This is a genomic window from Roseivirga sp., assembly GCF_965216855.1.
Classification (GTDB): Bacteria; Bacteroidota; Bacteroidia; order Cytophagales; family Cyclobacteriaceae; genus Roseivirga.
In genome coordinates this window covers 4254901-4312571 of record NZ_OZ244204.1, presented here as the reverse complement: position 1 = coordinate 4312571, position 57671 = coordinate 4254901, and the positions used below count along the sequence as shown (strand labels likewise).

At 43.9% G+C, this 57671-nt stretch carries 50 protein-coding genes (2 of these 50 only partly in view); 26 read left to right on the top strand and 24 right to left on the bottom strand.

Annotated elements, in window-relative coordinates:
* Positions 1 to 245, top strand: the 3' portion of a protein-coding gene (locus ACOOEY_RS19025) for a nuclear transport factor 2 family protein (protein WP_420386310.1). The gene continues 211 nt to the left of window position 1, outside the view; 245 of the gene's 456 nt are visible here — the last part of the coding sequence; its start codon lies beyond the left edge, outside the window; its stop codon occupies positions 243 to 245.
* A 783-nt stretch (positions 246 to 1028) separates the two neighbouring features.
* The gene (locus ACOOEY_RS19020) at positions 1029 to 1634 is read left to right on the top strand and encodes a Crp/Fnr family transcriptional regulator (protein ID WP_420386309.1); all 606 of its coding nucleotides are present in this window, start codon (positions 1029 to 1031) and stop codon (positions 1632 to 1634) included.
* On the opposite strand, the gene ACOOEY_RS19015 is transcribed toward ACOOEY_RS19020, so the two are convergent.
* The 3 genes from ACOOEY_RS19015 to ACOOEY_RS19005 all read right to left on the bottom strand — a co-directional run bounded on the left by ACOOEY_RS19015 (position 1631) and on the right by ACOOEY_RS19005 (position 5658).
* Positions 1631 to 4033, bottom strand: coding sequence for a TonB-dependent receptor (locus ACOOEY_RS19015; RefSeq protein ID WP_420386308.1), 2403 nt, complete (start codon positions 4031 to 4033; stop codon positions 1631 to 1633). The genes ACOOEY_RS19020 and ACOOEY_RS19015 overlap by 4 nt on opposite strands.
* A gap of 103 nt (positions 4034 to 4136) precedes the next feature.
* A complete protein-coding gene (locus ACOOEY_RS19010) occupies positions 4137 to 4829 on the bottom strand; it encodes a DUF4386 domain-containing protein (protein ID WP_420386307.1) in 693 nt (230 codons plus the stop codon).
* 37 nt (positions 4830 to 4866) lie between these two features.
* Entirely contained in the window at positions 4867 to 5658 is a 792-nt protein-coding gene (locus ACOOEY_RS19005) for a DUF2306 domain-containing protein (protein ID WP_420386306.1), read from the bottom strand.
* A gap of 167 nt (positions 5659 to 5825) precedes the next feature.
* On the opposite strand from ACOOEY_RS19005, the gene ACOOEY_RS19000 reads away from it, so the two are divergent.
* The 10 genes from ACOOEY_RS19000 (at position 5826) to ACOOEY_RS18955 (ending at position 15386) form a co-directional block, all read left to right on the top strand.
* A complete protein-coding gene (locus ACOOEY_RS19000) occupies positions 5826 to 6287 on the top strand; it encodes a hypothetical protein (protein ID WP_420386305.1) in 462 nt (153 codons plus the stop codon).
* A 489-nt stretch (positions 6288 to 6776) separates the two neighbouring features.
* Positions 6777 to 7544, top strand: coding sequence for a DUF6597 domain-containing transcriptional factor (locus ACOOEY_RS18995; protein WP_420386304.1), 768 nt, complete (start codon positions 6777 to 6779; stop codon positions 7542 to 7544).
* A gap of 75 nt (positions 7545 to 7619) precedes the next feature.
* Entirely contained in the window at positions 7620 to 8729 is a 1110-nt protein-coding gene (locus tag ACOOEY_RS18990) for a serine hydrolase domain-containing protein (protein WP_420386303.1), read from the top strand.
* A 195-nt stretch (positions 8730 to 8924) separates the two neighbouring features.
* Entirely contained in the window at positions 8925 to 10376 is a 1452-nt protein-coding gene (locus tag ACOOEY_RS18985) for an amidohydrolase family protein (protein ID WP_420386302.1), read from the top strand.
* A 2-nt stretch (positions 10377 to 10378) separates the two neighbouring features.
* Positions 10379 to 11002: a class I SAM-dependent methyltransferase gene (locus tag ACOOEY_RS18980; RefSeq protein ID WP_420386301.1), complete on the top strand. Its 624-nt coding sequence runs from the start codon at positions 10379 to 10381 to the stop codon at positions 11000 to 11002.
* A 75-nt stretch (positions 11003 to 11077) separates the two neighbouring features.
* Entirely contained in the window at positions 11078 to 11767 is a 690-nt protein-coding gene (locus ACOOEY_RS18975) for a DsbA family oxidoreductase (protein WP_420386300.1), read from the top strand.
* A 203-nt stretch (positions 11768 to 11970) separates the two neighbouring features.
* Positions 11971 to 12306: a potassium transporter KefB gene (locus ACOOEY_RS18970; protein ID WP_420386299.1), complete on the top strand. Its 336-nt coding sequence runs from the start codon at positions 11971 to 11973 to the stop codon at positions 12304 to 12306.
* An 87-nt stretch (positions 12307 to 12393) separates the two neighbouring features.
* On the top strand, positions 12394 to 14028 hold the full coding sequence (locus ACOOEY_RS18965; protein ID WP_420386298.1) for a serine hydrolase domain-containing protein: 1635 nt from the start codon (positions 12394 to 12396) through the stop codon (positions 14026 to 14028).
* Between the two features lie 40 nt (positions 14029 to 14068).
* A complete protein-coding gene (locus ACOOEY_RS18960; RefSeq protein WP_420386297.1) occupies positions 14069 to 14863 on the top strand; it encodes an oxygenase MpaB family protein in 795 nt (264 codons plus the stop codon).
* Between the two features lie 76 nt (positions 14864 to 14939).
* Positions 14940 to 15386 carry a GNAT family N-acetyltransferase gene (locus ACOOEY_RS18955; protein ID WP_420386296.1) on the top strand — a complete coding sequence of 149 codons (447 nt, stop codon included), beginning with the start codon at positions 14940 to 14942 and terminating at the stop codon, positions 15384 to 15386.
* A gap of 31 nt (positions 15387 to 15417) precedes the next feature.
* On the opposite strand, the gene ACOOEY_RS18950 is transcribed toward ACOOEY_RS18955, so the two are convergent.
* The 4 genes from ACOOEY_RS18950 to ACOOEY_RS18935 form a co-directional block, all read right to left on the bottom strand.
* Complete coding sequence (locus ACOOEY_RS18950; protein ID WP_420386295.1) at positions 15418 to 16071, bottom strand: response regulator; 654 nt, start codon at positions 16069 to 16071, stop codon at positions 15418 to 15420.
* Positions 16072 to 16175: 104 nt separating this feature from the next.
* Positions 16176 to 18035, bottom strand: coding sequence for a tetratricopeptide repeat-containing sensor histidine kinase (locus ACOOEY_RS18945; RefSeq protein ID WP_420386294.1), 1860 nt, complete (start codon positions 18033 to 18035; stop codon positions 16176 to 16178).
* 135 nt (positions 18036 to 18170) lie between these two features.
* Entirely contained in the window at positions 18171 to 18704 is a 534-nt protein-coding gene (locus tag ACOOEY_RS18940; RefSeq protein WP_420386293.1) for a hypothetical protein, read from the bottom strand.
* A gap of 116 nt (positions 18705 to 18820) precedes the next feature.
* The gene (locus tag ACOOEY_RS18935; RefSeq protein WP_420386292.1) at positions 18821 to 19825 is read right to left on the bottom strand and encodes a hypothetical protein; all 1005 of its coding nucleotides are present in this window, start codon (positions 19823 to 19825) and stop codon (positions 18821 to 18823) included.
* Positions 19826 to 21484: 1659 nt separating this feature from the next.
* Here ACOOEY_RS18935 and ACOOEY_RS18930 point away from each other — a divergent pair.
* On the top strand, positions 21485 to 21928 hold the full coding sequence (locus tag ACOOEY_RS18930; RefSeq protein WP_420386291.1) for a hypothetical protein: 444 nt from the start codon (positions 21485 to 21487) through the stop codon (positions 21926 to 21928).
* 255 nt (positions 21929 to 22183) lie between these two features.
* Here the strand turns inward: ACOOEY_RS18930 and ACOOEY_RS18925 are convergent, their stop codons facing one another.
* From ACOOEY_RS18925 to ACOOEY_RS18915, 3 genes are all read right to left on the bottom strand, one after another.
* Entirely contained in the window at positions 22184 to 23218 is a 1035-nt protein-coding gene (locus ACOOEY_RS18925; RefSeq protein WP_420386290.1) for a hypothetical protein, read from the bottom strand.
* Positions 23219 to 23220: 2 nt separating this feature from the next.
* Positions 23221 to 25047: a hypothetical protein gene (locus ACOOEY_RS18920; protein WP_420386289.1), complete on the bottom strand. Its 1827-nt coding sequence runs from the start codon at positions 25045 to 25047 to the stop codon at positions 23221 to 23223.
* A gap of 209 nt (positions 25048 to 25256) precedes the next feature.
* On the bottom strand, positions 25257 to 26222 hold the full coding sequence (locus tag ACOOEY_RS18915; RefSeq protein WP_420386288.1) for a GlxA family transcriptional regulator: 966 nt from the start codon (positions 26220 to 26222) through the stop codon (positions 25257 to 25259).
* Positions 26223 to 26333: 111 nt separating this feature from the next.
* On the opposite strand from ACOOEY_RS18915, the gene ACOOEY_RS18910 reads away from it, so the two are divergent.
* From ACOOEY_RS18910 to ACOOEY_RS18900, 3 genes are read left to right on the top strand one after another with little or no spacing between them, the layout of a single operon-like run.
* Complete coding sequence (locus ACOOEY_RS18910; RefSeq protein ID WP_420386287.1) at positions 26334 to 26768, top strand: VOC family protein; 435 nt, start codon at positions 26334 to 26336, stop codon at positions 26766 to 26768.
* On the top strand, positions 26765 to 27142 hold the full coding sequence (locus tag ACOOEY_RS18905; RefSeq protein ID WP_420386286.1) for a DoxX family membrane protein: 378 nt from the start codon (positions 26765 to 26767) through the stop codon (positions 27140 to 27142). Before ACOOEY_RS18910 ends, ACOOEY_RS18905 begins: the two co-directional genes overlap by 4 nt.
* Before the next feature lie 54 nt (positions 27143 to 27196).
* Positions 27197 to 27613 (top strand): SRPBCC family protein, encoded by a 417-nt coding sequence (locus ACOOEY_RS18900; RefSeq protein ID WP_420386285.1) that lies wholly within the window; start codon positions 27197 to 27199, stop codon positions 27611 to 27613.
* 52 nt (positions 27614 to 27665) lie between these two features.
* Here ACOOEY_RS18900 and ACOOEY_RS18895 read toward each other — a convergent pair whose 3' ends face one another.
* The 3 genes from ACOOEY_RS18895 to ACOOEY_RS18885 are packed head-to-tail and all read right to left on the bottom strand — an operon-like array spanning position 27666 to position 30358.
* Positions 27666 to 28514 (bottom strand): DUF2911 domain-containing protein, encoded by an 849-nt coding sequence (locus ACOOEY_RS18895; protein WP_420386284.1) that lies wholly within the window; start codon positions 28512 to 28514, stop codon positions 27666 to 27668.
* Between the two features lie 11 nt (positions 28515 to 28525).
* On the bottom strand, positions 28526 to 29635 hold the full coding sequence (locus tag ACOOEY_RS18890) for a helix-turn-helix domain-containing protein (RefSeq protein WP_420386283.1): 1110 nt from the start codon (positions 29633 to 29635) through the stop codon (positions 28526 to 28528).
* A gap of 3 nt (positions 29636 to 29638) precedes the next feature.
* Positions 29639 to 30358, bottom strand: coding sequence for a hypothetical protein (locus ACOOEY_RS18885; protein WP_420386282.1), 720 nt, complete (start codon positions 30356 to 30358; stop codon positions 29639 to 29641).
* Between the two features lie 217 nt (positions 30359 to 30575).
* Here ACOOEY_RS18885 and ACOOEY_RS18880 point away from each other — a divergent pair, with 217 nt between their 5' ends.
* The 5 genes from ACOOEY_RS18880 to ACOOEY_RS18860 all read left to right on the top strand — a co-directional run bounded on the left by ACOOEY_RS18880 (position 30576) and on the right by ACOOEY_RS18860 (position 36647).
* Positions 30576 to 32537 (top strand): LodA/GoxA family CTQ-dependent oxidase, encoded by a 1962-nt coding sequence (locus ACOOEY_RS18880; protein WP_420386281.1) that lies wholly within the window; start codon positions 30576 to 30578, stop codon positions 32535 to 32537.
* Positions 32538 to 32549: 12 nt separating this feature from the next.
* Positions 32550 to 33602, top strand: coding sequence for an NAD(P)/FAD-dependent oxidoreductase (locus ACOOEY_RS18875; protein WP_420386280.1), 1053 nt, complete (start codon positions 32550 to 32552; stop codon positions 33600 to 33602).
* A gap of 87 nt (positions 33603 to 33689) precedes the next feature.
* The gene (locus ACOOEY_RS18870) at positions 33690 to 34949 is read left to right on the top strand and encodes an endonuclease/exonuclease/phosphatase family protein (RefSeq protein ID WP_420386279.1); all 1260 of its coding nucleotides are present in this window, start codon (positions 33690 to 33692) and stop codon (positions 34947 to 34949) included.
* Between the two features lie 370 nt (positions 34950 to 35319).
* On the top strand, positions 35320 to 35724 hold the full coding sequence (locus tag ACOOEY_RS18865; RefSeq protein WP_420385706.1) for a hypothetical protein: 405 nt from the start codon (positions 35320 to 35322) through the stop codon (positions 35722 to 35724).
* A complete protein-coding gene (locus ACOOEY_RS18860) occupies positions 35724 to 36647 on the top strand; it encodes an IS3 family transposase (protein WP_420388627.1) in 924 nt (307 codons plus the stop codon). Before ACOOEY_RS18865 ends, ACOOEY_RS18860 begins: the two co-directional genes overlap by 1 nt.
* 181 nt (positions 36648 to 36828) lie before the next feature.
* Here ACOOEY_RS18860 and ACOOEY_RS18855 read toward each other — a convergent pair whose 3' ends face one another.
* Positions 36829 to 38967: a hypothetical protein gene (locus ACOOEY_RS18855; RefSeq protein WP_420386278.1), complete on the bottom strand. Its 2139-nt coding sequence runs from the start codon at positions 38965 to 38967 to the stop codon at positions 36829 to 36831.
* A 337-nt stretch (positions 38968 to 39304) separates the two neighbouring features.
* Here ACOOEY_RS18855 and ACOOEY_RS18850 point away from each other — a divergent pair, with 337 nt between their 5' ends.
* The 3 genes from ACOOEY_RS18850 (at position 39305) to ACOOEY_RS18840 (ending at position 44030) form a co-directional block, all read left to right on the top strand.
* Positions 39305 to 40561 carry a hypothetical protein gene (locus ACOOEY_RS18850; protein ID WP_420386277.1) on the top strand — a complete coding sequence of 419 codons (1257 nt, stop codon included), beginning with the start codon at positions 39305 to 39307 and terminating at the stop codon, positions 40559 to 40561.
* Entirely contained in the window at positions 40554 to 41168 is a 615-nt protein-coding gene (locus ACOOEY_RS18845) for a hypothetical protein (protein ID WP_420386276.1), read from the top strand. Before ACOOEY_RS18850 ends, ACOOEY_RS18845 begins: the two co-directional genes overlap by 8 nt.
* Positions 41169 to 42335: 1167 nt before the next feature.
* On the top strand, positions 42336 to 44030 hold the full coding sequence (locus tag ACOOEY_RS18840) for an ATP-binding protein (protein WP_420386275.1): 1695 nt from the start codon (positions 42336 to 42338) through the stop codon (positions 44028 to 44030).
* A 266-nt stretch (positions 44031 to 44296) separates the two neighbouring features.
* Here the strand turns inward: ACOOEY_RS18840 and paaZ are convergent, their stop codons facing one another.
* The 9 genes from paaZ to ACOOEY_RS18795 all read right to left on the bottom strand — a co-directional run bounded on the left by paaZ (position 44297) and on the right by ACOOEY_RS18795 (position 52687).
* On the bottom strand, positions 44297 to 46342 hold the full coding sequence (paaZ, locus tag ACOOEY_RS18835) for a phenylacetic acid degradation bifunctional protein PaaZ (protein ID WP_420386274.1): 2046 nt from the start codon (positions 46340 to 46342) through the stop codon (positions 44297 to 44299).
* Entirely contained in the window at positions 46339 to 46935 is a 597-nt protein-coding gene (locus ACOOEY_RS18830) for a transferase hexapeptide repeat family protein (protein WP_420386273.1), read from the bottom strand. The genes paaZ and ACOOEY_RS18830 overlap by 4 nt, the downstream gene beginning before the upstream one ends.
* 3 nt (positions 46936 to 46938) lie before the next feature.
* Positions 46939 to 48147, bottom strand: coding sequence for a 3-oxoadipyl-CoA thiolase (pcaF, locus tag ACOOEY_RS18825; RefSeq protein ID WP_420388670.1), 1209 nt, complete (start codon positions 48145 to 48147; stop codon positions 46939 to 46941).
* Between the two features lie 25 nt (positions 48148 to 48172).
* A complete protein-coding gene (gene paaD, locus ACOOEY_RS18820) occupies positions 48173 to 48634 on the bottom strand; it encodes a 1,2-phenylacetyl-CoA epoxidase subunit PaaD (RefSeq protein ID WP_420386272.1) in 462 nt (153 codons plus the stop codon).
* On the bottom strand, positions 48628 to 49383 hold the full coding sequence (paaC, locus tag ACOOEY_RS18815; protein WP_420386271.1) for a 1,2-phenylacetyl-CoA epoxidase subunit PaaC: 756 nt from the start codon (positions 49381 to 49383) through the stop codon (positions 48628 to 48630). Before paaC ends, paaD begins: the two co-directional genes overlap by 7 nt.
* Position 49384: 1 nt before the next feature.
* A complete protein-coding gene (gene paaB / locus ACOOEY_RS18810; RefSeq protein ID WP_420386270.1) occupies positions 49385 to 49669 on the bottom strand; it encodes a 1,2-phenylacetyl-CoA epoxidase subunit PaaB in 285 nt (94 codons plus the stop codon).
* Positions 49670 to 49883: 214 nt separating this feature from the next.
* Positions 49884 to 50822 (bottom strand): 1,2-phenylacetyl-CoA epoxidase subunit PaaA, encoded by a 939-nt coding sequence (gene paaA, locus ACOOEY_RS18805; RefSeq protein WP_420386269.1) that lies wholly within the window; start codon positions 50820 to 50822, stop codon positions 49884 to 49886.
* A gap of 152 nt (positions 50823 to 50974) precedes the next feature.
* Positions 50975 to 52039, bottom strand: coding sequence for a 1,2-phenylacetyl-CoA epoxidase subunit PaaE (gene paaE, locus ACOOEY_RS18800; RefSeq protein ID WP_420386268.1), 1065 nt, complete (start codon positions 52037 to 52039; stop codon positions 50975 to 50977).
* 57 nt (positions 52040 to 52096) lie between these two features.
* Positions 52097 to 52687 carry a TetR/AcrR family transcriptional regulator gene (locus ACOOEY_RS18795; RefSeq protein WP_420386267.1) on the bottom strand — a complete coding sequence of 197 codons (591 nt, stop codon included), beginning with the start codon at positions 52685 to 52687 and terminating at the stop codon, positions 52097 to 52099.
* Between the two features lie 158 nt (positions 52688 to 52845).
* Here ACOOEY_RS18795 and ACOOEY_RS18790 point away from each other — a divergent pair, with 158 nt between their 5' ends.
* The gene (locus tag ACOOEY_RS18790; RefSeq protein WP_420386266.1) at positions 52846 to 55605 is read left to right on the top strand and encodes a prolyl oligopeptidase family serine peptidase; all 2760 of its coding nucleotides are present in this window, start codon (positions 52846 to 52848) and stop codon (positions 55603 to 55605) included.
* A 43-nt stretch (positions 55606 to 55648) separates the two neighbouring features.
* Here the strand turns inward: ACOOEY_RS18790 and ACOOEY_RS18785 are convergent, their stop codons facing one another.
* Positions 55649 to 56809, bottom strand: a complete 1161-nt coding sequence (locus ACOOEY_RS18785; RefSeq protein WP_420386265.1) for a helix-turn-helix domain-containing protein — start codon at positions 56807 to 56809, stop codon at positions 55649 to 55651.
* Positions 56810 to 56833: 24 nt separating this feature from the next.
* On the opposite strand from ACOOEY_RS18785, the gene ACOOEY_RS18780 reads away from it, so the two are divergent.
* Positions 56834 to 57671, top strand: partial view of an amidohydrolase family protein gene (locus ACOOEY_RS18780; RefSeq protein ID WP_420386264.1) — the 5' portion only. 587 nt of this gene lie beyond the right edge of the window; only the first 838 of its 1425 coding nucleotides appear in the window; its start codon is at positions 56834 to 56836; the stop codon falls past the right edge of the window.

The following is a 57671-nucleotide window of genomic DNA, read 5'->3' as shown; positions in this document are numbered from 1 at the left end:
CTGAGTTCATTGCTCTGGCTCAGGAAATGGGAAAAGTACTTACCGGAGTAAGACTGATCTCTACTGCAGAAAATGGTAACTGGGTGGCTACCTATTATGAGTTCAAATCGGCAATCCCTGGTCTGGAGAGCAACTTTGGATCTGAATGGTTCCGTATCGAGGATGGCAAAATTCAGGAGTCATTTCTGATCTATGATGCTTCTGAATGGAGGAAGGTCTACGCTCAAATGGAAGGCAATAAATAGACAAATAAACACTTTGCAATGGGCTATTTCAGTCTCTGGTTTAGCCCATTAACCTTTAAAGCTATACTCAAACATATCCACAAGAATGACTCAACCATTGGACATATGTCCTGTCTATTCACTCCGGTGATTTAGGATTTTGCGTCATCAAACTATTAAATACATCCTTTATGATTTGTATAACCGGAGCCGGTGGAAATGTGGGCAATGAAACTGTGAAACAACTGGAAGAAACCTGTGTAGCTTTTAGAGCTGCCTGCTTCTTACAAGGCTGAGGCCTTAACGGACCTTAACCGCTACTTTAGAGAAGGTAAACCAAGTGCAGTAGGTAGCGATATAAAAAATATACTCGGCCGGGAGGCAGGAAGCTTCACCAGCTTGATTCAAGATATAAAGAGAACGAGAATCTGGGGTTTACCGGTTAATGAATGACATATTCACATTGAATGAGTGATTGACTTTCATTTTAAAGGAAAAACTACCCTATATAAGATTCTCAATCGTATTTTAGATTATTCATAAATGAGATTCCCGAATTCAATAAACACACACTTTTCCTTGCAAACGATACACTAGGAAAAAGGACGATAAGTCTTGGGAAAGTAAATTTCACCGTACTTTTCAACCGCTCATTCAATTGAGCCTAAAACTCAAGGCTTCGTCTCTTAGATTATCGGCTATTGATTCATGGCGACTGGGATAAACCCATTTATGCCGGACCCTATGTTTCATGATCCGATAATTTCACAATGATCGAAGTAGTAACAACTCAAAACAATTCATATGAATGCTTTAGAAAAGGTAAAAGCGATGATTAACCACATCGAGTTTCTAACTCCTGCGGAAAAAGAGGTCATTATCAAAGAGACCATTTTTGAAGAATTTCCAAAGGACACATTTCTGCTCAAAGAAGGTCAAATTCCGAAACGATGCTTTATGGTGGTTGAAGGCTGTGTAAGAGAATATATTATCATCAATGGTGAAGAAAAAACTACCGGGTTTTACACTGAAGGAGATAAAATAACTCCTTACAATACAGTTGAGGTGGACCAACCTTCTAAGCATTACCTGGAGTGTCTGGAAGACTGTATCCTTACCATTAGTAACAAGAGCTTTGAAAATCATTTGCGAAAATTACTGCCACGCCTCGACCAGGTGATTCAAGGGTTTGCCAAAGAAGAAATTGGCAGAGCCAAAACCGCCTGGACCAAATTCATCTCCTCATCACCCGAAGAAAGATATACTCACTTGATGGAAACACGGCCTGCCCTATTCAACCGGGTTAACCACCATCAAATAGCCAGCTATTTGGGCATGAAGCCCCAATCCTTGAGCAGAATCAGAAAAAGGGTCTGGTCAAAAGAGTTGAACGGGCAGGCTACTGATTAAAAGTATATCCTGTATAAGATATTCGGTATTACCCCTACTTGTCGCTCATAACCGATAAAATCGGGTTCGTTTACATCATAATAAGACCTTAAGCGGGCCCGGTTATCGGTGACATTGTCAATATTGAGGAACAGCTCATGAACAACTCCTTTTAGATTCCACTTATAACTGAAACTCAAAGTAATACTCATCAGATCATCCAGCTTTGACTCATAAGCTTTGCTGTAATCATAAATTCTACCTGCCTCAGGGTCTACATTGAGGTTTCCGTCCTCATCTCTGAACAGAGGCAGTATGTATCTTCCGCCTCCAAAAAAGGACTTGAAGTTCACCGAGAATTCCTGATTTCCCTTTTTTCCTAAGTCTGTAAACTCTTTCCCTCCCAGTAAATTGATCAGGTATTTACCGTTAAATCTGGTATTCCTTTCTACACCATCCAGAGCCGTGTATTTAGACTCATAAACTGATGAATTGAACATGAAGTAATAGCCTCTGGACATAGACTTCTCCAGGGTGAATTCAATCCCATAATTCTTACCTGTTCCCCTATTCACCAGGTCCACATAATTCAGTTCCAACCCTTCATTCAAGGTAGCATAAGAACTATTGAGATTATTCTCAACAGGAACATCGCTTAGCCTTTCATAGTATGCTTCAATCAACATTCTGATATCAGAGCCAAAGTTTCTCTGAAAGCCTGTTATCCATTGCGAGGACTTAATCATTTTCAAATCAGTGTTGGGTCGAAAAGAAGCTATACCTCCACTTTCCGTAGAAACAAAGTAATTGTGAAGACTTTCCAGTTTTCCCATTCGACTGTAACCAAAAGTGACTTTGCTATGCCTTCCTGTTTTATAGCTTAGTGCAAAGCGTGGCTCAAATGTGGTCTGATCTATGAAGGGTACGTTTTGGTTATTAAAACCTGTAACAATGGTTAGTCGGTCTGAGGGTTGGAACTTCCAGCTGATATGGCTTTGATTGATGAAAACCTGCTCGTTGAAACTGATCAGGTTTTGTAAACCTGTATCCTTGTTTCTCTCAAACTGATCAATTTTCTGTCTCAAAAGCGTATAGTTCCCACCATAAATGAGGTGGTTCCTGGCATTCAATCTCTTATGAAAAGTCCATCTTAACCTGATGGCCGATCTATTCAGATCAGATAAGAAGTTGTCTTCAGACGCTATTCCTTCATCTTCGTTGCCAATTGTATATACCCTGTCTGAAACATCGTCTGTAGAATAAGAGAGTGTGGTTTCCAGAAAATTCCGTTCTCCATCACCAATGGTATGATTCACCCCAAAATTCCAAAGTCTGGAGCCCTTCAGGTAGTCTTCCGCTTCTATTTGCGCAAAGTCACTGCCTGGAGTCACCCATACATCCGGAGCAACATCTTCTATCAGCAGATCACTATGAGCCTGCAAACCAAATACTGAAAATGAACCAAGCTTTTCGGTGGGCAACCACAGTTTGAAGCTGGCATCCTGAAAAGTGATGTCCGTATCCTCTACTTCAATCAGGTCGAGTTCAGACAATAATCCAACGGTAGAATATCTAAAATTGATCAGATAAGATCCATTATAGTCTTTACTAAAGGGACCTTCCAGTGTCACATCGGTACCCAGAATCCCAAGTCCGAAAATCCCTTCAAACTTTTCATTATTTCCCTTACGCATTCTCAGATCATATACACCTGAAAGGGTATTGCCAAACTCTGCAGGAAAAGCCCCGGTATAGAAGTCGGAAGTAGACAGGAGGTTATTGTTCAAAACACCCACAATACCACTGATGCCATTTTGATCTCCGAAATGATTGGGCGTGGTAATCTCCGCCCCTTCAAGTCTCCACTGCATATACTTGGGAGATTTGCCACGCACAATAATATCATTGCCGCCATCCTGCGTATTGGCTACTCCAGCGAAATTGGCGGTAATTTTGGCAGGATCATTAAAACCACCGGCATACCTCCAGGTTTGCTCTGAAGAAATGGCTCGTGCACTCAGTAAGGCCAGGTCGTTCATTGGCTCGCCCTGACTACCGGAAGCGGTTACCACCACATCTCCCAGGTCATTAATAGCTTCAGCTAACCAAATCTCCAAAACAACTTCCTTTACTGAGTTTAAATCGAAATTGGATACCACTTTTCGCTGGTATCCCGCATATGTAACCAACAGCCTGTTACTCGATAGAGGTACACCTTCAATTCTGAATTTGCCCTCTATATCTGCAATGGCTCCGATGATGGAATCGGTATCTAAAACTCTTATAGTAGCTCCGATAAGAGGTTTTCGTGTATTCTCGTCCAGTACTACTCCCCTGACCGTTTGGGTGATTTCCTGAGCAGTTAAAAATGTTTTGCTTAAGCCTAAAATGGCTAAGACTATGATTGACCTAAATGACATTGTTTTTGAGTTCTATTCTGCCGCAAAGGTCAGCAGCTTAGTCATCAGGAACATTCACTATAGTTAACCGAATAGAAAGGTGCTCAGGAAACCACCCCTCAACTTAAAACCTGATGTTCTGCTTGGTACCGAAGATCAGCAACCACAAACACATTCCTATCTCACCTATGGCAGCGGGAATAATCAGTAGATCGGTACTCACATGATCGTAGTAATCTTTAATCAGAATGGCTCCGCCAATGTCGACCATGTAGGTAATGCATCCCAGCATGAGTGAAATACCCAGAAACCTGGGAAGGAAACCTGACTTAAATGCCAAAAGACCAAAAGGAAACAGCCACAGTCCCCAATAGACCTGATTCAGAAAAAACCCATTCATTAAACTTCTGTAAAGAGATCTGGCAGAAGTTGCCAGATTGTCCCTTGTTATCAAGCCCAGGTCGTAATCTTTGAGCAGATCCAGAAAATTGATTTGGTCAAGGATAAATGAGAACGAAACCGGAACACTGATCAAGGCCAGTGCAACCATGAGAATGGCAATTCGCTTATTCACCTGATTGAGTAGTTTGTAAAGGGTTAGTGGAAGCAGTATAAAACTCAGGTGCCCTGCAATACCCACCAGTATTCCGATACGGAACAGCGTTTCATTACTCAATAGCTTTGTGAGTGTTCCTTCAGCATCTCCACTCACCATAATCTGAGAGGGTATATATTCCATGTAAAGAACACTGAAAATCACATTTAACAGGTAAAAAAAGCCAGCCCAGCGAGCTGTGTTCTTATCGTTTTTCATCATGACAATTTGTTGATCTTGAGACAATTAAATTAAGTAACTATTTGATTCTTGGAAGCCACAAACCTGTAGTAGCAGCAAAGACTCCAATCGCTGTAATGAGGGAAAGAATGATCATTAGAATAGCGAAAGCATTTTTGGATTTTGTGCTCCCCTTAGTTTCTGCATAGAAATACAACTCAGCCACCACCAGTGGAATCAGGTATTGACTAAAACCTAAAACGGTAAGAAATGGGCCTCTGAAGGTTTCCATATCGAAACCAACAGGCTTTCCTCCAAAGATAAACAGCCAGAACATCAGGCCTATCCTGAAGAACCATACTCCCCCCATAAACAGAAAGAGCCTTATAGCCCATTGACGGTGTTGTCTGAACTTGTCCTGCAGGGCAAACCTTAACGTATAGAAAGCAGCCAGCAGAATCAGGAAGGTATTGATTGACATACTAATATTGCCTATGGTTCCTCCTACTGATCCTTTGTAGAAAATAATGAAGAGACCACCCAGGCTAATCAGAAAGGCCATGACAACATACAGTCTGCCATTATATCGGTGGAACCTGGGAGCTCTTCTGCGCACCGTATCTATAAACTGTAAAGGACCTCCAACCAGAACGACTGCAGCCAGAAAAATATGGATGGCCATGGATACATTATTCAAGCCATCACCTTTTATATAACCATGAGGCAGTACATCGTTCCATTGCTCCCAGTTACCCTGCATACCGGACCCAACATAAAATGCAATCACGTAGTAAGCGAATATCCATATACCGATGGTGGCAATAACAAACCAGGCCTCAACTGACCGGTTAAGGAAGATTTTCGAATTCATTATTTGAGTTTTGTATTTGACCTTAAATATCTGCGCACGCCTGGGCACAGAATGCCCGAATTTCACGGTCAAAAATCAAAAAGTCATTCACTTTAGTTCATAATCGACTTTGTCATTGCAGAGAGATTTAATCATTATTACAGGGGGAAAACTGAAGAACATCAGGCATGAATTTGGAAGAGCTAGTAGCAGAATTAGAGTCATCAATCTCAGGAACATCCAACGAAAAGTATCAAAAGAAGCTCAAAAAAAGCATTTCCTTAGTCCGGGAGATCCAGGAAAAAGGGCTAGACAAAGATGAAAGACTCACCAGCATGCTCATGGAGATGTTGAGTGGGGTCAGTTCGGAAAAGCAGCTTGCTGAAAAACTTAAGACTTTGAAAAAGTTACTGATGCGTGATTTTGGTTTTGTTCCTCCCATGTACTACACCACGCTGGGCCTTGGCATTGGTGTGGCGATGGGGGCTTCACTTGGCACCTCGTTCGGAATCCCTTTTGGAGTGCCCAATGGAATTGTCTTCGGTATGATGATAGGTTCCGGAGTAGGTATTACCGGTGGAGTTGTTGTCGGCCAGTTTCTCGATGGTAAAAAGAAAAGCTCGAACCTTACGCTTCAGCATATGAGTTAATGGCACTTAATAAAGTAACTTCTCCCTTCCCCATCATTAACAAAAGTGAATAGTTTTCAATAGATCGGTAGATACTTTTGTCGAAATGCTTTCTTATGAAACGTTGGACAAATCTATCACTGGTTCTGGTTATATCCCTTCTCTCAAACCTTCAAAGTCAGACTGATATTACGGGTCTCATGAAGGAATTAAAAGCATACAGATCTTCAAAGCCATTTTGGATTTAAAGCAAAACTCAAAGCCTCAGGAAACACCTATAAAACAGATATACTTTTCACAGCGATTGACATGGCCTTTTAATAACTCTTAAGCCCAGCCTATTTTAAGGTCTTTATGAATTATCTGTTTTGAGACATCAGCCCGGATGGGGCTGATGTTTTTTTATTGACCACCTCTCTATTAATTGCCAAGAGAAGAATTCTTTCTTATCCCGAAAAAAGCGAAACCTTCAGAACCCAATCCGGTATATCTACCTCGGGGGAAAACTGAATGCATTACCAAACCTTTACACCATGTGATGAACTCAAGGACTATATCAGTCATTTTTGGGTAGGCACCTGGGATTCAGCCAAACTCCCCCCTCACGAAACTTACTACATAGTAGCCAACAGTCTCACCGATATTTGCTTTGCTTTCAATAGTGACACTGCCGATGCAGAGCTTCTTTTCTCTCTGGTTCGGGGGCAAACCAATAAGCCCCTACAAGTTCCGGTAAAAGGATTTTATCACCTGATAGGTGTGGCTGTTTACCCCTATGCCTTGCCTTCTCTTATAAATCTCGCTACTTCTGACCTTAGCCGGGAATTAATCGGTTTAGATGATCTGTTCTCCAAAGATGCGGCTCAGCTCAACCAACAAATGGCTGCCGGGCAAAATGTTATGGCCCGGATTGAAATTCTGTCTGACTTTCTGAAGTCATTAGTAAACCGCAACAGCATCAAAGACCGCCTTATGCTGCATGCCGTTAAACAGGTCATCTACCAAAACGGCCACAAAAGCGTAGTTCAGTTAGCCGATGACTTCTGCCTCTCCCAGAAACAGTTTTACCGAAGGTTCAAAGAATTCTCCGGTTTCAACCCCAAGTTATTTTCAAGAATTGTCCGCTTCGAAGCTGTAACCAAAAGCTATCCCTTCTTGTCCAATCTCACTGAGGTAGCCTATCTCCATGGTTATTACGATCAGGCCCACCTCATTCATGAGTTTCAGGAATTCACCGGATTCAATCCCACCGAATTCTGGAAACTAGCCGAAGACTAAGACTAAATGTCCATTTTTTACAATGAAGGGTTTTCATAGGGAAATACCTTCGCGTCAATTAAAAACTCAAATACAATGTTCAAACAACACTTATTTAGAAACTTTCTTATGCTCATTGGCTTAGGCTTGGTCAGCCTTTGCCAGGCACAAAACCAAAAGATCACCACCCTCGATGGTCAGAAGCTAAAGCCTGAGTATCTCACCAACCAGCTGGAGGCGATTATTGAAAAGGTGGGAATTCCCGGAATTTCACTGGCCATTATCAATAACAATGAAGTGGTTTACCATGAAGCGCTGGGTATCACCAATACTGAAACCAAGGAACAGGTAGACAAGCAAAGCATATTTGAAGCAGCCTCGCTTTCCAAGCCCATTTTCGCCTACTTCGTTATGAAGATGGTGGAGCAGGGCAAACTCGACCTGGACAAACCTTTATACCAATACCTTCCACATCCCGGCATCACCGAAAACTCAAAGGAAGATGCCAAACTGATTACCGCCAGAATGGTACTCGCCCATCAAACCGGTTTCCCCAATCATTCCAATGGAGAGCCTATTGAACTGGCCTTCAAACCCGGAACGGATTTCATGTATTCAGGTGAAGCCTACCAATACCTTGCTGCCATTGTGGGTATGCAAAATGAGGTGGGTTGGAAAAAGGATCTCAATGCCCTTTTTCAGAAGGAAGTGACCCAACCCCTGAAAATGCCACATAGTACCTTCGTTTGGGACGATTATCTTGCTGCGCATAAAGTATCAGGACATAACGAAGACGGAAGTCCTAACCCAAATCACCCCCGCCCGGGCTATTGGGATGGAGAAACTTTTAACTCCTATTCCAGCCTTCATACTGAAGCACAGGAGTATGCCCGCTTCATTATCGCGATGCTCAGGAAAGAGGGATTAAAGGAATCAACCTTTGAGACCATGCTGGCAGAAGAAACTGTCTTCTCTGAAGATAATCCGCTAAGGCAACAGGTCGGGCAAACAGGCTGGGGTCTGGGCTTTGCCCAAAAGAAAGGTCCTGACCATACCATGCATCTACATACCGGGAACAACCATGACTTTCAGGCCTATGCCATGTTTGTACCTGAGAAAGATTACGGGCTTGTCGTCTTTGTGAATACAGGCAAAATGATCCCTTTTCTCGAAGAGCTATATAAAGTCATCGGACCCCAGTTTTAGCCTAAACTGACCCACACGGGAGACTTTCCTGCTGAAGAGCAGCTTTAGTCTCCCGTATGCCTGGTTCTCTTCTCATCTGATTCTTCAAATGAAGTCAGACTAACACGGAAACCCGAACTTTAAGCATTAACCAAAGGCTTTTTACGTTATTCCACAGATATTTACAAGCCACTCATTAAACCTATAAGTCTTAACATGCCACTTAGGAAATTACCTGTACTTTTCATTACCGGCCTATTACTCCTTTTAGCTACAATCAGCGAATCGTTTGCTTTTCAAATTGGTACTGATCAATCAGCTTTATCGGGCCTAAGAGCCACGTTGATATCAGACAGCCTTCAGTCTTACCTCAAGTACAAAGCAGGTACTATTGCCTTCACCGAAGTGAATGTGATTGATGGACTCGGAGGCCCGGTCAGGAAAAATCAGACAGTGATCATTGAGAACGGTCATTTCTCAACCATCGGTGATGATGGGACTATTGAAATCCCTTCGCATGCCCTGCAGGTAAACCTCCGCGGCAAGACTATGATCCCCGGACTGGTGGGCATGCACAACCATTTGCATTTCCCTCAATTTCCAGAAATCGGAGAAGCATCAGCCAAACTCTATCTGGCCGCAGGAGTAACCACCATTCAAACCTGTGGAGCTGCATCGGCTCATGAAGAACTGAAACTAAGCAGCAGAATTTCCAATGGCCAGTTTCCCGGGCCAGAAATTATCCCCAGCGCTCCCTTTATCACAGGCCCAGGAGGTAATCCTAATATGATCATTCCCCGGGATGAGGCTCACCTGAGAGACACCATACAATACTGGATTGACAAGGGGGTTAGATGGTTCAAAGTCTACAGAAACACCAAACCGGAAGATCTCAAGACCGCTATTGAAGTAGCCCACGCCAACAATGCCCGGGTAAGAGGACATTTGTGCTCTATCACCTTCAAAGAAGCTACTGAAATGGGAATTGATGGCATAGAACATGGCCTGAACAGTACCAGCGACTTCAGAACCAACAAGACCTTTGGCCAGTGTGACGGGGGCCGTGAATACATAGACGAATTACAAATTAATAGCGAAGAAGTGATTGCGCTTCAACAGCAAATGATCGATAAGGGAGTCTTTATGACCTCTACACTTTCCGTCTTTGAAGCCAGCGTAGCACAGCGGGCCTATGCAGATGCCAGAGCCCTGAAAGCCATGTCTCCCTACCTGAAAGGACTTTATGAAGAAAGAAGAAAAGCCTTCGACAAAGAGATGAAGGATGAAACAAGGCTCAAGCGATTGAAACGCATGATGGCCTTTGAATACCAGTATTTTAAGATGGGCGGATTGCTTTGTAGCGGTGTAGATGCCGGAAGACATGTTTTGCCGGGCTTTGGCGACCAAAGAAACTTTGAGCTTTTTCTGGAAGCCGGCTTTAGTACCGAAGAAGCCATTCAGGTCATGACCTCGAATGGTGCGAGGGCGCTTAACCGAAATGACATCGGTAGTATAAGCAGTGGTAAACGAGCCAGTTTTGTTATTCTCAATGGCGACCTGACAGCCAACTCCAAAGTGATTGAAAAAGTAGAAACCGTATTCAAAAACGGACTGGGTTTCGATCCGCAAATCATCCTGAACGAAATGCAGGGGAAATTCGGGCTATAAAAATGAACAAAGAGATCAACAACAGACAGGAACGCTTCTGGGATAAAATGGCCGCGTCTTATGACCGGGAGGAAAGAAAAGCCGGCAAGAAGCAGCAGCAAATCCTTCAACTCATCCAATCGGAATTGAGGCCAACGGATACTGTTCTTGACTTTGGCTGTGCCACGGGACTCTTTTCTGTTGCCATCGCTCCAAAGGTTAAATCGGTTTATGGAACCGATATTTCTTCCCGGATGATCGAGCAGGCCAGTCTAAAGGCCGGGAAGGCAGGTGTGACCAATGTGACTTTCACCCGGGACTTTGCCTTCGACAATGGGCAATTCAATCTGATTATTGTGCTTCATGTGCTCCACCTGGTAGATGACCCTAAAGAGACATTGAAGAAACTAGCCGAACTGCTACAACCGGGAGGCACAATGGTTACCGTAACCCCCTGTCTGGGTAAAAAGCCCCTGCTCAAAACCATGTTGACCCTTCTTTCATGTTTGCGCCTGGTACCCAAACCACATGCCTTTAAACTAAATCAACTAAAAGACCTCTTTCTGGAAAATCAACTGGAAATCACTCTGGAAGACACTATTACCAATTCGCCAAGCGAGCAGATTATTGTTGCCAGAAAGGCTTAAGACAAAAGTTAAAATGGATTGAATCAATCCGGAGCAAACTCAGTTATACCCATCGAACCTATAACTAAGCGTTGTATGAAAATTGAGATCTGGAGTGATGTCATGTGTCCTTTCTGCTACATCGGCAAGCGACATCTGGAAGAAGCATTAGAAGAGTTCCCGGGAAAAGAACAGGTAGAAATTATCTGGAAAAGCTTCCAGCTCAATCCCAATATCCCCGATCAGGTTCAGGATAATGTTTACCAATACCTGGCCAAGGCCAAAGGCATCAGCTACGAGGAGTCTGTACAAATGCACAAAAGGGTTGAAGACATGGCCAGCCATGCGGGGTTGGACTATCATTTTGAAAAGGCGGTGGTCGCCAATTCGTTTAAGGCCCACAGGGTACTGCAACTGGCCAAAAGAAGTAATCGGGGTGATGAGCTGAAAGAGGCCTTGCTTCACGCCTATTTCACGGAAGGCAAGGATATCAGTAATGAGCAAGTGCTCATAGAATTGGCAGAACGAGTAGGCTTAACGGCTGCCGATGTAGAACTCGCACTCACCAATGAGGCTTTTGCCAACTATGTAAACAACGATATTGAAGAAGCCCGTCAGATCAGGGTTCAGGGTGTCCCCTTCTTCGTCTTCGATAGAAAATATGCCGTTTCAGGAGCTCAACCTGTGGAGCATTTTAAAGCAACATTAGATCAGGTTTTGGCAGAACAACAACCAGCTGCTCCATCAGAAGATGCCGACAGTTGCGATGTAGATGGAAACTGCTGAGCTGATCATTTACCGTTAACAGTACCCCTTATTAACCTCTTAATGAAAGCTCTTGCCCAATAGAAGCCCTTTCTCATCATGTCAGATTGGTTTTAGACCGAGCGTAGTATCGCATTTTCAATAGAAACTTCTCTCCCTCCTCTTGCATTGAATATGCTTTTTTAATTTACTTTGTATTTCAAAGTACTTTTAAATAATTCAAAATGACAGGACAAGCCACACCAGAGAACAGTATCCAATGGCCCCGACTCAGAAGCAGTTTATTGACAGGAGCAGTCATAGGTCTCACACTGATTTCACTCTTCATTGTATCAGCCGGAAACGCAGACCCATCCTGGGCCAGATACTGGTTCGTTAAACCATTGATCATTACCCCTACCGCAACAGCCATGGGAGGAGCCTTTTATTATTTTATCGACCATACTTTTGAGAAAAACGGTTGGAACAAGGCCCTCGCCTTTATAATCGGCATAGTTGGCTTTACCGTATCACTTTGGCTGGGTACCGTACTCGGTATGAATGGAACCTATTGGAATTAAAAAATTTTACACATCCACTTTGAATTTCAAAGTGGATATAACTCAAAAACAACAATGAAATACAATCGAAACAATCCCCTACAACACATGAGACGACCGGGAATCTTCATCCTTTTTTTAATCCACATTATATCAGCCCTTTCCTTACCTCTTTCAGCTCAGGATAAATCGGATCAGATAGACAAAATTTTCAGCTGGGTGGGCGAAAATGCTCCTGGTTGTGTTTGTGCCTTTTCTCGCAATGGACAGGTAGAATTCACAAAGGCCTATGGTCTGGCTAATCTGGAAACCCAAACTCCGCTGGAGGCCAATAGCGTGCTCGATGCCGGCTCATTAGTGAAACAATTTGTGGCAGCAACGGCCTTAATGATGGTAGAAGAAGGCACTTTGTCACTTTCAGCAGACATTCATGATTACATTCCTGAACTTCCAGACTACGGATATACCATTAACATTAACCACCTGATGACACATACCTCGGGAATCCGCGACTGGACGGGTTTAAGAATGATCTCCAGTCAGGATGAGGATGCACTAACGATGACTTTACAACAACAGGGCTTGAACTTCCCTCCCGGTGAGCAATGGTCATACTCCAACAGCGGCTATGTGCTATTGAAAGAAATCATTGCCAGGGTAACCGGAAAACCTTTCGGTGAGGTTGCCCAACAAAAACTTTTCGAACCACTGAACATGAGCTACACCATTTATACCGAGACACCTTCAACCATTAGCGAACGTGCCCTGGCCTATGAGAAAAGAGGCGAAAGCTGGCAAAAAGCTGTATTGGAAGATAATGACCGTGGTGGTGGCGGTGCACTCATGACCACTGCAGGCGATCTGTTAATATGGAATGATGCTTTGACTCAGAAGAAACTGGGAGCATTTGTCTCACAAAAACTTCAGGAACCAGTCCGGCTGAACAATGGTCGGAAACTGACTTATGCCCGAGGACTTTTCAATATGGAAATGGACCTGGGTCAACTGATTTGGCACGGAGGCAGTGCGGGAGGCTATAAATCCTTGCTTGGTCGTTTGCCGGAATTCGGTTTTTCCATTGCCATTATGTGTAATTCTGGTGAACAGTCTAACCGCACCCTTTATGCCAACCGCATTTTCAGACTTTACCTCAATGAAGACCAGCTTCCTGCACCTGAAACTCAAGATACGTCTATCGAAATTCCTGAGGAGACCCTACAAGCGAAGACAGGTAGTTTCGTTAATGAAACCAATACTGAACTCATTCAGGTAGTGAGCCGAAACGGAAGACTTGGAATTCCCGGTGGCCCCATGCTAAACAGCATTGACAACAATACATTCGCTAACCCTGAAGGTATGCTGGAGTTTCACTCAGAAGATGCATTTAAAATCAAATACCTTTCAGATGATCAGTTTATCCTTATTTCTATGGAAGGGGAACGCGAGCTCTACAACAGAGTAATGCCTTTTGAGCCCAAGCCAGAAGATCTGAAGCCTTATGAAGGGAAATATCACAGTGATGACATGGCTGCTACTTTCAATGTTCAGGCTACTCCTACCGGTATTTTGATGTTTCTGGAACATGCCCCGATGCAAAAGATTCCATTTCAGCCAATCAACAGCGAACTGTTCAACTTCAGGAGAATGCAGGTACGGTTTCTGAGCAATTCAGATGGTGAATTGGTTGCCCTGGAATACAGTAATCCTATACTGAGCAGGGTGAAGTTTAAAAGAATTGAATGATTCTTCGGTATGCCGATTTTGGAGTATGTAAATTGAAGGAATGAGTGTCATGGCACCGGAAATGGAAGTAAGTGAGTCTGAATACTTTGTCAATCAGGGCTCTATTGTTCGCCAGATTTGGGGAAAGAGTGACACCATTCTTTTCATTTTTGCCGGAGCGGCAGCAGAATTTGCTTTAAGCAAGGCAGTCGACTGGCTGTATTTCACAGGCAGGCTTCCATCCGACCCTCTGGGCAGGTTATTTTCAACCGTAAACTATGCCAAACGCATTGTATTTTCCAGGCGAAAAGAGGCCTACCAGGCCATAGACTCTATCACAACCATTCATGGTTCGGTAGAAGCCAAAAGAGGATATCAGATTCCGGACTGGGCCTATCGCGATGTACTGTTCATGTTGATTGACTATTCTATCCGGGCTTATGAGTTGCTGGAAAGGCCGCTGACTCATGCAGAGTATGAAGAAGTATTACGAGTCTTCAACCAACTGGGAGAACGCATGCAAATACCCAATCTGCCTCACGATTTCTCTGCCTGGCAAACTATGAGGGAAGACCATCTCCTGAAACACCTGGCCTTCAGCGATTACACTGCCGATCTCTTTCAGCAATACCGCAAGCATCTGGGAGTGGTCCGTTATCGGATGCTGCTAGACCTACAGGCCTTTGTGGTGCCTCCCAGGGTAAGGGAATTAATGGGCTTTAAGCGGAAAACCCTACTCAGGTTAATGATTCATGGCTACAAGCTGAGTCGTATCATCAGGCTGGATGGTTTTATAAAAAGCCTTGTTCTACCTTCAGTCTACAAGCAGCAGATTAAAGCATTGGATGAATCCTGAATTGGTTCACGACAGAGAAATATCCTATAACCATGTACTGTCAATGTCGTTTATGCGATGATATAATCCCTGGCGTATGGACATTCAGATTAAGGTATTGGGTACGAACCAACTGGAGGAATTCAAACAACTGGTTGCTGTTTTTGAGAAGGTTTTCGAGATGAAGAACTTCAGCCTACCCAAAGAAAAGCACCTCCAACAACTACTGAATAAGGATAACTTCTTCCCGGTAGTGGCATTGAAAGAGCATGAGATAGTTGGAGGTCTCACCGTATATGTATTGGATCAATACTACTCAGAAAAACCCCTGGCCTATATTTTCGATCTGGCTATACTGGAAGAGCACCAGAGGAAAGGCATTGGCAAACAACTGATCAACTTCACCAAAAATCACTGCCGGGCATTAGGTTATGAGGAGGTCTTTGTCCAGGCCGATCGGGTTGACCACCATGCCGTTAATTTCTACAGATCTACCCAACCTACTGAAGAGGAAGACGTGCTTCATTTTTACTATACGCTTTGAAGACCCCACCAAAGCAGGTATAGCTTAAAAGCTAAATTAGGCTTTGCCTTCTGGCTTTTTGTACCGCTTCCATCTTATTATGCACCTGTAATTTTTTGTAAATGTTTTCTATATGCTTTCTCACAGTGCCGGGAGAAAGAAACAGGTTATTGGCTATAGCAGTATGACTGAGGCCCTCAGCCAATTGTTCCAGCACCTCCTGTTCCCGATTGCTCAGTTCCACAAATTCTTCTTCTACTTTAAAAGACTCCTGCTTCTCGGGGTACCGAAGCAATTTCAGGGTTTTTACCGCGATGGAGGGACTCATGGCTGCTCCTCCTTCCAGCGTTTCTTTAATGGCTTTATATAACTTCTCCCCTTCTATTTCCTTGAGCAGATAACCGTCTGCTCCGGCACGAATGGCATTGAAGATATTCTCATCATTATCGAAGACCGTCAGCATTAGGACTTTGATGTGGGGATACTTCTGCTTAACAATGTTGACGGTTTCTATGCCATCGAGTACTGGCATTTCAATATCCATAAGCACCAGATCGAGATTATGATTTTTCTGCAGATTGGCCAAAAATTCACTTCCATTGTGAACCGTGTATTTGATTTCCAAATCCTCATAACCAGACAATTTCTCATTGATAGCCCTCGCTAAAAATGTATTATCGTCTACTATCGCCAATCGTGTTTTCATTGATTATTCCTTAAACCTGAGTTTCCTCTTTAGTCTTTATTTGATTCCATATTGGCCCCGGCTTGTCACCCTCAGAATTTTCGAGCACCAACACTCTGAAATTTCTAAACCTTCACCCTCAACTCCACCTTAGTTCCCTCACCTACGATGCTACTCAGTGCAAATTCAATTCCGGCCTTCTCGGCCCGGTTTTTCATAATATACAGCCCATTACCGGAAGATTGCAGGTTGACATCAAAACCTTTCCCAAAGTCTTGTACCACCACCTCTACGGCATTTCCTGAATCTCTGTAAGCCACCAGTACTTCCTGGGTTTCTGCATGTTTCACTGCATTATTGATGGACTCCTGAATGATTCGAAACAGATTCATCCCAACAAAGGCATTGAGCACCTTGTCACCTGAGTCACTTTCCGTGCGTACCCGAATGTTATCATCTGTAGCATCATGAATGGTAGCAGCGAGCTGCTGTGTCCGCTCCTGAATATCCCTCAGGCTAATCTCATCCTTATTCATGGCCCAAATGGTATCACGCAATTCAGATATGGTAACCAGTGTAAACTGCTTCATTTGCGTCAGCTTTTCGGACAGAAAGGCCTCACCCTTGTCGAGGCCCTTTCTGGTGGTATCGGTAATGGAGGTGATATAGGTTAGCTGTGAACCAATATTATCATGCAAATCGCGGGCAATCCGAATTCGCTGTTCCTTTAGGTTTTCCTGGGCTTTAGCTTCTGTCAGCGCACGCTCCAGGGCTGCTTCATGTTTAATCCGTTCCGCTTTCAGGCGCTGAACCCTGAGCAGTGAAATGCCCACTACCAATAGCACAATCACTAAGCCACCACCGGCCATTAATAGATTATTCCTTCTTTTCAACGCCAGTTCATTTTCAATCAGCTCATTTTGCTGACGCAGAATTTCATTCTCTTTCTGTTCAGTTTCATACTGCTCCTTCAGCTTCAAAACCTCCTTGGCCTTTTCGGTCATAAACAGGCTATCCTGAGCTGCTTTACTCTTTTGCAGGTAGCTTAAAGCATCTTTATAGTTGCCCCTATTCTCGTAGATTCCGGATAACGTCAGAGCTGTTTTCTGCTGAAAGGTAAGCAAGTCGTCATTTACAGCTCCCTGATATGCTTCCTGCCCCAGAGTGGCTGCCTCAGCATAATTACCCTTTCTGTTCAATACATCTGCCAAATGCATTTTGAGAAAGATTACTTCATATCGATCGCCTCTTTCCTGTTGAAGAGCCAGTGCTTTTTTCAGAGATTCCTCTGCTTCATTGAGCTGACCCAAACCCTTTTGTGCTATCCCTAAATTGGTATAACTATAAGCAACAACCAGTCTCTGTTCAACCGACTGCCAGAGTCTCAGCGATTCCCTGGCATGCTGAAGTGCCTTTTCATATCGTTCCTGTTCATTGTTCAGCAAAGCCAGGTTATTCTCCACGGCAGCCTGAAAGAACACATCGCCCAAAGCCCTGTACATTTCAAGGGCTTCCATATTTACTTTTTCGGATAGTTCATACTCCTTAATCACTCTGTATTGACTGGCGATATTGAGCCGAACAGAGGCCATCCTTTGTGAATCACTGGCAATCTCATAACGCCTGAGTGCTTTTAATGAATAGTAGATGGCCGTGTCAATCAGGCCTGTTCGCTCGTAGGCATTGGCCATATTATGATACACAAAACTCAATGTCGGGGAGCCATTGGTAGAATCAACCAAAGTCATGGCTAATTTGTAAGACTGAATAGCGTCTTCATAGTCTCCTGCTTCTGTTTTCAGAATTGCCAGGTTCATCGAAATCCTGCCTTGTAAGTCCTTGTCTCCCAGAGCCTCAGCCTCCTTATAAGCCTGTTGTACATAATGCCATGCACTATCAGTATTAATCGTGCGGTACTTAAACCCGATATCTCCCAGGAATTCAACCCGTTCCTTCCCCTTTTTCAGAACAAGTGAGTCTTTCAATGCATCGATCTCTGATTGAGATATACTCTGAGCCCTTGAACAGAGAGTCAAAAACAACAGAAAAGCAACCGCTATGGATAAGCGAAGGTGTTTAGCTAAAGGCATCATTAAAAATAGACAACAAATTGAATTGGACTACTCTTTAAATTTTAAACTACTCCAGATAATTGAAGAACACCCCTTGGCACCTATATCAGACAAAGCGAAAATGCCAGCGTTCTCATTGGATTGAAAAATAAATACCAGACCTGTCCCGGCACTCGGTGTTGGTCGAATAAGCATGGCTTGTATATAGTAAGTACCCACAAATTGGGCTTCAGCTCTGTCAATAGAACCAATGGCCTGATACATAGGGTACTCCTTACCATAGAAACTCCTTTTGCCGGAAAACTCATAGCTGAGGTCAAAGCTGGAGCGATAGATATTCCGGATTTGGCCAATCAGTTGTTCATTGAGGACATCTATGGTCTGTCCGTCATCCCCTTCCATCGTATAATATCCAACAGAAACCATATCGCTTCTATTTCCTGCCTCATCCAGCAAATAGAAAGTAGCGTAGTTATAATTCTTCTCACCTGCTTTTGCCGGCTCAAAAATCATATTGGAGGGATAGCTCAGTTCGAATGATATTTCGGGAAGACCATTTCTTCTGGCCTCTTCTGGGTTCACTGAAAAAGATTTGATCTCGTCACAATGGCTCAAAGACTGCTGTCCCCTGCCTTGACAAGAAAGGGACAACAGTGCTATAAGCATAGTAACATATTTAGGCTGAAGCAGCATTGGACTTACCTGGCCTTATCAGCCATAGCTTCTACTGTGCTTTTCAAGAAGGCCCCGGCTCCCATTTCGGCACCTTTTAAATACTTCTCAGGATCGCATTTTACCGTGGCATAATTGGCCTCTTCTCTATCTTCTACTCTCCATACTCTCAAAACACCCATATCAGTACCCAGCCTGTCGGTGTCTGCATTCTGTCCAGCCTCGAACTTCTGTCTTTCCAGGACATCAGCTACTTCAATACCACTCTTGGCGATGAAAGTACCCATACCAAAGCGGTTAGAGCTGGTTTCACTGATTTTAAAAGTAGTTTCCGCTTTCACCTGTGCAGCACCTGCATGTCGGTTCAGTGTTCTCGACAATTCACTCTGGCTGTTTTCAAAAACGATGACCTCAAGCACTACTTTATTGAAGATAAAGTCCGTTTTCTGATTGGTTAGTTTCCTTTCGGTACTCTCTTCATAATCGCTCAACTGTGCCAGCGGGCTACCATTTTGTTTATCAACTGTTTTTTGTGCCACGACAAATTTCTGAGTCGATGGTCTGGTTAAGATCATCCCGAATTCCTTGCCTTGTTCAGGACCATTACCGGCTTTGAGTTCCCATCTCTTCTCGCGGTTCTTTTCGTACAGCTTGTTATTCCATAACTCCTCAATAGGTGCAATTTCAAAGCCCTGCGCTTTCAGATCGGCCACATAAGCTTCGTATAGCTGATCGGTGAGTCGTTGAAGATCATCAGGGTTCAACCCGTCCAGTACAACAGTAATTGAGGCTTTGGCATCGCCTTTAATTCCTCCGCGCCACATTTTACCGCCTTTCTTCTCATCTTCAAGGTTTAAGGCTGTTTGGTAATTTACCTGGAAGTCGGCAATCATGATTCGTTTGGGACTTTTGCGATAGTTGAGATTGGCCGGGCCCAGTTTCTTGATATTGTAGTTCTCCACTGTTTGGGAGAAAAGGCTCAGGCTGGTGAATAGAGAAACCAGCATAGCCAGACATATTTTCCTTTTCATATTCAATGCTTGTTTTAGGTCTTGAATGATTGATATATCAAAACTAGACCTCGCACCTACGGCATTCAATACGGCAATTGACGTAATCGCTTCGGAGAAGTAGAGAAACGGGGAGTTAGGAAATTATCTGTTTCTGCCGGGATTGTGAGGAAGAAATCGGACCTGAGTCAAAACCTCCGGGTAAATAAGACTGCTTCGTGCCTCGCAGTGACGGAACCGATAGTGTATCGAGATCAATCCGGCATGGTGCCATCAATTATTCACCATCAAGTGCAAGTCTACCAGATTGGTTACGCTATTTCACTCGGTAATATCAAGCTGGCGGCTTTCCAAACCTGTCTTCAATATGGGTTGTCAGAATCACACCGGTCACGTCTTTGCGAGGGAGGAATGACCGAAGCAATCTCCAGACAAATAAGACCGCTTCGTACCTCGCAGTGACGGAACCGATAGTGTAGATCAATCCGACATAGGGCAAAAGATTGCCATTAATCATTTACGGCTAAGTGCAAGTGTAACAGGTTTTTTATTCTAATTCATTCGGTAATAGTAAACTGGCAGACTTCCAAACCCGCCCTTAGTACGGGTTAGCAAAATTACACCGGTCACGTCTTTACGAGGGAGGAATGACCGAAGCAATCTCCCGGAAAATGAGACTGCTTCGTGCCTCGCAGTGACGGAGCCGATAGCGTATCGAGATCAATCCGGCATGGTACCATCAATTATTCACCATCAAGTGCAAGTCTACCAGATTGGTTTACGCTATTTCACTCGGTAATATCAAGCCGGCAGCTTTCCAAACCCGCCCTTAGTATGGGTTGGCAGAATCACACCGGTCACGTCTTTGCGAGGGAGGAACGACCGAAGCAATCTCCCGGCAAATAAGACTGCTTCGTGCCTCGCAGTGACGGAACCGATAGCGTATCTGCAAACATCATGTGAGGGAAGAGAAACGAAGTGAAGCATGGGTGCGAAGAGTTCTCTGGAGTATAGCAACTCAAACGAGAGATTCCTGCAATCCTCAGGCATGAGGGTTCAGAGGTAGATGTTACAGTAATCCGGCAACCTTGCACAAGTACTTCAACACGTCCTAAATTTCAATTTTATGAATATTTTTTAAAACTATATAGATTTACAAATTATAAAACATATAATTTATTTAAATTACAGTGTTTCTATAAGAATAACACACATTACTTTCAGTAGAAATAACTTATAACCACTCTTAATACTTCACGGGAGATAACTCATATGTCAAGAGGCCGATCAACAGAGTTGAGAAGTAGTGTAAAATCAAAAAGCTCCCGACAGACGAGAGCTTTTAAAATCTTAGACTTGATTACGTTCCCTGATGGGAAGAGGCTTGATCAAGCATTACAATGTAAAAATAGACCATCTTTTTGATTCAAACAAATAGGACGGATGGAATACTCAAAGCTTGAATACTATTTATCTCAACCCAGACTTCAACGTTTTCTTACAGCAACTGGGAACTCAAAAACGAAAGCACAGAAGCTATACCGTGTTAACCTTCGTGTTTCTCAGGCTTTCTATCCAGTTCTGAATCTTTTTGAAATCATCTTACGAAACACAATCAACTATCATGTTTCAAGTCATTTTTCAAACCCAAATTGGATTATCACTGAAAAATCAGGGTTTATGAGCAGCACTACTTTAGCTCCTTCAAAATATTTCCTCAAAAAGAGTATTCAGAAAGCTGAAAACACCATTATCAGAAAAGGAGGCATTGTTACTTCTGGAAAAGTAATTGCTGAGCAGTCTTTCGGATTCTGGACAAATTTCTTTGATTCTCACCATTATCGGTTGATTGGAGGTTCACCTATTCACTCTTTCCCAAATAAGCCTCCTCATGCCAACAGAAGTTTAATCAATCAAAAATTGAATAGAATTCGAGCATTTAGAAATCGCATTTACCATAATGAGCCTATTTGTTTTAACAGCAGGAATATAGACTTCACAGAGGCAAAAGATATCAAAACAGAGATTTATGAACTTTTAGAATGGGTTGATACCGATTTGACTGAATATGTAGAGTACTTCAATGGTATTCAAGCGAAGATTGACACTGCAATCAATATTTGAATAAGAGCATTCTTTCCAACAAAATCTTTATGTCGCATAAAAAAAGCAGCACCGTCCGTGCTGCTTCTCAATTAACCAGGTAATTCACCTGACACTCAACTAAAGACTACTACTGACTAATTTTCAAAACCTTAGGGTATTCTTCGGTCGTCCCTCCCTCTGATTGACAGCCTGAACTGACTATTTCAGTTTTCAGATCCGACCCCGCTAATTGCCCAATTCACCAATTCCCCAGTTTCCCAATTACCCGATCATCTAAAACAGATAAAACTCCTCCTTATTCAGCTTCATCACACTCAGTGGTTGCTTGCCATACCGGGGAAAGAAAATGATCACCCTCTCTCCTACATTGAGCTGATCGTATAATACAGTGCTCACTGCCAGTGTACCCCGAGTAGTGATGACTTTATTGACTCCTCGTCTTCGATTGCCGGTAACGGTAAGTTTGTCTTCTACCAAGGCGGTAACTGCACGTTTATGGGCATACCCTTTATTTTTGATGTATTCACCCCATCTGCGCATGGCGTTCACTCCCTGCCATAAGGGAATGACAAACAGGGGAAACATGATGATGAGGAATCCGGTCAACCCATTGGAAATCATACCGAAGACAATAACTACAAAGGGCAACATAAACAGTAGTCTCTTTCGGGTTTGTACCTTAAAAATCTGCTTCAGGGCATGGAAATCATTATCATTGAAGCGTTCTTCCTGCATCTGGCGCTCCAGAAATTTCACATTTTCCGCAAGCATATCGGTTGAAGTCTTTGGATATTCCTCCTCCTTCGACATGACGGTTAAGGAGAGCGTTAGTCTCGATTTTGGTGCTCTGTCCATCACCACATGAGAACCCACCTTCACCCTGGTGTAATTTTTATAGTCAACCGGGAATTCCTCATCATTGATGTAGAGATAATAGTGCTTGGTTGTACTGAAGCTGGTACCGGAACTTCCTGACCGGCCACCCGCAGAACTGTGTCGCGTAGAGGTCTGAATATTCAGTCGCTTGTCAGTCACGACTCCGGTTACCCGGTATTTGAATCCTCTTTTAATGTCGATGACAGATGACCAGACCATATAGCCGAGAATACTCAGGAACAATACCGCAAAGCCCATGAAGATCTTCTCACTGATACCATCCTGAAAGAAGCTTTCGTCCATATTTCTGAAGGCCAGCTTGTAAAATACGGTAAACATACCCACAACAATAAAGGGGAAGATTAGCATGGGAATGAGCTGTTTTCTCAGCTTGCTGATATCTTCAGGTGAAAGTGGAAGTTGCTCTTTCATCGTTATTTCAGGCTGCTGGAAATGTAGACACCATCCAATGTGTTAAACACAAACTCATCGTTGGCAGTAAGGGTAATGTCTTCATCGTATTGGTACATATCTGATGCATCGAAACTCACCTGCAGCGTCTGCTCTGTGCAGCCTCCTGTGGAACTTTCGCAGAGGGAAATCTCCATTTCTCCATCAAACTCAAACACAATGGACACAAATCTCCCTGAGCTCAACTCAAACTGGCTGGTCTTGAAACCATCAGGAACCGGCTCATTTTTGTCGAGATTCATCCCGTCCAGCAAACCTTGCCAGTTGACTCCAAAATCTTCACTGAGCCTGGCGGACCCGATGCTTCCTGCATTCGTGTCTCTGGTATAAACCACCCCATCTGAACTGATCAGGCGTGGCCCATAGCCCAGGTGATTGGTTGCCGAACCTGATACCTCGGTCCAGTCGATACCGTTGCCGGAGGTATATGCTTTTAGGTCTGCCGAATAGGTTCTGGCCTGGGTACCGGGGGATACATATACCTTGATTTCTACTGTCAAAGCATGGTAAAGCCCATCTGTGCCTTTGGTTACCAGTTCGGGAGCAGGTGGATTGGTATTTTCCAGGTTCCAGTCCCTCCCATTGATTGTGGTATAAGTTCCGCTTTCGGTGTAGGCAATGGTTCTTCCATCATCGTGCAAAATGCTGGTTATGGCGCCTGTGGGTGAAGTTGCATAAGTATTGTTATTCCTATCGAACACCTTGTCTTCAGCATATACATAATTACCTATCGCATAAGCCTTTCCAAACATATATCCGGAAGGGTATTGGTATCCCATATCGAGTGGAAGGTATTCCTGACGTCCATTTTCAGTTTTGATAATTCCACTCCTGAATCGGTCCCCATTTTCAATAAAGCCCTGAGTGTAAATACCATCTCCTGCCCTTTCAATGGGAAAACTCATATCTACCTTGTTCAACTCACCCTGATAAGCTTCATAGGTATTACCATCTACCAACTGAACATAAGCCCTGTCTCTGAACAAGCTCAGTCTAACGGTATTGTGATAACTGGCTCCCATGGCCGGATAGACATAATAAGTAACTTCATCGTTAGGGGAAATAATGAGTAAACCGCCACTTTTGGCATAGGCAAAGTAACCATAGCTGTAAGCGGTTTTAATCTCCCCTGTATACTGACCAAAGCCACCAATACGACCATAATCCAGATCGAGGGTTCTTTGATTGTAGGTTACCTGTGTTGCATCAAATTCGGCAATGGTTTTATTCGTATGATCGAAGAAACCCATTTTTTCACCTGATGTACCGAGGTAATAATCAGCATCCATCTCCAGCCGAACCCCGGTACTTACATAAGTGCCATTATCATCAAAGAAGAAAGTCTGACCTTGGCTTCCGTCATTCTGAATGTAGATCAGTTTACCTGAATCAGTCACCCCTGTGGCATTGTGCATGGTCGGCCCGGCATTGTTCAGGTTAAAAAGCCCGCCTTCAAAAAGGAAGAGGCCATCATTGCTAATGTTTGTCTGGACAGGCCTGTTTCGATTGTAAATCGTCCTGTTCAGGTTGAGTTCATGTACTGTCTCACCTGCGTCATTAGAGTAATAGTCTTTGAAAGCAGTGTTCTGTTGAAGAGAGAAGACCATATACTGTCCGTTAGGGCTGACACTGATATAGTCTGCAGCTGCGAATGGAGAAGGAGCCATTACTTGTGTGAAGGAGATGTTCTGAACAGCTTCAACGGCTGGATCTGTATCTTCTTTGGGGTCACAGGCCAACACTATTGATAAGACTAAAAGCAGTATGAGAGCTCGTTTTTTGTGAAGCATAGCGGTTTGTTATTTCATGCTTTACAAACCTATGGAGGGTAACAGCTCAGCTCAATACGCCAATTGACGTAAATATGAGATTAGGCCAGATGCTAGGGCATTACTTATTGAACCTTGAAACAGATTTAGCACCTCTGAGAGAAGGGGCTTGACAATCTGTCAATAGGTGAACATCATTAACAATAGGTAAAACGGAAAATAGAAAGCCGCTACTTCCTGTACTTATCCCGGTATTCGATGGGTGTGAGTCCGGTGATCTTCTTGAAGACACTGCGAAAAGCCTTGGTATCTGTATAACCCACATCAAACATCACCTCAGTGATATTTTTTCGGGTAGCTTCGAAAGATCTCTTGGCAGCTTCAATCTTAACGCGTTGAATATATTCTAATATCGTGTTGCTGGTGGCCTGCTTGAATCTGCGCTCAAAGCTTCTACGGCTGACAGCCACCATGTCAGCTAACTCATCGACTGTGATCTTATCGGCAAAGTGCTGCTCAATGTATTCCTGTACACGCCTGACCTCTTCATCATTGTGGTCTTTCTGTCCTCTGAAGATCATAAAGGGTGCCTGACTTTCCCGATCGATATCAATTGCAAAGTACTTGGAAGCGAGAATTGCCGTATCCCGATCTGTATACTTCTCCAACAGGTACAGCAAGAGATTCCAGTAAGAATTAGCTCCTCCACTGGAGTATACCCTGCCCTCTTCAGTGATTACGCTTCCATCCTGCACTTCCACCTCCGGATAGGTCTCCCTGAACTCCTGATAATAAGCCCAATGTGTGCTGCACTTCTTACCATCGAGTAAGCCTGTAGCAGCCAACAGAAAAGCTCCCACACAAAGCGAAGCTACTTCGGCTCCCTGATGGTACTGCTGAAGTATCCATGGTATGAGTGCCTCATTCTTCTCAACCGCAGTGGACATATCTCCAAAAAGAGCAGGGATAATCACCAGATCCATCTGCGATGGCTGACTCGTGAGCCGGGTGGTATTGATGCTGCAATAGCCATCATGTACTGCTACCTGAGAAGAGACACCAATCAACTCCACATTGAAAAGTGGTTCGCGACCAGCGGCTTGTAAAAACTGATTAGCCGCTGAAAACATATAGCGGGGATTGGAAACGGCTTCAGTCACTGCCATCTCTGGCACCAGTATACAGATGTTTTTCATGGTCTGAAGTTAAGTGATCCTCCTGTCGCAATCAACCCCTGAGAGAGACGGTTTCACACCCACCAAGTCCGATTCAAGTGCTGCAACTTTGTGATGTTGAATGAAAGAATAATGAACAGACTGGTTACTTACCTCCTATTTAATGGCAATTGCAGAGAAGTTATGAGCTTTTATCAGCGGTGTCTGGGCGGTGAACTGTCATTTCATACGCTGGGTGAAACTACCCATGGACATCGCTTCCCGGAGAGTATGAAACACCTGATTCTTCAGGCCAGACTTACCAGAGATCAAATGGTCTTATTGGGTTCTGACCTGACCGGACACAGACTATCACCCGGAAACCAAATCAGCATAATGTTGGAGTATATCAATGAGGAAGAAGCAGAGGCAGTTTTCTCAAGACTACTGGAAGGTGGCCGGATAGACACTGAATTAACAGTAGATGAAAATGGCCGGATGGCCGGTAGTCTTACAGATAAGTATGGAAATCAATGGCTCTTTCATCAACAGGAACAAGAAATCATTAATCAAAAAAATAAACCATGAAAACCAAAATTCGCTTCGTCATTTGTCTGCTCTTTGGACTGATGTTCATCAATGCAGGCCTCGATAAATTCTTACACTACATGCCAATGCCGGAAGATATACCGGCAGATATGATCAACCTCATGACTGCCATGATGGAAATCAGCTGGTTGATTCCACTGGTCGGAATTTTCGAACTCATCGGAGGTGTACTCTTCATTTTCCCCAGGTACAGAGCCCTTGGAGCCATGATCCTTTTGCCCATTCTGGTCGGTATTACACTAACCAATATTACGGCAGCTCCATCTGGCTTACCATTAGTCATTATCCTATTAGCCATTGAAGGCTGGATTATTTTGGAGAACAGACAGAAGTATTTGGTTATGATCAAATAGAGCATATCCGGATAACGCAGAAATCAATTACATTGAATCATAAAACCCAACAACATGACTTTCCAGAAAATAACCATTGAAGCCACGATCAACACAAACATCCAGACTGCCTGGGATAGCTATACACAGCCCGAACACATTACCCAGTGGAACTTTGCCGATGACAGTTGGCACTGCCCATCGGCCGAAAACGACCTTAAAGTAGGCGGTAAAATGAAATCGAGAATGGAGGCGAAGGACGGCAGCTTCGGCTTCGACTTTGAAGGCATCTATGATGTGGTAGAGGATAAGAAACGACTTGTCTACCACCTGGAAGATGGACGAGTAGTGGAAACTACCTTCGCGGATCAGGGAAACTCAGTACTGGTAACCACCACTTTCGATGCTGAAACGCAAAACCCTATAGAAATGCAGCGTGACGGCTGGCAGGCCATTTTGAATAACTATAAGAAGCATACTGAGAACAGTTAATTCCATTCGAAATGTATAAGAAGGCCCTGCTTCTCGGAGTAGGGCCTTCTCATTATTGCTCCCTGAGCTTATCAATCAAGCGTTTGTTCAATCTGACAAAGTCCTGATTACCAGCCCTCTCTGATAGTATCAATGACCTTTGCGCCACCTCGATAGCCTCCTCGGTCCTTTCCAAATCAGAGAGAATCAAGGCTTCTCTATGCACCTGAAAGAACAAAGCATTCTCATCAACCGTCACTTTTCTGATGTACCCGAGTGCCTGCTCCAGGTCTATTCCCCGCTCATGCATAAATAAGGCTGCCTGAAAGTAGTCATTGTTGCCAGGCCCTTCCATGACCTGCTCAATACGCGCCATCACTCTTTGATCTACCTCCACTTTGAAAGGAACAGTGACCTTCAGGTTTTCCCATAGTAGTACCAGTTTGGCACTGTTTAAGGTAACCTCCTCTACTCCTATGGTGAAAGTCTCAGTAGAACCGATAAGCTTATTGATTTCGGCTTTGACTACCAAAAATGGAGTCTTCGGCACATAGCTTAACCAATTCTCACTTTCATAAGGATAGAACTCCAGTTCCCAGAATTCGGTGGAAGGTTTTGCCAGCATGGCATAAGTCCCCTTCTTCAACAGCTGCCCGTTCAACTCAAAGTCGTCCGACAAAGTGATTTTTGTTGCTGCATTGGCTCCGGCTCTCCATACCTCCCCGAATGGCACCAACCCATCTTCTCCAAACACCTGTCGGCCACGGGCGCTGGGTCTGGAATATTCAATTTCGATGCTACTCATACCGATATCCTGCCTGATATGGGCATTTGGACTTAAATCTGGCACCCTTAACTGGGCCATAGATGATCCTGAAAGCACTGCCGACATCAGCAGTACCCAATGTAATTTTCTAAGCATAACTGTTTTAATTAAGAAGTTTGATTCTTGAAATAATCTGAGGGAGATTCCCCCATAAGACTTTTAAATGACTTGTTAAATGTGGTTTTCGAATTGAAGCCTGCCTCCTGAGCCAGACCAAAAAGTGTCAGGTTCTTATACTTCTCCGATTTAGCTAACTCTACAAACTCCCTGACTCTGTAGTAATTGACATATTCGAAAAAATTCATCCCAATGCGTTCATTGAGCAGTCTGGCCACCTCAGGACTGCTTACCTCCAGCATCTCAGCCAGTTCGGCCTTCAAAAGTCTGGCATTGAGATAAGGTTTCTTTTGCTCCATTAGCTCTTTCAACTTCAATTCAAGTTGCTCTAAATCTGACTGAGAAAGCTTGGAGTTGGAGTACTTTTTAGAAGTACTCAGTCCGGTTATTTTGAAAAGCTCCGGTGACCTGAGTGCATAAAAAGCGATGAACAGAATAATAAGTGCTATGCTGATCCAAACGGTCTGCCACGCTACCCTATTCAGTATCTGGAAGCCCAAAAGGCTCATAGTATACATGATAGTCCAGCAAAGCAGACAACAACCTATGGCAATCAGGAAATTGGCAAAGAAACGCGACCGCACCACATAACTCAGTTCTGACTGTATACTCCTCTTGAATTTCAGGAACAGGCCTACCGACCTCAACCAGTAAGTGATATTGAATGCCAAACCGAAACCAACGAACAAAAGGATAATTCTCATCTGTTCACCAGAGGCAGCTCTGTACCTCAACTCATCATCTGAAGGCAGTATAAAGAACAATACCACCAGCACATTGTACAGCAATGCCGGCAGGTAATGGTACAGGTTTCGGATGTTGAACCTCTCGCCATAGAGAGAAGATTTTGTAAAGAGGTAAATGGTTGGCCCGAACATTAAAGTGGAAAATTCAGAGAATACCACCCACCTGTAATTGTCTTCCACTACTTCCGACAGGTAAGCAATTCTCCCCGATAAGCCTACCGTGAGAATGATGATGAAAAAGATGAGGTACCCATTAATATTTTGCCTGCTCTTTGGAGAAAACAAGTAGACGAACAACAGAAAAAGACTCTGAAGAAAGCTGAAGTAAACAAGTTGATTCAGGAGTACCTGCATATTCTAATAATTGAGGGCCAACTGATTCACGTGCTTTACCCCTTTATGGTTCATTTTAAGGTTAAGAAGATGAAAGAGTTCAAATGACTCCTCATTCTCCCACTCCGTCATAATTAACAGATCAGGTTGATAAAAGTAGCCTAATGGAGACTTTCCGTCTTCCATCAACAAACTCACCCGACCACCGGCACGCTGGACTTCTTTTAACCACTCCTGTTTGAATCGCCCAAAAGCCCTTTCATTATCTGACCAATAGGCTGTAATTACGGTAAACTTACCCTTGCGAACCGCGAAGTTAATATCTGACGGCACTTCATAATAAGTCAGACAAAATGATGACCAGATAGCCCGCCTTCTTTCATGAAAGTCAGGGACAGCATCTTCAATTTCAGTGAGGAACCGTTCTCTTTTCTCCATATTGTCCCACTTGGCTAAGATCAGTGATTGAGGTTGGTAATTGCCCTGAAGATTCACTCCTATTCTAAATCCGGTCAGTGACTTATAACTCATCTCTTCTCCCACGGGAAAAGCTGTCCTGACATAATCTTTAAAGAGTGCTTGAGTTTCAGGTTTCTGAATAAGAAAAAGAAGATCTAATACCTCTCCCTTCTTCAAACTAAAGGCAACTGAATCCGATTGAGCAGAGACCGGAGTACTGAATGTACATAGATAGACCAGTAGGCTAAAAGAGCAAACTGACTTCATGGCTCGAAATTGCTTCATATGTTTCATGCCGCCAATTTATCGGCCGCTTATATAGCATTGAAGAAAAAAAGGTCTGTAGAGGTACGCATTCCGTATCGGTACATGAAAAGAGGAAAAATACCTCGAATTCAATTGACTTAATCATTTGATGATCTCATCTCTGGTGGGGCTTACCTGACAAAATTTTGATATCTTAATCAGTGTAAAAACATTCTTCACTCCAAACACATGCAATATGGACTTAAGTAAAGTCAAACAAGTGGCTATTTACCCAAGTATTGGTATAGCCAGAGTGGGCAATAGCCCCGATGAATTCTTTGTAGGGCCAACTATTCCCGGTATTACGGCTCAGGACCCTGATGATTTCCGTGATGCACAAGGTAGAATCAAACGTCAGGCCGCACAATTCCACATTTTCGGATTAGATGCCAAGGGCAATGTTCTCGGTGAGCTCAATGAAAGCCACGGAGTTAATATCGACTGGTGCGTAGATGTGGCCAATAAAAAAGCTGCCTGGTATCAATTCGATCTGGCGCTGGACATTCCTGCCGCTCAGGGTTACTACGATATGGATGGCAATCCACAAAATCCACGAACCTCACCTCTACTGTGTCAAAAGCGAAACCTGTACTACGATGGTCCGAGAAAGGAGCTAATAATTGAAGCGAAGGCTAGACATATCACGGGTAAAAACACCAACAAAAAGGGAAATGGAAAAGGCTATGTCTTTGAAGGAAAAATCGGTAAGAAGCAAACTTCCGTTTACCTGGGAGAGCTAAGAACAGATGATTCAGGCAGGCTGCTCTTCTTAGGTGGAAGAGGTCATTCCGCCAGTTTTGAAAATAAGCCTCTCACCACTTTTGCCAACAACGAAGGCTGGCATGATGACACTTCTGACGGTCCGGTAGATGCTACCGTCAGCTGGGGCGAAGGCAAGAACAAAGTCACCATGGAGGCGCAAGGTGCCTGGGTGGTGGTTGCTCCCCCCAATTACGCTGTGGGTGTACAGGCCTTTACAACAGGCTATGAGTTATTACAGGATGTACAGTATCGAAACGGTACGCACAAGCCAGGCAAAACCAGCTTCTATAAAAATGTTTACCCAACCCTTCAGCACCTGACACAAAACCAATGGGTGAATGCCGGAGTCAGCAGAGAATTCGGTTGGGGAAGTGCTTATGAATTTGACAATGACCTGTTACTGGCCAGACTCAATGACAAAAGTGAAAAGAACAGGCCTTTCAGGCAGACCATACTGGAATCCTTTAGGGATCCGACTTATACCGAAATGCAGGCTGAAGCCTGGCCTCCACTCTACGGTGATGCTGTCACCTTTAATATGAACTCTACGGATCCGCGAAACTGGTATGCTGTCACAGAGCTTCAGTATTATCATCTCAAGCAATGGGCAATGGGCAAGTTTATTGAAGACCAGCCTGTAGTACCGAAGTCATGGGATCAGATGAGTCCGGAAGAACAAGCCAATGGCCTGACAGAATCAGCTCTGGAAGAAACTTTAGGTGGACCTTTTCACCCTGGTTGTGAATTCACCTGGCCCATGCGAAATGCCATTATGTTCAGCAAAAAAGACCCATGGCGGATCAAGCGCAGAAAGAAAGTACAGGATGATTTTGGCGTAGCCCTCGATTCAGAAATCGCTCTGGGAAAAGGCGGACCGCTGGATGGTAGCTCCCCGGGAGATATTACCCGATGGATGGCTGTTCCATGGCAATCGGATACCTCTAGCTGCCTTTCTTCTTACCGTGCCTATGCCGGTGAATACCTGCCTACCTTTTGGCCAGCCAGAGTGCCTAATGATGTCCTGACTGAAGAAGACTTCAAGAAGCTTCAGAGCTCTAAAACTACTAAGGAGGATAAAATCAAGGCCTTTAGTCCATCGGCCAGAAAGAAATGGTTACGTGGCTATATCTTCACTGAGAATGGAGAATTCATTGGTGGAAGCTCGATCACGGAACGTATGAAAGGCGTGACCAAATTCACTGAGGAATGGTACAAAATCGGTATCATTCTTAAAAAGCCATTGAAAAGTGACCCTGATTTATTCCCGGAAGAAGTATGGGTAGAAAGTGGCCGAAGTATCGATAAAAAGCCAAAAGCAAGGTCTTTGGCAGCCAGTCAGGTGGAATCTACCAAACGGCCGGATTGGGTTGATGTTAATCCGCGATTACTACGCTAGGTTGAAAGATTGATGAACCGGAAAATTCTGGTATTAGGTGCCGGTACTGCAGGTTGTGCGGCTGCTATATTTCTGAAGCAACTCAGCTTTGAGGTTGTCTTGATGGACAGGCAGAATCCCGTCAGTACCGGTGCTTTTAAAGTAGGCGAAAGCCTCCCCCCCGATGCTGCCGGCTTACTTCAGCAGTTAGAGGTTTGGGAAGCATTTTGCTCAGGACCTCATCTCAAGTGCTATGGCAATATCAGCTATTGGTACAGTCATGAACCCACACACCATGACTTCCTCCAACACCCCATAGGTTATGGCTGGCATTTGGACAGAGTAGCCTTCGATCGTCTATTGCTGGAAAAGGCTATGGCCGTTGGCGCAGAATTTCTACCCGACACTACCCTAGAATCACACCACTATGAAAACGGCCAATGGCAATTGATCCTGCAATCTGGACAGCCAAACCGGGATCTTTCAGTAGACTTTATCATAGATGCCAGCGGAAGGAATAGCTGGCTGGCCCGTCAGCTCGGAATTGAGCGGCTTTATGAAGCGGAACAGCTGGCACTCGTCAGTTTTCTGGAAATATCTCCCGACTTTCAGGACACCCGAACCCTTGTAGAAACTACCGACAAAGGCTGGTGGTATACTGCCCCTATCCCCGGTAACAGAATGACAGCGGCCTTCTTCTATTCACCCGAAGACCTGAAACTCTCAGGTCAGCCTGAACCTCAGGTATGGGAGAATCTCCTGGAGCAAAGCCGTCAAACGAAGCAAAGAATTGATCAGGCCAAAGGCCAACTGATTACACAACCGGGCATAGTGGCTGCTCACAGCAGTATTCTGGAAGAACTCCATGGGCCAGGTTGGGTGGCTATAGGCGATGCTGCCCTTACCTATGACCCTATTGCTTCCCATGGCATCACCATGGCTTTGGCTTCGGCACGAGATGCCTCAGGCGCTATTCACCAATATTTCGAGGGTGATATGCAGGCTTTGGCTTCCTATGAAGCCGTGCTATGGGCTGCTTTTCAACACTATGCTAAAGAAAGGCAGGTTCTGAAGGCTCCCCTTTAACGGAAAATTTGCTTACATTTAGTATGACTACTTCATCTTTCCCTGATTATATTCTTCATTCATTTGTTAACCTAAAAGCACAACACAATGCCTTTTTATGTACCTCTCAAATACAGCAGCAATAAAGACTTTGCTCCACGGGCTGTCGACAGACTGATTGATCTCAGAGCAGGCCTGGATGCCGAAATCCCTGCCAAAACAGCCACAGACACCCTACTGCTAGCCACCTGGAATATCCGGGATTTCGATAGCAATAAATTCGGACAAGGGCCTCGAATACCTGAGTCCTATTACTATATCGCTGAGATTATTTCCAGTTTCGACCTCATTGCTGTTCAGGAAGTCAATGAAGACCTGACCCCTTTGAAGAAGGTCGTCAAAATTCTGGGCAAGGATAATTGGGACTTTATCGTAACCGATATGACGGAGAAGGACCTTGGAGGTAATGGTGAACGCCTGGCCTATATCTACGACAAACGTAAAATCCTCTTCAGGAACATTGCCGGTGAAATTGTACTGGGTTACCGCGATCAGATCAAGGGAAGAAAATCTACCATTGAACTACCCGAAGAGCATGAAATTGAGTTTACGGAAAACTCTGAACTTACCTTGCCCAATGGACAGAAGATCAGCTTCAATAAAGGTGAAAAAATCAACCTGGAAGTGGGTAAACATAAAATCGACTTACCGGAAGGTCAGGAGATATATCAGCAAAGGCAGTTCGCCCGCACTCCTTTTCTGGTTTCATTTCAGTCTGGCTGGTTTAAATTTAACCTGTGTACTGTGCACCTCTACTACGGTTCTTCCAGTGGTGTTGGTAAAGACAGAAGAATCCGTGAGATCGATAAACTTTGCGGATACCTGAAGAAAAGGTCTCTGAAAGACGGTGAAAACTACATTATGCTGGGAGACTTCAATATTGTCAGCCCAAGTGATGACACTTTCAAACCCCTCAAAAAGCATGGCTTTACAGTTCCTCAGGGGGTTTATAAGAGTAACCTGAAGGGAGACATGTATTATGATCAGATTGCATTCCGTGTACAAAAAGACCACCTGCAATTAGGCGACAGTCAACCTAACAGTGGCGTCTTCGATTTTTCGAAGTACGTATTCAAAGACGATGAATTAGATGTCTACCATGATCTGATGCAAAACACCAATGTAAGAGACTTCCACGACAAGGGACGTAAAAAAGGACAGCCCAGAACCCATGAAGAAAAGGCCGTCTATTATCGGAATAACTGGCGTACATGGCAAATGTCGGACCACCTCTTGCTTTGGGTAGAGCTCAAAGTAGATTTCTCTAACCAGTATCTGGACAAGCTTAAAACTCGGTTGGCTACTTGAGAAGATTAGAGTTGCTTTGGGGTATTTGACTCATCTGCGTTTTCATCTTGAGTGAAAGGAAAGAGGTGCCCAAGACCGCCCCGGTACCGTCTTTGCGAGAAATAAAACCTGTGATAACAAGGTTTTATGACGAAGCAATCTCACTAGAGACGATGCCGGTTTTCTCCCCTAACCCCTAAAGGGGCAGTACTGTATCGGGTCCGTTAACTCATCTGTCTTTCTATCCTGGGTGAAATGAAAGAGGTACCCAAGACCGCCCCGGTACCGTCTTTGCGAGAAATGAAACCTGTGATAACAAGGTTTTATGACGAAGCAATCTCACTGGAGTGTCTTGTCCTGAAATAGGTTTACACCAACCTATTAAGAGAAAATGGACAAAAACAAGATTAGGCATGGAGGCTCAATTTCATGGATAGAGCGTGAGGAAATGATTAAGGAGTACCTTTCAGGAGATTTGAGTAAAGCAGAGATATGGAAGAAGTACACCGGCCAAGATGAAGAACACGGTCAGTTATTGAACTGGATGCGAAAGTTAGGTTATGTTGAAGATGCTGTGTCAAGACAACAAATACTGTTACCTTCATTTGGACAACCTATGGGCACATTGAACAAACCTACAGACGATAAAGACCCAGCAGAACTTCAGCGTAAGATCAAGGAACTTGAAAAGCAGCTAGAAATGGCCAAACTCAAGGCCGAAGGCTATGAGTTGATGATCGACATTGCAGAAAAGGAGCTAAAAATACCGATTAGAAAAAAGTCAGGCACCAAGTAATTACCACCTTAAAGGAAAGGCATCAACGCATTGCTCTGGGGCGTTTATGCTTGTTATTTGGTGTGACCAGGCAATCATACTATCAGCACTACTGGTTTTGGGAAGAGAAGACCTTTGAACAGGAGCTTGTTGTCAAGCAGGTAATGCAGATCCGAAAACGGCACCCATGTATAGGAACCAGAAAGTTATACCAACTCCTAGAACCATTTATGCTTGATCATCAGATTAAAATGGGTAGAGATGCCCTTTTCGATCTATTAGCGGCCAATAGCCTATTGGTGAGAAGAAGGAAAAACAGAATGCGTACTACCAACTCTTTTCACTGGCTTCGCAAGTATCCAAACCTGATTAAGGAGTTCGCCCCATTATCGGTAAACCAACTTTGGGTAAGCGACATCACCTACTGGAAAACCTCCATAGGATATCTGTATATCAGTTTTATTACCGATGCATACTCACATAAGATAGTAGGCTTTAGGGTAGATAAAACTCTGGAAGCAGCAGCATCGGTCAAAGCACTGAAGATGGCAATTCGGGAAGCAACAGGTTCTCTAAATGGCCTCATACATCACTCAGATAGAGGGTTGCAATATTGCAGCGGTGAGTATGTCAAGGTTCTGAAAAGACACAAGGTTAAAATCAGCATGACAGAAAACGGAGACCCAAAACAGAATGCTGTAGCTGAGAGGATTAACGGAATCATAAAAGGGGAATACTTAGAAAACTACCAAGTCAACAGCCTTAAACAAGCAAGAAAACTACTTAGGCAAACCATAAGGCTTTATAACAGTGAAAGGCCTCATATGAGTATTAACAATAGGATCCCTTCAGAGATACACCAGTCAAAGAACATAGAAGTATTAAGAAAGTGGAAGAACTATTACCCAAATAACAAACCAACTGTAAACCAATATCAGGATTAACTATTATTGTATTATCATTAGAAAACTATAAGTCAAATCTGTAAACTTATTTTAGGACGAGTCAGGACGAGTCAGTAGGTTTCTCCCCCTATCCCCTAAAGGGGTATGACTTTATCACATCCGTTAACTCATCTGTCTTTCTATACTGGGTGGAACCAAAGAGCCACCTAAGCCGGAGAAGCTACTTGTCATTCAGAATATAAATCTCCAGATTGGGGAATTGAGAATTAGCGGTAATGGTGTAGATCATTTTGGTGATACCTAACCTGGGTGCTGCGGCTATATCTTCCTGAGGCAGTCGGTTGAAGCTGATCGTTGCAAAGGGATAACCATCCTCATTCGGACTCAGCGTGATCGTTTCCCGAATATCAGGGAAGCCCGTGAATTTGACCTGCCCTTTGTAAAAGGCCCCTACCGAATGGAGAGAACTCGCTGTTTTGCTCCGGTCAATGACTACCAGAATCAGGCGCTTGTCAAAATCGTTAACATCGCGGTTCAGGAAAATCTTATTAGATACCTGAGTGACATCCGTAACACCTTTCAGCTTCTCCAAACCGCCTCCATATCGGCCTTTCAAAGCCGAGACCAGATCTGAAACCTTTTCTTCTTCGGCTTCAAAACGCGCTCTTTCTCTACTGTAAAGCTCGTAACGCCATTTTCCATCCTTTTTCGATGGATCTCCAGAGTAAAATGGTCCCTCATAAAAATTGAGATAGGTTCCACTTTCATAAACCGTCATCCTTCCTTGCCCTGATGGCTCCAGCTGTCTGTTCACCTCTCCGCGATAGTCTTTTGGTTTAATCTCTAAGGATTCAGCGTAAACATTCGACTTGTATTGAATAATGGCCTCTCCTGGTTCGCCATGATCGAAGCTGACCCAAGCTTCATCCTCTTTGTTGGAGGGGTTAACCGCGTATACGCTGAATTCCTCTGGAGAATGTGGCAGCAAATCATCATCCAAATGGGTATAGAAAGACCATTCTCCTTTTTTTACACTCACAAGATAGAGTGAATCAGGATAGACCTTCCCATGGTTAAAGGTTCCGCTGAACGAAGAAAAACCTCTCAAGGTCTTGTTATTGTACCGATATTCACCAGTGCCATGAGGCCTGAATTCTTCATCCAATTCACCTGTGTACCTGGCGCTGTCCGGATAGTAGAGCGTATGAAATTCCTTTGGTCGCTGGTTCTCAAAAATAGTCCAGATGGTACTACCATCTGCTTTTTTGATGATCACCGGGCCGTCTATGATGCTTCCCTCATCATCCAATGCAGCAATGAAGACCTTGTCTTCATGGGTAAGGGTATCACGGTAGGTGATGTCTTCCCCATAATGAAAAAGCAGATCATCGCCCAAGCGCTCTCCATTGGTAACATGCATGATGCCATGCGGCAGGCCCAGCACAAAGTTACCCTCCAGAAAATAACCGGAGGACCTACCTGCCGTGTTGTTTCCATGGGCCAGGCCATAAAACCCATTAAACCCTTTATATCTGTCTGCCCGGTAAACATTATATTCTGACCATCGGGCTATGAGCTCATTTCTGAAATTCTCATCGGTTGGCACACTATCACGCTCAAATATTTCATCGGAAGCCGAATTTAAATAGTCATCCAATTCCACTACATGCTCACCAATGGCCCTGTAAAGGGTGCTATTTTGAAATTGATAAAGCGGACTCAAGCAATTATCACCAGACGCCTCCGAGAGGGTGGATTCCTCTTCATTCAACTCAAAAAGAATGGATGAAATGATCTTTGCTTTCCTGGGAAGCTTGCCATGGCAGGCCTCATATTCTTCTATAGCCCTTTTCTTCCAGACTTTTGGGGAATCATTGGGGTCGGAATACTCCACCAATTGATAGATCTGTGTCTCGTTATTCACCGCAAAAGACCTTTCCAATTCGTATGATTCACTGATTATGGGTAGTTCTGTGTTGTCTTCACTCAGCTCACAATGGCGAAATTCATCTCCCACATTAAAGCGGATATAGGAGATATAAAACCGGCAATCCTTTACCAGCACATTCACGTTCAAAGCGTTTGGCCAGTCTCCTTTGGATTTGAGTCGGCCTTCCGTCTCAGCTTCATCCCAACACAGCTCCGGCTCTTCTACCAGCAATCTTTGAATAGCCCTCTCAAAGACATGCTCATCTTTACCCACCATTTTAGCAAAAGCCAGTGCATCCGGATGGCAATACTCTTTGCCAATTACTTTTTGGGCCGCTTCTAATTTCTCCTCAAAGCTTTGGGCCTGCAGGGCTCGAGACTGGATAAAACAAAGGCATAGAAAAATTCCTAAATAAGAAAGAGACTTCATGGTTGATTGAATGGTATAACAATGTGTTGGCTATCAGACGATAGCCATGTTTAGTCAAGCCTCTTTTCAAAAAAAGAAGATTCATGCCCTTATCAAAATTTCACATCCATTTTTATGTGAATGACATACAGAAAGTATGATGCAAATGCTTTAGCGGATTTTATTATCTTAGGTGGGAAAACACACACATGGAATACAAACTCCCCGTGATTTTCGAGAGACTAAAAAGGTGCCTATAGCTTACCATATTGGTTGGCAATAAGGAATTTTTAAGCGATTATAAGAATATGACTGCCACCATAGTGGCGCTTAGTTAACGTTATCTATCAAAAAATCAATGAACGAAAGGGCAATACAATATTTGGAAGATCTACAATTGAAAATGATGTATGATCAAAGAGAACATCCATTGTTAAACCAAGCAATGAGAGATTCAGAACAAGGGTTCATAGAAAATAGAGATAATAAAACCTATCAGCGTTCTGTAAGAATATTGGAAGAAATATTTTCGTTAGGAGGTAAATCAATTAAAGATTTTCCCCAGTTTTCTGAGTTGTTCAACAAACAACGCGAAAAACTAATTTCTGATTTAAAAAACAACTCACGCAATTACTCCAAATATGAAAGTCCAATTTTCATTGCAACTATAGAACAAGCCAGAAAAATTGCTGATAAAGGGATTCGACATCTATTTGGTGAGATGTCAACAAAAGACCCTGATAAATCAAAAGAGTATCTTGCCAAATATGAAAGTATAGCATTTGGCTCATTACCAGATACTAGCTTCAACGCTTCAGCAATTAGAGTAGGCAAAGGAGAAGACTATATTGTTATTCTAAATCGTAACGTACCTCAATTTCTATCGAGAATGGCACGAATTATAGTGAAAGCTGAAACATCAGTAACACCAGAATCATTAAAGAAACTTAACACAGAAACTGATGAATGGAAAGAACAATATGACACGATGGTTCAAGATGTTTTAAAGTCTAAACAAAACGAATACTTACTTGACTCATTCTTAGCTGCTATTTTTGACTACTATAATATCGAAAGTAATTTTGAATATGAAGTGGAAAAATTCGCTGGTCCAGAACGGATACTATCTGAAATTATGACCATCGGAGCTGAGGTATTTATAATAGGCCATGAGTATAACCACATTTTAGATGGTCACCTTATGAATTGGGAAACATCAAATGCATTACCCCAAGGAATAAAAATGGACTTTGGAAAAAGAGATCATATGATGGAATTCGCAGCTGATATTGCGGGAATTGGTAACTTAATAGTTTCCTTTGGCTCTCATGCTCATCCCTTTTTACCGAATGAAGATTATGAAAGATGGCTATTGAATGGTATTCAATTGTTCTTTTCAAGTGCTCAAATCATCGAAGATTTTAACGAAGCTTTTGATGTTTCAACGACTGTTGAAGACACACATCCTCCTAGCTCTGATCGCTTTTCTTTACTCTACCATCAATTAAAAGAAATGAATTCAAGATATGAATCAACTTACTTTAGACTTCAATGTGTTATAGAAAACTTAGTCGAACACTCAATACACAGATATAATAATTCAATAGATGGGTAAGAAAAATGACCTATTCAGCTATGAAAAAATACTTAGCTCAATATCAGAGAAAGAAATATACGCTCATCTTACTCAGCCTCAAATCAAGCAGGTTTCAGATGTTTTAATCGCTCAAGACTTAGCTGAACAAATCAATAAGGCTGAGATAGTAAGGGTCTCATCGGATAAAAAGAAAGTAACTAGTCATAAAACAGGGAATATACTGTTGAATTGGGGAAGACTTTTTAATGCCATCCCGAATATTGTGTTTGCTGGAGCTTCTTCTGCATCAAGTAATTGGTTAATTCCATTTGCCGGCCTGCTTATCATTAAAGAGTTATTTGATTTATCTAAGGTCAACTTAGAGGCTCATCATGCAATAATTCTCCTTGTCTTGTGGGACTCAGGAAAATCCAAGACTTACTTTAGTATGGGTATTTCTGATTTACTGCACGAAACCAACAACAGATTAGAAAAGAATAATTTAGAAAAATTGGAGGAACCTGAATTTGAAGAGTGTCTAAAACTACTATTAACTATGAAATCCATCGAACGATATGGTAATCGAATTCTGCTAATGGAAACAATTTATTATGAACTGCCACCAAAATCGAAAGATATCAAATAACAAGCTCAGCTTCTAAAATCACCCCTGCCCCTTACTGGTCGTAGCGTCTCGCTAAGACCAGCCAACTAATCAAAAAATCTTAGCCTGTCTTCTGAGAAGCCTTGAGATACAGTGCTAAACTTAAAACATCAATCATATTCAGAATCATCCGATTCCAGCCCTCAAACTCCAACATGGTCGATCAATCGGTGGGGACACTGATTGTGGCAGCCATTTCTCCCCTAGCCACTAAAGGGGTATCACTTTATCACATCCGTTGACTCTCCTGGTTTTCTATCTTGGACGAAACGAAAGAGGGGCCCAAGACCGCCCCGGTACCGTCTTTGCGAGAAATAAAACCTGTGATAACAAGGTTTTATGACGAAGCAATCTCACTAGAGAGACGGTACTGTTTTTTCCCCCAGACCCTTAAAAAGGCAGTACTGTACCCTATCATCCGACTTTCTATCTTGAGTGAAACGAAAGATCTACCCAAGCCAAAAAAGCAGTTAGATCCCTCCCTACGCTCGGGATGGAAAAAGCCTTACCAAAATTCTGGTCTCATGCTGAGCAACTCATACCCCCAAAGACCTCGCCTCCATTTTTATGTGAATGACATACAGAAAGCATGATGCAAATGCTTTGGCGGATTTTATTATCTTAGGTTGGAAAACACACACATGGAATACAAACTCCCTGTGATTTTCGAGAGACTAAAAAGGTGCGTATAGCAACCTTATTTGGTATGCTATAAGGAATAAATCAGCATCTATTAGAATATAACCGCAACCACAGTGGCGTATAGCTAGTGTTGTGCTTTAAACAAAAAACCAACGAGACTGCAAATACGAAACTTAAAAAGAACAATTCAATCGTGAATCGAAAGACAATAAAGCCATGGACAAGTTAAAGTTCTATTTGACGAATAGATTCATCCTACTATTAGTGAGCATTGTATTATTCATTGGATTACATTACTTCCTGACGGACTCAATACTACCTGATACTTCGACAAAAAATGTTTGGTTCTATTCAGGACTTTTTATGTTGTTCTTCTCAATCCTTTTCATTGAACCATATTATTCGTCTCCGAAAAACGTAATTACTAATTCAATACCCCTTCTACTGGTTTATTTATCAATTCAATCATCATTTAAGAATGTATCACTTTGGTATTTGACAATTACTTTGATAAACGTATTAATTATCCTTTCAATTGTTGCAATTGCTCTTGCATCAGAAAATGAAAGTCCAGATTCTTTAAGAAATAAACTATCCAATAGAATTAAAAATATCGCAGTATTTGTCGGTCGGGGAAAAGTTATCTACTCTTTTGTTTTTATCTCCATACTTGTTCTATACAAATCCGAAATAATGGCAGAAGTAAGTGACAGTTATCTTTTTTCAATGATTACTCTTTGGGGATTAGTATTAATAATTGACCCAAAATCACTTCATAATGCGTTTATTCGAGAGACAACATCTCTTCAATCAAATGCAATCGGAGAAATATTTGGGGTTCAATCAAAGAAAATATTTCTTACCAAGATTTTTGAAGATAGAAGCAGAAGTATTAAAAGGTTTGATATTGTAACCTTCAGGTATTCAATGCAAGACTCCGATTCGTATGTAATTGCGGGTATAGTATTCGATACATATTTGTTAAATCAAGAGAAGTGGATAAAAATTCTTCAGCTAGGTACAATCCAGAATGATTTGTCAAACTTAAAGCGCAACGTAGTTTATAAAACTGTAGAACCTGATGAGATTCAGAATATGTCTGATTCTTTAAGAATAACAGATTTTGTTGGTGTTGTAATTGAAAAATCATCTATCGGAACTATCAAATTTGAGTACTCAAAGCAAACTGATGATATTCAAGAAGGAGATTTATTGGAGCTAAAAGTAGGTAGTCGTAGATTATTTTATCAGGTTGTGAGTGGTACTACGGAACTTGAAAAGTTGGAAAGTAAGAATGAATCAGGCTTTATTGAAGGAGAAGCGATTCAACTAGGAGAATGGCAAAATGATGTTCTTTCCTTTCAAAAGTTTGGGTGGGTTCCATCAATAAACACACCCATTTTCAAAGCAGACACTAGTGATATCGAAGTAGACCAATATCAATATCCAGACTTTGAGTTGGGTACAATTCCAAATACAACTCTTCCTTCAGTAATCAACTTACATGAAGCTATAAGTCATCATACGGCATTAATTGGTGTAACAGGGTCAGGGAAATCATTCCTAGCAAGAGAAATAATTGACAAACTAAAAACAGACACTAAAGTCATTTGTATTGACTTTACAGGAGAATGGAAAAAGAAACTACAATTAACCTCACTTAACAGTGGTAATTTAGATGCCTTTCTTGCCATACAAGATGATTCTATTGGACTAGTTGAACTCCCAACCGTAAGTAATACAGTAGGTGTTATTCAGTCTACTGAAAACTTTATCAGCTTAATATTTTCGAAAGCCAAAGAAGCCTATGAAGCAAATACTCCAATGAGAATTTGTCTTGTGCTTGAAGAAGCTCACACCATAGTTCCAGAAGGTAATTTTTTAGGTGTTAATGATTGGGATAGTAAGGCAGTGGTAAACAAAATGGGACAGGTAGCATTACAAGGACGTAAATATGGTGTTGGTTTATTGGTTATTGCTCAAAGGACGGCTAATGTTTCAAAAACTGTCCTCACACAATGCAATACCATTGTATGTTACCAAGCTTTTGATGAAACTAGTTTTAGCTTTTTGGGAAACTATATCGGACGGGATTTGGTACAAGCTTTGCCTAATTTGAAAAGATACCATGCGATTGTAACAGGAAAGGCAATTCGATCGAACTTACCGATGATTGTAAATCTTGAAAGAGATATTGAATAAAAAAGTACGAAAGCTCAACATTGGGTACAAAACATAGGGCGGACAGTGGTTTGCGCAAGTTTTCGGGTTCTTATCAAAGTTTGTTAAGGGCAAACATCTAAGTGCTTCGAAATGTCCTATGTTTCATACCCGAGCTCGTTCACCTTCTGACCCCTCTGGTCTTAGCGTCTCGCTGAGACCACGCCCAACAAAAAAGTCTTAGCGAGCCGCTAAGACTAGTTTTTTGTTTTCATTCGGGAGATCCTGAAACAAGTTCAGGATGACGGTTAGTCTTGCTCCTTCTTCTTAATCATCGTCAGAATAGTAGCAATAGCTACGGTTTCTCCGGTTTCGTCATATACGTCTACCAGGAACTTCACGATGCCTTTGGCGATATCATCCTTCTTCTCCTGCTCAATCTTTTCTTTTACCGTCAGGCGGACACCAATGGTGGCTCCCGGATAAACTGGTTTGGTGAAACGACAGCTTTCCAGACCGTAATTCAGTAGCACTGGCCCTTTTTTGGCCTGCACAAAGAGTCCGGCAGCGGCTGAGAGGACGAAGTAACCATGGGCCACTCTTCTTTCGAAGGTGGTGCCTTCCAGCGAGGTTTCATCCGTATGCGCATAGAAGTGATCCCAGCTCACATTGGCGAAGTTCACCACATCGGTTTCTGTCACCGTACGCTTGGCGGTGATGATGGTCTCTCCTACCTCCAGCTCTTCGAAGTACTTGGAGAAGAGGTGCTGTCCCGGCTCTTTGTATTCCCCACCATATTGGTATTGCTGAGTAATCTCGGTCAAAGTGGTTGGAGAACCCTGGATGGCGGTACGTTGCATATAGTGCATCACACCACGTTTTCCACCCATTTCTTCACCTCCTCCGGCTCTTCCCGGACCTCCGTGGGTCAGCATTGGCATGGGTGAACCATGTCCGGTGCTTTCTTTAGCACAATTCTCATTGAGGACCAGGATTCGGCCGTGGTGAGAAGCTGCACCCACCGTGTAATCTGTAGCAATTTTGTTATCGGCTGTGGTGATGGAGGACACCAATGAACCCTTTCCTTTTTTGGAAATGGCAATGGCTTCATCAATCGTTTTATAAGGCAGAATGGTACTTACCGGACCAAAGGCCTCAATATTATGCGGTTCTTCCACCCCCAGTGGATTCTGATTCAGGAACACTATTGGCGACATGAAGGCACCTTTGTCCCAATCTCCACCCATCAGGTCAATTTTATCCAGAGAACCATAGACCATTTCGGAGGTTTTGGCCAGCTCAGCCACCTTTTTGGTCACCTCAGCGAGTTGTTCTCTGCCGGCCAGGGCTCCCATTCTTACCCCTTCTACTGAAGGGTCACCAATTGTGGTTTTAGCAAGGGCATTGCCCAGCGCCATCTGAACATCTTCCACCAGCTTCTCCGGCACAATGATTCTGCGCACGGCAGTACATTTCTGACCGCATTTGGAAGTAATCTCTTTTCGAACCTCTTTGATAAACAGGTCGAACTCAGGTGTGCCCGGCACTGCATCTTCACCCAGGACGGCACAGTTCAGGGAATCAGCCTCCAGATTGAAAGGCACGGAGTTCTCAATGATCTGAGGCAATGTTTTTAGTTTCTTACCCGTATCGAATGAACCGGTAAAGGTCACCACGTCCTGAGAGTCCACATAATCCAGAATACCATTACCATAACCGGCTACCAGTTGCAGGGCTCCGGCAGGAAGGATTCCTGAATCGATAATTTCTTTCACTACTACCTGCGTGAGGTAGCAGGTTTGTTCAGCCGGCTTCACAATACAAGGCATCCCAGCCAGCCAGTTGACGGCTGCTTTTTCCAGCATTCCCCAAACCGGGAAGTTAAAGGCATTGATGTGCACGGCTACACCTTCCTTCGGTACCATAATGTGATGTCCCACAAAGGAACCACCTTTTGACAGTGGCACCATATCGCCATCTACATGGTATGGCGTATTAGGGAATTGTCTACGCAGGCTGGCATAGGAGAACAGGTTACCAATACCCCCTTCAATATCAATCCAGCTATCCATTCGGGTGGCCCCGGTGGCTTTGCTGGTTTCATAGAACATCTCTTTCTTTTCCAGCAGGTGGAAAGCAAGGGCTTTGAGCATCAAACCTCTTTCCTGGAAAGTCATTTTGCGCAAGGCGGGGTTTCCTGTGTTTCTGGCAAAATCATAAGCTGACTTAAAGTCGATGCCCTGAATGGTGTGGGCTGCTACGGGTGCTCCGGTAATGGCATGGTGAAGCATTTCACCGTCTCCATCTCCATAAATCCACTCTCCTGCTATATAATGGGGTATTTTGTTGCTCATTTCTTTTTGGTTTCGTTCCAGGTTTTATAATCGGCTGAGGCTATCGGCCTGTTCGGTTCAATTTCTCTTAGGGGTTCACATGCCTTCAAAGAAGCATGGCAGTCGGCAGGAAGCTGCTGATAGAGTTTGGTGCCTTCGGTTTTCCAGGCGATCATCTCATCGCTCACTTCCTTGATGCATTTAGCGGGATTACCGACAATCAGGCTTCTTCTTTCAAAGACTGAATTGGCTTTGATAAAGCTCAGGGCTCCTACTATGCATTCGTCTCCTATTTCAGCTTCATCCATGATGACGGCATTCATGCCAACCAGTACATTTTTACCAATCTGTGCACCATGAATGATGGCACCATGACCGATATGGGCTCCTTCCTGCAAGGTAATGGTGATGCCGGGAAACATATGCACTGTACAGTTCTCCTGTACATTACAGCCATCTTCAATGACAATGCGACCCCAGTCGCCACGAATGGCAGCTCCGGGACCTATGTAGACGTTTTTACCAATGATGACATCGCCTGTTACCGCAGCCAGCGGATGCACGAAAGCACTTTCATGCACAACAGGTTTCATATGGTTGAATTCGTAGATCATGAATTAGCCTACATTTTCGAGGATGATGGCGTAACCTTGGCCCACACCAATACACATGGTGGCCAGGGCGTATTTCTTTCCGGTTTTCTGCAATTCCAGGGCAGCAGAATAAGTAATTCTGGCTCCCGTCATGCCCAGTGGATGGCCAATGGCAATGGCTCCACCATTGGGGTTCACTCTGGCATCATCATCCGCCAGACCCAAAGCGCGGGTGCATGATAATGATTGCGCGGCAAAGGCTTCGTTGATTTCGATCACATCCATTTGATCGAGGGTCAATCCGGCCTTCTTCAATGCTTTTTGGGTGGCCTCTACGGGACCAATCCCCATGATTCTTGGCTCTACGCCCACTACGGCTGAGGCCACAATTCTGGCCTTAGGTTGCAGGTTGTGTTGCCTGATGGCATTCTCAGAAGCTACCATCACGGCAGCGGCTCCATCATTGAGACCTGAGGCATTTCCGGCTGTCACGCTTCCGTCATTTTTAAAGGCAGGCCTTAGTCCGGCTAAAATCTCCTTAGTGGTGTTGGCCTTGATGAATTCATCCTGATTGAAGATGATAGGGTCTGCCTTTCGCTGAGGGATCTGAACGGCCACAATTTCTTCGGCCAATCGGCCATTGGCTTGTGCTGCGGCTGCTTTCATTTGAGAATGATAAGCAAAGGCATCCTGATCTTCACGGCTGATGTGATGAATATCTACCAGATTCTCGGCTGTCATACCCATAGAGTCCGTTCCATAGATTTTATCCATTTGCGGATTAATGAACCTCCATCCAAAGCTGGAATCATACATCTGATTATCAGTACCGAAAGGTTTGGCTGATTTGGAGATCACCCAGGGTCCTCTGGTCATGTTCTCCACACCTCCTGAGATGAAGAGGTCTCCATCGCCTGCTTTGATGGCCCGATTGGCCTGCACAATGGCCGACATGCCTGAAGCACACAGTCTGTTGACGGTTTCTCCGGGAACGGAATAAGGTAAACCCGCCAGCAAGAGCGCCATGCGCGATACATTTCTATTATCTTCCCCGGCCTGGTTGGCACAGCCCATGATCACATCATCGATGAGTGCCGGGTCGAGGTTTTCATTTCTTTTGACAAGCTCTTTGATTACCAGAGCAGCCAGATCATCGGTTCTTACTGCTCCCAGGGTACCTCCGAATTTTCCAATCGGAGTTCTGATTCCATCTATTATATAAGCTTCCTTCATTGATTCCATAGGTATTTGATGTCAACTAATGACATTTGAAATAGTCAAAGGGTTCCAGACAATCATTACACTTAAATAGCGATTTGCAAGCTGTAGAACCAAATTGGCTAATTAGTTTGGTATTATGAGAGCCGCAGTTGGGACACTCGATATCTTCTTCATTACCGGGGTTGGGTGGTGCAATACCGTATTCCTTCAATCGGGCCTTCCCCTGCTCGGTCATTAAATCAGTACTCCAGGCGGGAGTAAGCACGGTGGTGATCTTAAAATCGTTGATACCTTCTTTCTTAAGCGCGTTGTTAATATCACGCTCAATTTCCAGCATGGCAGGGCAACCGGTATAGGTGGGTGTGATGATGACTTCAACAAAGCCATCGGTGATCTTCACATCTCTCAGAATACCCAAATCGGCTATGGAAATCACGGGGATTTCCGGGTCTTTTACCTCTTCAAGGATTTGCTGAATCTGTGACTTGTCGATTACCATTGATTTCCCGGATAAGCTCTTTGTAAGAATTGCAGATCGGCAAGAATATAGCCCAGGTTTTCACTGTGAACACCTTCTTTACCTCCCTTGTGCGCATAGTCGTTGTCAGGAGTGGTCAAAGTGGCTTCTTCAAGCACCGCTTTGATTTTCTCATCCCTCTTCAGTTTCAGTGCTTCCAGAGAGATACCGTATCCTTTTTCCAAAGCTTCTGCATCTACTGCATTGGCGGTAATGATTTCGTCCTTATAAGACCACAACTCATTGACGGCTTGCTGTACACGCTCGTGACTCTCTTCGGTTCCATCTCCCAGACGGATAACCCAGTCGCCACTCCACTTCATGTGATAAAGAGTTTCCTTATGCGACTTGGCCGCAATGGAAGCCAGCCTTTCATCGGAAGAGTTCATCAAGGCTTCGTAGAAATAGCAGCTGTAAGTATCGTACAAAAACTGACGAAGAATGGTCTTTCCGAAATCTCCATTAGGCTGTTCTACCAGCAACACGTTCTTGAAATCCCAGGCATCGCGCAGATAAGCCAGATCGTCTTCTGTCTTTCCTTCCTCCTGAATCTCGGCAGCATATTGATAAAGCAGTCTGGCTTGTCCGATCAAATCGAGCGAGATATTGGTCATGGCAATGTCTTGCTCCAACACGGGACCATGGCCACACCACTCGGCCAGACGCTGACCCAAAATGAGGCAGTTGTCTGCTTGTTGAATGATATAGTTGAATTTATTCTGATCCTGCATTTTACATGTGCTTTAGTTCGTCCGGCAAATTGTAGAAGGTCGGATGTCTGTACACCTTATCCTTGGCCGGTTCATACATTTGGTCAGCATCTTCCGGATCTGAGGCCAGGATGTGCTTTGATTCTACTACCCAAATGCTAACGCCTTCATTTCTTCGGGTGTAGACATCACGGGCATTTTGAATAGCCATTTCGGCATCGGCCGCATGCAAACTGCCCACATGTTTGTGGTTCAGTCCGGCTTTACTTCTTATAAATATTTCCCAAAGGGGCCAGTTCTTGTTCATCCTTTTGATTTTAGATTTTAGATGTTGGATTTACGATGTACGATGTGCGAATTACGATTTATCATCTACTTTGTCTGCTGCTTTTACCCTCAATCCCTGAAGGGAAGTTACATTCTGCGTTCACTTTCCATTGCCTATCAATAGGCAGACTTTAAGATTACATCCTGAGTAACACCCTTTAGGGCCGGGGTTCTCCACCCCGACAATCAGTTATTCAAGCAGCCTTCTTCTTAGCTTTCTTCTCTGCATAAGCATTGGCGGCTTCGCGAACCCAGGCACCATCGTCCCAGGCCTTTTTGCGGGCATCCAGTCTTTGCTTATTGCAAGGTCCGTTGCCACTGATGACGTTGAAGAATTCCTCCCAATTGATTTCTCCGAAATCATAGTGACCTCTTTCCTCATTCCATTTCAAGTCCTTATCAGGAACCGTGAGTCCGAGAATTTCAGCCTGAGGCACCGTCACGTCCACAAACTTCTGACGGAGCTCATCGTTGGTAAATCGCTTGATTCTCCAGCGCATAGACTGTTCCGTATGCTTAGAATCGGCATCGGTTGGACCAAACATCATCAATGATGGCCACCACCAACGGTTCAGGGCGTCCTGAGCCATCTTCTTCTGCTCTTCCGATCCATTACAGAGGGTTAGCATAATCTCATAGCCTTGTCTCTGGTGGAAGGATTCCTCTTTACACACCCTCACCATAGCTCGGGCATAAGGACCGTAAGAAGTTCTGCAAAGTGGTACCTGATTCATAATAGCAGCACCATCAACTAACCAACCGATGGCTCCCATGTCTGCCCAGGAAAGGGTTGGATAATTGAATATGCTTGAATATTTCGCTTTTCCGGAATGCAGATCGGCCAATAGATCATCGCGCTCTACGCCTAGTGTTTCGCAGGCAGAGTAGAGATATAGTCCGTGACCAGCCTCGTCCTGCACCTTAGCCAGGGCAGCGGCTTTTCTCCTTAAAGAAGGCGCACGGGTGATCCAGTTAGCTTCCGGCAGCATACCTACAATTTCTGAATGGGCATGCTGAGAAATCTGTCTGATCAATGTCTTACGATAATGATCGGGCATCCAGTCTTTCGGCTCAATGCGAACTTCCTGGTCGATCTTCTCATTAAAACGCTGTTCCAATAATGCTGTATCCATTTCTAACAATTTTATCTTACTAATGAATTCTGAAAGCTATATGTATCCAATCCTGCCAGAAGTCCTCACAGCCTGGGTTCAAATCCATTTGTGAGGACCTGTCTGCCGACAGGCAGGCACAAATGGTGGCGGAGCTAACGATACTTGTATTCTTAAACGTCAAAATTCAGTTTTACTTTTTCTGTTTTCGGATGGCTCTGGCAGCTCAACACCATGCCATTGGCCAACTCATCGGGCTCCAGGGCATAGTTCACTTCCATATCTACCTCTCCTTCTTCTACCTGACAAATGCAGGTACTACAAACGCCACCTTTACAGGCAAAGGGTAAATCCAGTCCGTTTTGAATGGCCACATCCAAAATTGACTCACTCGAGTCATAAGGAAATGTATAATTATTGCCGTCCAAAACAACCGTGACCTCACTTTTAGCCTTCTCATGGCTTTGTTCCTTCTTCTTCCCTCCTCCTAATTTACCTAAAGGAGAGGTGAAAAGCTCCATATGTATCTTCTTTGTAGGCACACCCAGTTCAATCAGTGACTCTCTGATGGAGAGCATCATGGGTTCCGGTCCACAGGTGAAGAATTCATCAACGGCCTCCACATCGAAGAAGAGCTGAGCAAATCCCCTGATTTTCTCCTGATCGATAAAGCCCTGATATAAATCCAGCTCAACCACCTCATCACTTAAAACATGGTGTATACTGAACCTGTTCATGTATTTGTTCTTCAGAGCCTCCAGTCTCTCCTGGAAAATAATAGCCGAAGACTTTCTGTTGGCATAGAATAAGGTGACTTCGCTTTCAGGCTCCGTGCGTAGTGTAGTCTCTATAATAGAGATGATAGGGGTAATTCCACTTCCCCCGGCAAAAGTCACATAAGACTTAGCCTGATCGGGATTCAATTCAGAGTAAAAGCGCCCGTTGGGAGGCATCACTTCCAGGCTGTCTCCTACCTGCAGTTCGTTATTGGCATAATTGGAGAATAAACCTCCCTCTACACGCTTGATGGCTACAGTCAGCTCATCGTCTAAAGGGCATGAACAAATGGAATAAGACCTGCGTACTTCATCGCCATTGATGGTCTGCCTGAGCGTAAGATATTGCCCCTGAATGTACCTGAATTCTTCTTTTAGGTTGTCCGGTACCTGGAAAGAAACGGCTACAGAATCTTCCGTTGGCCGGCTTAAGTCTTTCACTTTCAAAGGATAAAATGCCATAACACTAATTTACTCTAGTTAAAAACTAATCAATATTAGTTAATGTTCGAAAAAAATTTAAACCTTTGCCAAAATTCCTTTCAGAATACCCTGCTTGAGGTAAGTCTCCATTTCAAGCCGATTGTAGTTTCTATACCGAGCGCACCAGGCATACAGCGATCTCAGGGTGGAGAGAATCATAAACATCATAAAGTTCACATCCATCTTCACCACCTCTCCTTCTGACATGCTTTGCTCCAGAATTTGCTTGAACTGATTTTCGTAGCTATCCCTCAGCTTCACATATTCTACTCTTTCTTCAGATTCCAGGTGTGTCCACTCGCTGAGCATGAGCGACATGGCATCGGGGTTCACTACCGTCAGTTCTATGTGCAGGGAAATCACCCGGTCAATTTTGTCCATGGAACTGAGTGAGGATGAGTGAATTTCACTGATTCTATCATTGAAAACCCTGGCATTGGTCATCACCAAAATGGATAGCAACTCATGTTTAGACCTGATATGGTTATAGAGGCTGGGGCCTTCCATGCCCACACGTTCTGCAATCTGTTGCAGCGAAGTTCCCTTAAAGCCTCTGGTTCTGAATAGCTTAGCGGCTTCTTCGAGGATCTGTTGCTTGCGGGATTTAATACCATCCGTTGGTTTCATCCCGGAAAAATACGGATTTCCTGACATGTCAGGCATACAGACCCAAATGCTTTCGTTCAGATTAAGCGGACAAAACTGACCACTTGAGAATTATTGCTATGAATTTAGAGCAAGTTCTGGCAGTTTGTGGACTGATTCATTAACTCAAAAATTACAACATGCTCAAACAGATTAGATTTTTAAGCATTTCATTAGTGCTGACCATTTTTTGTGGTTGGCTTCAAGCACAAAACGATAAGAAACTGGTGACCCAGCAGGATGCTGAAAAGTGGGAAACCACCAGCTCCACGGGTTTTTCCAAAACAGGCCAATGGGCCAACCTTTCCATTTATAGAAATGATGGTTCTCAACAACTGATCATTAAAAACCTCTCCGATTTCTCCGAGAAGCAGGTGGAAAACGGCATCTTTTCCGGCTTCAGCAACAATGAGCAATGGGCAGCCTACTTCATTGAGCCTGGTCCTAAAGAGAAAGAGGAACTGGAAAAGGCGAAGAAACCGGTCGAACGCAAACTCATTCTCATGAACCTGGCCTCTGGAGACAGTAGTTACCTGGAAAAGGCTACCCGACTGAGCTTCAGCCCTTCCGGCAACTTTGCTGTCCTTACCATGGAGAAGGATAAGGACGACAAAAGCTCTGGCAGTCAAATCATTATTCAGAAGCTGTCTGATGGTTCCAAATTTTACTTCAGTAATGTGGGAGGCTTCAGCTGGCACGACACGCAGGACCTGCTGGCTTTTACCATAGATAATAAAACGAAGGTGGGTAATGGTGTGCAACTCTTCACCCCTGCCAATGGTCAGATCCGCAACCTGATTACTGAAGAAGCGGAATTCAGCAACCCTGTCTGGAGAGAAAAATCGAACGACCTGATGGTTACACAAAAAGCCACATTGGAAGACCTGGAAGAAGATTCTTACCACGTTCTGGTTTGGCAAACACTCAATACCAAGAATGAGAACCTGAAGAAACTGGAGGCCGAGGATGTTACCGAAATGGCGGAAGATCACTTCATTACCAGCAGCCGATCAGTTCGCTGGATGGACGATGGCCGGCATATTCTTTTCGAAATCTTCAGAGGTCAGAAGAAATCGGACTTACCACAGGAAGAGGCTGAGGTATTCTTCAATATTGATGAAGCTCCCGAAGTGGAAATATGGCATACGGATGTAGACCAGGTACTGACGCAACAACAGATTACCAGCCAGAAGTCGGATGAACAACCAAGATTGGTGGCCTGGTCTGTGAACTCGGGTACTTTAACGGCTCTGGAAGATGACTTGGTGGAAAGTGTTTCTTTCAACAGCGCCCACAGCATTGGCCTGGGCCGAGATAATACGCCTTATGCCACTGAAGCCCGCTTCGGCCGTGGTTTCAGTGACCTTTACACGGTTGACCTGAATGGTGCCAAAACCAAAGTAGCTGAAAAGACTTCTGCGGCATATTCACTGAGCCCCGGTTCTGAGTATATGGTGTATGCGAAAGATGAGAAGCTTTTCCTTTACCATGTCAAAGAGCAAAGGTCTCAGGAGCTGGCCCTTCCGGCAGGTCATCAGTTTTTCAATATGGAGGATGACCACCCCGCAGCATCGCGCAGGGCTTATGGCTTCTCGGCCTGGTCAGAAGATGGAAAAACGGCCATCATCAACTCTCAATATGACTTATGGCTGTTAGAGGCCAAATCAGGTCAGCTCACTCAACTCACCAATGGCCTGAATGATAAACTTCAGCATAGATTAATTTCTAAAGACTGGAGAAACCCTGAATTCAAAAAGGGTGAGCTGCTGATAAGCCTGTTTAGTGATATCACTAAAGATGAAGGTTATGGCACCCTGGTACCGGACAAGGAAATGAAGACCATTGCCTTTGAACCGAGGTCATTGGGCAGCTTTGTTTTCCCCGAGGAGGGTGAGGCCATGATGTATGTGAAGCAGAACTTCGATGAGTCGCCTAACCGTTTCTATCGTCCTTCCCCTTCCGGCAGCGAGACACAACTGACGGAAACTAATCCGCAGCAAAGCGATTTCTACTGGACCAAAGCCGAGCTGATCACTTATACCAACTATGCGGGAAAGGAACTTCAGGCGATCTTATATTATCCTGCTAACTACGAAGCGGGCAAAAAGTACCCGATGGTTACTTATATCTATGAGAAGCTGAGCAGTGGCTTTCACAGCTACCCAAGACCGCGTGTTGAAGATTATTACAATACAGGATTCTTTACGCAGAATGGCTATTTCGTCTTGAGACCGGATATTGAGTTTAAAGCGAGTGATCCGGGTCGTTCTTCTGCCCGATCGCTGGAAGCCGTGGTAGGCGAAGTGGTTAAAATGGGACTGGTTGATGAAAAACGTGTCGGTTTGGTAGGCCACTCATGGGGCGGATACCAGGCGGCTTTTGTGCCTACTGAAACGGATATTTTTGCAGCTTCCGTGGCTGGTGCGGGACTTACCAACCTGGTGAGCATGTACGGAGCCATTACCCCTGCCTTTGGTGGAGCTCCTGAAAGCGGTCACTTTGAAGTGAGCCAGGAAAGAATGGTGCAGCCACCCTATGAAATACCGGAGGCTTATATGCTGAACTCAGCGGTGACCAATGTGCACAAGTTGAACACCCCTATCCTGCTGGAAGCGGGCGACAACGACATGAATGTGAACATGAGACAGAGTGTGGAATACTATAATGCGGCCAGAAGAGCGGGTAAGGAAATGGTGATGCTGGTCTATGCCAAGGAAGGTCACGGTCTGCGCAATAAGAAGAACATGGTAGACTACCATAACCGCATTATGCAGTGGTTCGGGCATTACCTGAAAGGTGATCCGGCTCCTATCTGGATGAAGGAGGCTCAGTCTTATGCCGAACAACAACGCATGTTGAAGAACTGGGACAAGTATAATGGTAAGGAGGACGATAACTAGGCCTCAAAACCATCCCTGTGAAACAGAACTGTAGCCTCAACGGCTACAGTTTTTTTATGCCCTTTTGCTCTCTGAATTCTTTCGGGCTGATTCCGACAGATTTCCTGAAGGCTTTGTAAAAGCTGGATTTAGAGTTGAACCCTGCTGCATAAACGATTTCGGAAACCGTCAGGTCCTGATGCTTTTCATCCAACAGCATTTGGCTGGCCAGCTCAATGCGATATCGGTTCACCAGTTCTGAGAAGTTGACCTGAAAGCCGCTGTTAATTACATGGGAAACATCGCGAAGCGTCAGATTCAGTCTTTTGGCCAGATCAGCCAGGGTGAGTTCTGGCTCCAGATAGCCCTGTTCTTCTTCCATGAACCTGATTACTTTCTCCTTGTAGTTTGTCAGGTCATCATCGCTTAAACTTGAGCTTTTATACTTCTCCTTTTCACTGGTGCTCAAGCCTAACTCCTCCTTCGTCACGGTTTGAAAAATCAAAGGGTTTCTCAGTCCCTTGAATACTGCTGTGGTAACCATGATCAGAATCATCAATAACTGCACTTCATAAATATGGATGCTATAGATGCCATAAGAGATAAACAACTGCTGGAATACTATATCGAGCAGCATAACCGCCAGCATCAGCAGGAAGAACTGCCTGACCCAGGTACTCATGGCCTTCTGAAAGCCGGAGTTCACAGCCCTCATGGCTTCTCCATATTTGAATAAAAGACGATAGGTGAATATGAGATAAATGACCACCTGAAGCTGAACCGTAATAATGAGCCAGTTCTCCTCAATCTGATTGACCGTTAAAGCCAGGACCTGAAGTACAATGCCGGGTATAATGTGCAGTAAGTGCTTCTTCTTCAGGCTAAAGTCACTTACCACCATACTTCTGATGTAGAAGTAAATAACGGGACCATAAAGCAACCTGCTCCAGATGAGGTAGTAAGTATTCCAGCCCTTCACTCCTGCCATTTCAAAGATGACCGAACCGAACTGAATAAAGAGAATGGCCAACAGTCCGGCCAGAAAATAGCTGCTTAGGGGTTTGCTCTCCCTGTGTCCCAACAGGAAAACCAAAGCCATCAGGCATTGGAAAACAATAAGGATGACGAGCGCATTTTCGATACTTAAACTCAAAATATTCAGTCTTTTTAGTGCCGTTTCCTGAAATGACACACCTGTCAGCGGGCTGCCATATAGCTTTGGCAAAATAAGTACAATCGAAATACTATCATGCTCAAGCGCACTGTTAAAATTGCTTTAAAGGTTATTGGAGGCCTTTTGCTCCTAATCATTCTGGTGGTCTCACTGGTGCTTTACTTTACGGCCAGATACGATTCTATCGATCAGACCTTCGGTAATCACTACTCACAGGCATTGCTCAAAAACGCCCATGTCATTGATCTGGAAAACGACACTATCTATTCGAATCAGTACCTGAGCATTGAACATGGCCTTATCACTGAGATATCATCCTTTCCTCCACCGGATATAGATACCACAGAGGCCATAGATATGGAAGGTCAATACCTGATCCACGGACTGGCCGATATGCACACACATGTCTTCGACCCGGCTGACCTTATGCTCAACCTCTCCTATGGCGTAACCCATGTCCGCAATATGATGGGCTTTTCCTACCATCTCGATTGGAGACAGCAGGTAGAAGATCATAAGATCAGCGGTAGTTATATGACCACTGCGAGCCATACCTTCAACGGTCCCGGTGATGCTCCTCCACTACACATTAAAGTGGATGGTGAAGAGGAAGTGAAGGCAGCTATAGATGAGGCGATTGCCGATGGCTATGATTTCATCAAGGTATATGACAACCTGCGAAAAGAGACTTTTCTGGCTTTGGCAGAATACACCCGGTCAAAGGGTATTGGCTTTGCCGGACACCCTTCTTATTACATCAAAAATGAATCGCTGTTCACTGCTGGCTTTCAATCCATAGAGCATGTAGAGGAGCTCTTTCAGGCCATGCTCAATTACGAATTCGACTCATTGGCCGCACAGGAGTTGGTCCGTGAACTCAAGGAAAGAGAGATTCCGGTCACCATCACCATGT

Excerpts from the sequence above, each read along its gene's own strand:
- ACOOEY_RS19020 (WP_420386309.1), top strand. The coding sequence starts at position 1,029 with ATGAATGCTTTAGAAAAGGTAAAAGCGATGATTAACCACATCGAGTTT.
- ACOOEY_RS19015 (WP_420386308.1), bottom strand. The coding sequence starts at position 4,033 with ATGTCATTTAGGTCAATCATAGTCTTAGCCATTTTAGGCTTAAGCAAA.
- ACOOEY_RS19010 (WP_420386307.1), bottom strand. The coding sequence starts at position 4,829 with ATGATGAAAAACGATAAGAACACAGCTCGCTGGGCTGGCTTTTTTTAC.
- ACOOEY_RS19005 (WP_420386306.1), bottom strand. The coding sequence starts at position 5,658 with ATGAATTCGAAAATCTTCCTTAACCGGTCAGTTGAGGCCTGGTTTGTT.
- ACOOEY_RS19000 (WP_420386305.1), top strand. The coding sequence starts at position 5,826 with ATGAATTTGGAAGAGCTAGTAGCAGAATTAGAGTCATCAATCTCAGGA.
- ACOOEY_RS18995 (WP_420386304.1), top strand. The coding sequence starts at position 6,777 with ATGCATTACCAAACCTTTACACCATGTGATGAACTCAAGGACTATATC.
- ACOOEY_RS18990 (WP_420386303.1), top strand. The coding sequence starts at position 7,620 with ATGTTCAAACAACACTTATTTAGAAACTTTCTTATGCTCATTGGCTTA.
- ACOOEY_RS18985 (WP_420386302.1), top strand. The coding sequence starts at position 8,925 with ATGCCACTTAGGAAATTACCTGTACTTTTCATTACCGGCCTATTACTC.
- ACOOEY_RS18980 (WP_420386301.1), top strand. The coding sequence starts at position 10,379 with ATGAACAAAGAGATCAACAACAGACAGGAACGCTTCTGGGATAAAATG.
- ACOOEY_RS18975 (WP_420386300.1), top strand. The coding sequence starts at position 11,078 with ATGAAAATTGAGATCTGGAGTGATGTCATGTGTCCTTTCTGCTACATC.
- ACOOEY_RS18970 (WP_420386299.1), top strand. The coding sequence starts at position 11,971 with ATGACAGGACAAGCCACACCAGAGAACAGTATCCAATGGCCCCGACTC.
- ACOOEY_RS18965 (WP_420386298.1), top strand. The coding sequence starts at position 12,394 with ATGAGACGACCGGGAATCTTCATCCTTTTTTTAATCCACATTATATCA.
- ACOOEY_RS18960 (WP_420386297.1), top strand. The coding sequence starts at position 14,069 with ATGAGTGTCATGGCACCGGAAATGGAAGTAAGTGAGTCTGAATACTTT.
- ACOOEY_RS18955 (WP_420386296.1), top strand. The coding sequence starts at position 14,940 with ATGGACATTCAGATTAAGGTATTGGGTACGAACCAACTGGAGGAATTC.
- ACOOEY_RS18950 (WP_420386295.1), bottom strand. The coding sequence starts at position 16,071 with ATGAAAACACGATTGGCGATAGTAGACGATAATACATTTTTAGCGAGG.
- ACOOEY_RS18935 (WP_420386292.1), bottom strand. The coding sequence starts at position 19,825 with ATGAAAAGGAAAATATGTCTGGCTATGCTGGTTTCTCTATTCACCAGC.
- ACOOEY_RS18930 (WP_420386291.1), top strand. The coding sequence starts at position 21,485 with ATGAGCAGCACTACTTTAGCTCCTTCAAAATATTTCCTCAAAAAGAGT.
- ACOOEY_RS18925 (WP_420386290.1), bottom strand. The coding sequence starts at position 23,218 with ATGAAAGAGCAACTTCCACTTTCACCTGAAGATATCAGCAAGCTGAGA.
- ACOOEY_RS18920 (WP_420386289.1), bottom strand. The coding sequence starts at position 25,047 with ATGCTTCACAAAAAACGAGCTCTCATACTGCTTTTAGTCTTATCAATA.
- ACOOEY_RS18915 (WP_420386288.1), bottom strand. The coding sequence starts at position 26,222 with ATGAAAAACATCTGTATACTGGTGCCAGAGATGGCAGTGACTGAAGCC.
- ACOOEY_RS18910 (WP_420386287.1), top strand. The coding sequence starts at position 26,334 with ATGAACAGACTGGTTACTTACCTCCTATTTAATGGCAATTGCAGAGAA.
- ACOOEY_RS18905 (WP_420386286.1), top strand. The coding sequence starts at position 26,765 with ATGAAAACCAAAATTCGCTTCGTCATTTGTCTGCTCTTTGGACTGATG.
- ACOOEY_RS18900 (WP_420386285.1), top strand. The coding sequence starts at position 27,197 with ATGACTTTCCAGAAAATAACCATTGAAGCCACGATCAACACAAACATC.
- ACOOEY_RS18895 (WP_420386284.1), bottom strand. The coding sequence starts at position 28,514 with ATGCTTAGAAAATTACATTGGGTACTGCTGATGTCGGCAGTGCTTTCA.
- ACOOEY_RS18890 (WP_420386283.1), bottom strand. The coding sequence starts at position 29,635 with ATGCAGGTACTCCTGAATCAACTTGTTTACTTCAGCTTTCTTCAGAGT.
- ACOOEY_RS18885 (WP_420386282.1), bottom strand. The coding sequence starts at position 30,358 with ATGAAGCAATTTCGAGCCATGAAGTCAGTTTGCTCTTTTAGCCTACTG.
- ACOOEY_RS18880 (WP_420386281.1), top strand. The coding sequence starts at position 30,576 with ATGGACTTAAGTAAAGTCAAACAAGTGGCTATTTACCCAAGTATTGGT.
- ACOOEY_RS18875 (WP_420386280.1), top strand. The coding sequence starts at position 32,550 with ATGAACCGGAAAATTCTGGTATTAGGTGCCGGTACTGCAGGTTGTGCG.
- ACOOEY_RS18870 (WP_420386279.1), top strand. The coding sequence starts at position 33,690 with ATGCCTTTTTATGTACCTCTCAAATACAGCAGCAATAAAGACTTTGCT.
- ACOOEY_RS18865 (WP_420385706.1), top strand. The coding sequence starts at position 35,320 with ATGGACAAAAACAAGATTAGGCATGGAGGCTCAATTTCATGGATAGAG.
- ACOOEY_RS18855 (WP_420386278.1), bottom strand. The coding sequence starts at position 38,967 with ATGAAGTCTCTTTCTTATTTAGGAATTTTTCTATGCCTTTGTTTTATC.
- ACOOEY_RS18850 (WP_420386277.1), top strand. The coding sequence starts at position 39,305 with ATGAACGAAAGGGCAATACAATATTTGGAAGATCTACAATTGAAAATG.
- ACOOEY_RS18845 (WP_420386276.1), top strand. The coding sequence starts at position 40,554 with ATGGGTAAGAAAAATGACCTATTCAGCTATGAAAAAATACTTAGCTCA.
- paaZ (WP_420386274.1), bottom strand. The coding sequence starts at position 46,342 with ATGAGCAACAAAATACCCCATTATATAGCAGGAGAGTGGATTTATGGA.
- ACOOEY_RS18830 (WP_420386273.1), bottom strand. The coding sequence starts at position 46,935 with ATGATCTACGAATTCAACCATATGAAACCTGTTGTGCATGAAAGTGCT.
- pcaF (WP_420388670.1), bottom strand. The coding sequence starts at position 48,147 with ATGAAGGAAGCTTATATAATAGATGGAATCAGAACTCCGATTGGAAAA.
- paaD (WP_420386272.1), bottom strand. The coding sequence starts at position 48,634 with ATGGTAATCGACAAGTCACAGATTCAGCAAATCCTTGAAGAGGTAAAA.
- paaC (WP_420386271.1), bottom strand. The coding sequence starts at position 49,383 with ATGCAGGATCAGAATAAATTCAACTATATCATTCAACAAGCAGACAAC.
- paaB (WP_420386270.1), bottom strand. The coding sequence starts at position 49,669 with ATGAACAAGAACTGGCCCCTTTGGGAAATATTTATAAGAAGTAAAGCC.
- paaA (WP_420386269.1), bottom strand. The coding sequence starts at position 50,822 with ATGGATACAGCATTATTGGAACAGCGTTTTAATGAGAAGATCGACCAG.
- paaE (WP_420386268.1), bottom strand. The coding sequence starts at position 52,039 with ATGGCATTTTATCCTTTGAAAGTGAAAGACTTAAGCCGGCCAACGGAA.
- ACOOEY_RS18795 (WP_420386267.1), bottom strand. The coding sequence starts at position 52,687 with ATGAAACCAACGGATGGTATTAAATCCCGCAAGCAACAGATCCTCGAA.
- ACOOEY_RS18790 (WP_420386266.1), top strand. The coding sequence starts at position 52,846 with ATGCTCAAACAGATTAGATTTTTAAGCATTTCATTAGTGCTGACCATT.